Here is a 56,328-nt window from a genome sequence, read left to right on the forward strand (position 1 = left end):
GAGGAGAATCTCCTCGTCAGCCTGCTCGGCCAGAAGATCGCGGCGACCGTCCCGATGCCCGACGACCGCGACATCACCCAGTATATCGCCGACAATCCCAGCCAGTTCTCGGGCCGCCAGCGCCTGCTGCTCGACCAGATCCAGTTCGCGGCCCCCAAGGACCCCAAGCAACTGCTGCTGCTGCGTGATGCCCATTCGCTCGACGATGTGGCGGCCGGTGTGCAGAAGCTCGGCCTCGCCATGTCGCGCGGCAAGGGCGTGATCGACACCGGCCGGCTCGACCCGCAGATGGTCGAGATCATCGACAAACTGCCGCCGGGCGAGCCCTTCGTGCTGCCCTCGAACGGGCAATATGTCGCCAGCGTGATCGTCGGCCGCGACAGCACGCCGACTCCCGGCAACGTCGCCCGCCTGGCCGCCGCCGAGGTCGTCCGTCGCAGGGCACTGGTTGCGGAGAGCAAGGCTCAGGTCGCCCGTGCTCGCACCGGCGCCGAGATCCAGTATCAGCCGGGCTACGAACCCGACAAATCGGCGATCAAGGCCTCGCAGGCAAAGGCCCAGAAGAAGTAAGCAACGCCTTTCCGGCGCGCTATCGAAAAGGGCCATCCCGCACATTCGGGGTGGCCCTTTTCATGTCCTGTCAGCGGAATGCCCCAGGCTGAGCCCGCTCAATAGGCGTTGCGGTCCCAGATGACACGCCAGACCGTCTCGAGCATGATCCGCAGGTCGAGCAGGAAGGACCAGTTCTCGATATAATAGGTGTCATATTCCACACGGCGCTTGGCGCGCTCGATGGTGGCGATCTCTCCGCGCAGACCCCTGACCTGCGCAAGGCCGGTGATGCCGGGCTTCACCCGATGGCGCGCCGCATAGCCGCGCACCGCATCGAAATAATAGGTGTCGCCGACCTTCATCTCGGTCGCATGCGGCCGGGGTCCGACGATCGACATCTCGCCGGTGAGCACGTTGAACAGCTGCGGCAGTTCGTCGATCGACAGGCGGCGGATGATGCGGCCGACCGGGGTGACGCGGTCATCCCCCTTCACGGTCCGCGCCGCACCGCTCTGGTCCTGCCGCTCGACGTACATCGAGCGGAATTTCAACACCTTGATCCGCACATTGTTGAAACCGAAACGCTCTTGCCGGAACAGCACCGGTCCTGGACTGGTGAGCTTGACCAGCAGCGCCGTAAGCAGCAGCAACGGTGAGAGAAGAACGAGGCCGACGAAGGCCAGCACGCGATCCTCCACCGCCTTGACGATGCGGTGGAAGTCGCGGATCGGCCGCTGCCAGAGGGCGAAGAGCGGGACCGATCCGATGAAACGCATCGTATATTGCTGCGACAGGTCGAGCGCCTCGCGCGGCATCAGACAGATGTCGACCGAAACCTGCTGAAGCCGCTCGGTAATCTGATCGAGCCGAGCCTGGCTGATCATCGGCAAGGCGACGATCACCATGTCCACGTCGCCCTTGGCGATCCGCGCGACCAGCGCGTCGAGCCCGCCCAGAAAGGGCACCGACCAGGGCGCCGCGCTCATGATGCGGGTCGAACGGTCGTCGGCCACTCCGACCACCGAAACATAAGGCAGCCTTTCGAGGTCGAGCAGCCGCAGGACGCGGTCGCAGCTGGACTGCTCGGCGCCGTAGATCACGATCCGCTGACCGATGAAACCGGCCTGGACAAGATGCCAGACGAGCTTGCGGACGAGGAATCGGCTGACGAACAGCAGCGCAGGGGTAAGAGTCAGATAGACGAGCGCGAGCCCGGTCGAGAAGGGCTTGGCCTGGCCGATCTGCCAGATCGTCGCATAGACGAGCAGCACCGCGAGGAGGAATTCGAAGGCGACCGCCTGATCACTGTCACCGCCGCGGCCCATCGGATGGGCATAGCTGTTGCGGGACAGGCGGATCAGGAAGAAGTTGACCGAGACGATCACCGCGACGTTGAGATGCCGCTCGAAGAAATATTGCGGCCCGAGCAGAGCTTCATAGACCAGTGGCGTCGCCAGCGCGCCCGCGACCAGGCACAACAGGTCGACCACGAGGATGATCGTGGCGATCACGTTGGACGTGAAGCGATATTTGCGCGAGGTCGGCACCGCACCGTCCGATTCGCTGTTAACCATGGTCAGCATGTGGCGACGTCTCTGCCACAGGAGCGGGAGGTCCGAACAGCGGCAATAGCCGCCGATGCCCGACCGTTTTGGGACGAACCGAGCGCCGCACGGCGCGACAAAAGGGTGGCGCGGATCTTCTGGCCTCCGGGAAGCTGCTCGAGGGCATCCATCGCTTCGTCGACGCATTCGCTGTCGCGCAGATCGAGGCAGAGCTCCGCGCGCTGCCGCCAGCCGCTCGACGACCTGGGATTGTCTCGGGAAAACCGCTTCGTGGCATCAAGCGCCACCCGGTCCCGGCCCTTGCCCCGCAAATAGCCGACATAGGCTTTCAGCATCTCCGGATCGTCGCCGAGATCGTTCATCGCGCTCGCATAGCTGTTGTCGGCCAGGATTGGTTCGCCCCGGCGGACGTGGATGTCCGCCAATGCCACGCGCGCCTCGGCGATCTTCGGATTGTCCCGCACCAGCACCTGCGCATCCTTCAACGCCTGTGACAGGTCGCCCGTCCGGGTCGACACGCGCACCCGCATCAGCAGCGCCCGGGGATTGTTCTCATCGAACCGCAATATCCGGTCGACCATCCGCCGCGCCTCGCCGCCGCGCCCCAGCCCGCTCAGCGCGCCGGCATAGAGGACGTCCGCCTCGACATTGGGCGCGCTGATCGTCTCGCGATCGACGAACGGCCGCAGAAGCCGTTCCGCGTCGGCATAGCGCTGCCGGTCGAGCAGCAGATGGGCAAGCGCCATCTTGAGCGGGCGATCGCCGCTGCGCGCGACGAACCGGCCGAGCAGGTCGATATCGACCTTGTCGGCGCCGACCTCGGTCCACATGTCGACGATCCGCTGCTCGAGCTCCTGGTCGCCGGGATGGCGGCGGATCAGGCGCGCCAGCATGGCCAGGGCGCGATCGGGCCGTCCCTTTTCGTAGAGAAGACGGGCATATTCGATCCGCAGGTCGACATTGTCCGGCATCAGCGTGAACAGCCGCGCAAAGGTCCGCGCGGTCGCTGGAAAGTCGGCATTGCCCGAATGCAGGTCGAGCAGCGCAAGCAGCTTCGGAATGGACTCTCCGTCCTTCACGACGGACTGTTCGACGATGCGGATCGCCTGCTGGCGGTCGCCACCCAGGTTGACCGTTCGGGCCAGCAACAGGGTCGCCCCCTCATTGGTCGGATCGATTTCCAGCATGCCCTGCGCGATGGCCTTGGCCTTTTCGACCTCCCGACGCTCTACCGCGACCGACCCCTTGACCAGCTGCATGCGCAGCGAGCGGGGCTGTTTCTCCAATATCTTGTCCGCGAGCCTCTCGGCATCGTCATAGGAGCCGCCCGAATAAGACAGCTCGGCCATGGTCTGGATCGCCTCGCCATTGTCCGGGTCGAGTTCGACCACGCGATTATAGGCGTCATAGGCCTGCAGCAGCCGGCCGTCCGCCAGTTCGAGCCGCGCCAGCCGGGCCCAATATTCGGGCACATCGTCCTGCGCCGCCAGGACCCGGTTGATCTCCACTCGCGCCGAATAGAGATCGCGCCGCGCATAATAGATGTCGAAGCGGGTTGCAGCCTTGGAGGCCTTCTCCTCGGCCGAACCGCAGGCGACGAGCGTCATCGGCAGCAGCATGGCTGCCGCGAAGATGCGAGCCGTCCCGAAAGCCATCTCTTGCCAGCCATCCTTTTCGCACCGATTACAGACCGGCAATCCGTAGCGATCAATAGGGCAAAGCGTAAACTATGGTTCGGACCGACGTCGCGATCGTGGTGATCGGCCGAAACGAAGGGGCCCGCTTGCTGCGCAGCCTGGCGTCCACACAGGGCTGGCAGAGCCTCTATGTCGATTCCGGATCGATCGATGGCAGCGCCGAGGCGGCACGGCGCGCTGGCATAACCGTGATCGAGCTGTCGGCCGAGCGCGGCTTTTCCGCGGCGCGGGGGCGCAATGCCGGGCTCGATCGGCTGCTGGCCGATCCGGCGATCCGCTACGTCCAGATGCTCGACGGAGACTCCGCTCTCGAACCCGGCTGGATCGCGCTCGCCACCGACCGCCTCGACCGCGAGCCCGAACTCGGCGCGCTGTTCGGGCGGTTGCGCGAGCGCGAGCCCGACGCCAGCATCTATGGCTGGATGTTCGACCGCGAATGGGACGTTCCCGCCGGGCCGGCGCCGGTGTTCGGCGGCAGTGTGCTGTTGCGCGTCGAGGCAATCCGTCATGCGGGCGGCTATCAGGACGACATGATCGCCGGAGAAGACCCGGACTTCGCGCTGCGCCTGCGCATGGCGGGCTGGCAGATCGAATGTATCGACGCGCCGATGGCAGTCCACGACGGCGACATGGTCCGCTTTCGCCAATGGTGGCGCCGGACGATGCGCGCCGGCCATGCCTTCGCCGAACTGGTCGATCGCCATCCCGGTTCGACCCTGCACGATTATGGCCGGAGCAGGGCGCGGATCCTCTTCTGGGCCGGGCTGCTTCCGCTGGCTGCGGTCGCGAGCCTTCTCGCGGCGATCCTGCTCGATCCGCGCGCCATTGCCGGCACCGTGCTGGTGCTCGCATTGCTGGCCCTCAACCTCGTGCGGATCGCCGTTCGCGAGACGCATCGCCACGGCATCCGGCGCGGCGTGCCCTTCGCGCTGTTCCTGACGCTCGGAAAATATGCGGAGATGGTCGGCCTGCTGTCCTACTGGCGCAACCGCCGCCGCGACCGCGCGCCGACCCTCATCGAGTATAAAAGGTCATGATCGACGCTCTCGCCTGGCTGGTCGTGCTGCCTTCGATGCTCGCGCTGGCGATCCTCTCGATCGAACTGGGCGCGGCGCAGCTACGCCCCAGGACGCGGCCGTGGACCAGATCCGCCGACCTGACAATTCTGATCCCGGCGCATGACGAGCAAGCCGGGATCGCGCGCTGCATCGAAGCGGTCCGCGCGTCCGCGCCGCCCGGAAGCTCCATCCTCGTCGTCGCCGACAATTGCTCCGATCGAACCGCCAGGATCGCCCGCGCAGCGGGGGCCGAGGTGATCGAACGGCACGATCCGGTCCAGCGCGGCAAGGGCCATGCGCTGGGTTTTGCCCGCCGCCATCTGCGCGCCGCGCCTCCCGCGATCGTGGCGGTGCTCGATGCCGATTGTGCGATCGAGGGGGACGGTCTGGCGCGGCTCGCCGGGACGGCCGCCGCGCTCAACCGCCCGGTCCAGTCGGCCTATCTGTTTCGGCCCATCCCCGATCGCGGTCCGCTTGTCGCTGTCTCCGGCTTCGCCCTGCTCCTCCGCAATCTCGTCCGCCAGCGCGGGCTGGCGTGGATCGGCGCACCAGCCCTGCTGACCGGTTCGGGCATGGCCTTTCCCTGGCGCTGCTTCGATGCGGCCCCGCTCGATACCGACGACATTGCCGAGGACCTGAACATGGGGATAGCGCTCGCCCAGCTGGGCATGGCGCCGGTCTTCCTGCCGCAGGTGACGACCTGGTCCGATCCTGCCGCACGCTTGGCCACCTTCGGCCAGCGCACCCGTTGGGAGCAGGGCTTCCTGCGCGGCGCCGTCCGCCATGCGCCGCACTTGCTGCTGTCGGGCGAAGGGCCGCTGCTGTGGCTGGGCCTGCATCTATGCGTGCCACCGCTTGCCCTGCTGGGCCTGCTTTGCGCTGCCAGCCTGCTGGTCTCGGGAGGGCTGATCACGCTCGGGGCCTCGGGCTCGGCTGCCCTGGGATTGATAGCCCTGCTAGTCGCCGCAGCGGGACTGGTTCTGCTCGGCTGGTGGCGCTTCGGCCGCGCACAAGCCAGCGCCCGACAATTGCTGCTCGCGCCTGCCTATATCCTTTGGAAGCTGCCCCTCTATCTCGGCGCGATCCGCAAGCCCGAACGGATGTGGAAGCGCACGCCGCGCGACTGACCGCTCAGCCGATCAGCCGCAGTCCCGCCTCGACCACCTGCGGCGCGGCGACCCAGCTGATCGCAGCCCCGACCAGGACGGCGAGCGACAGGGCTGCGTAGTACAGCATATGGTCGCGCACATCGAACAGCCCGTGGCGCGCGATCAGCGGCAGGGTGTAGATCAGCCCCGCCAGTTCACCGCCCGCTAGCGCGAGTGGCAGCGCGATCGGCCCGAGCAGACCGAAGGTCGCGGCGACCAGCAGCAGGAACACCGCCAGCCGCAGGAGATTGGCATAGAACATCACCCGCGCATGGCCGATGGCGAGCAGCGTCTGGAGGTTGGTGAAGGAATCGAGATCGAAGGCGATCCGCAACAGCAGCACGCTCAGATAGATCCAGCCATATTCGTAGCGATGGTCGAACAACAGGCGGAACAGCGCGGGCGCGACGCCGATGCCGAAACCGATCCCCGCGAACAGCACCAGATAGTGTCGCCTGCGCGCTGCGTAGAAGATCGATCGTAGCCGGTCGGGCGCATCCTGCCATGTCCGCGAGACCAGCGGGAAGAAATGCCGCTCGACATAGTTGCGGCCGAAGGGCTGGAACGCGACCGCAAGATTGGCGGGCAGCATGTAGACCCCGAAGTCCGCGACCGTGAACAGCCGGGCGAAGAGCATCTTGTCGAACTGCGTCATCAGCAGGGTGACGATCGTCGACGCCATGATCCAGCGGGAAAAGCCGAAGAATTCGCGTGCCAGGCGGCCGTCCCACGCGAACCGCATCCTGCCCCCCAGGAGCGCCGCAGTGAAGACCATCCGGGCGATCCCGCTGACATAGAGGCCGATGATCAACGCGCGATAATCGGGCATCAGTAGCGACAAAGCCAGGTTCGAGGCGACCTGCACCGCCAGCGCCGCCAGTTCGACCGAGCAGCTCGCCTTGATCCGGCCTTCCCGCTGGGCGAGCAGCAAGCTGATCGGGCAGAGCGCGTTGATCAGGAACAGCGGTGCTGTGGCGGCGATCGGCCAGGCCAGCTCGGGCTTGCCCAGCACCAGCGCGATCGGCCAGGCCCCCGCCAGCATCGCCGCCGCCTGCAGCCCGCCCTGCCCGAGCCGGATCGACCAGACGACGTCGAGGAAGCGGCGCTCCCCGCCGCGCTCGTGCCGGATGACGAAGTCGAACACGCCCAGGTCCGACAACATCGCCAGGATGATCATGGTCGAGGTGATGATACCGACGACGCCGAAGGCTTCGGGGCTGAGCAGCCGGGTCAGGACGATATTGCCACCCAGCCGCAGGATCATGGTTGCGATGGTGAAGCCGAACACCAAGCGACCGGGCCCGCCGAGCAGGCGCGCGGCAAGCGCCTGCGGACGCGAGGACGAGGCTCCCGCTCCGACGCTCATCGCAGCGCCGGCAGCCTTTCGCCCGGCTCGTCATGCACGACCGCGACGAGCGGCGGCCCCGCGCTGGCGGCGGCACGTGCCGACGCCAGCTGGGTGCGCAGCGCGACCAGCAGCGCAACCATGATGAAGCTCAGCTGCATCGGCGCAACCCAGCTGCTCAGCAGCGCCAGCGAGACCGCTGTCGCGGTATGAATGGAAATCATCACCTGCGCGAGAATCAGCTGCTCGCGATCGGGCTGCAGCCGTTTGATCGAGCGGTAATGGGGATAGGCCGAAAGGATGAACAGCAGGAAAGCGATGACCGTGACAAGTCCGCCTTCGACGAGCAGCGCCAGATAGGCGTTCACCAGATCGACGATACCCTGTCCCTGGATGAAGCTGTCGAGCATCCCCTGCGCGACGGCCTCGCGATAGCCGAACCACAAATGCCCCCCCAGCGCGCGCGGAACGCCGCTCAGCAGGCCGATCCGATAGGTAGCGTTGAATCGCGCATCTTCGCCGCCCAGGATCGGCAGGCCGAGCACGATGACAAGACCGGCGAGCGGCACGAGGACGGCCAGCAGATAGCGGCCGCGCAGCAACTGGAACACCATCAGCCCCACTGCGACCGCAACCATGCCCGATCGCGACAGGGTCGCGGCGAGGCCGAGCAGGATCAGCCCGCCGAGCACCACCAAGGGGCCCGAAACCCCGCGAATACGCGACAGGCCCCAGGCGGCCACGGCGGCGAGTCCGAGCATCGCGCCGCCGGTCAATGGATGGGCGAAGGGACCATAGGCCCGCGCGATGCCGCCGCGTTCGAGCCAGGTGCGCGGCGCATCGACCGTCCAGATGTCGTTCTTCACGCCCATCACCCCGGCGTAGAGCGGCCAGTGCCGCACCGTTTCGAACAGGCAGAGCAGGCCAGCGGCGGCGGCGGCGAAGACGAACAGGCGCAGCACGATCTCGGGCGAGCCGATCTTGACGCGCGAGAGGATCTGGTAGCTCAGCACATAGGGAATGAGGAAGGTGACCACGGTCCGCGCAATGCCCGTCGGCGTGTCCCGCAGCGACATGCAGACGCAATAGACCAGCGTGAAGCCGAGAACGGCGAGATCGCTCGCGACGAGCTTGCGCCGCTGGTGGCTTTCCGGGTGCAGCAGATAGCCAAGCAGCAACGCCCCCGAGAAAGTCAGGAACGGCGTGATCGGCGCGATATAGGCACCCGACACCGCGAGCAGCGACCCCGCTGCCGGCGTCCACAGCAGAAAGAACAAATAGGTCGCCGCGATCGGCAGGCGTCGGTCGAAACAGGCGGTGAGCAGCAGAAGATAGCCGATCTGCGTCGCGATCATCGGCAGGGCGCTCAGCGCGAGGCAGACCGCGACGATGCCGCAGAAGAAGAGCCGCGCCAGATAGACCTTTTCCCAGCGGGCGCGCACGAGCATCGATGCCGGGAGCGTCACGACACCCAGCAGCACGACGAGCACGACCGCATTCTTCCAGAGAAACATCGCCCCCCGATCCGAGCATGGTGCGGCGCGATCCGGGTGCCGACCCCGATGGTCGACCGCGGTGCGCTCGCCGTCTTAATCAAGCCCAATGACGTCCAGGTAAAGAAGGAATGGCTTGATCCCTCGCCCAACTGCCCCCAAATGACGCCCATGCTGATCGAGACAGAAACCACGCCCAACCCGGCGACGCTCAAATTCCTGCCGGGTCGCGCCGTCATGACCGCGGGAACCCGCGACTTTGCCGATCCGGAAGAAGCTGTCGCATCGCCGCTCGCGGAAGCGTTGTTTTCGCTGGGTGATGTCACCGGCGTCTTCTTCGGCCAGGATTTCGTCTCGGTCACCGCCGGCGAGGGCAGCGAGTGGCGCGACTTGAAGCCGCGCGTCCTCGGTGTGCTGCTGGACCATTTCTCGTCCGAAGCGCCGCTGTTCCGCGCCGGCTCTGCCGCCGACATCAGCATCGCCCCCGATGACGACTTTGGCGATGATCCTGCCGACGCCGACATCATCGCGCAGATCAAGGACCTGATCGAAACGCGCGTCCGCCCCGCCGTCGCGCGCGATGGCGGCGACATCATTTATCGCGGCTTCCAGCGCGGGACCGTCTATCTCGCAATGCAGGGCGCATGCTCGGGCTGCCCGTCTTCCAGCGCCACGCTGAAGCAGGGCATCGAGACGCTGCTCAAACATTATGTACCGGAAGTGACCGAGGTTCGGGCGGCCTGATCGCCCGATGAGCCGCACGCTGGTCATCGATACCGCAACCGCCGCCTGTTCGGTGGCGCTGTTCGACGAGGACCGGCTGCTTGCCGAGCTTCATGAAGAGGTCGGCAGAGGCCACGCCGAACGGCTCATGCCGATGATCGCTTCGCTGCCCGATGGCGGGCGGGCGGGGCGGCTGCTCGTCGACTGCGGCCCCGGCAGCTTCACCGGCGTTCGCGTCGGGCTGGCTGCTGCCCGCGCACTGGCTTTTGGCTGGAACGCACCGGTCCATGGCTATTCCTCGATGGCAATCATCGCCGCAGCAGCGGCCTCCACCGCCCCCACCCTGTCGGTCGCGATCATCGGCGGCCACGGCGAGTTTTTCGTGCAGGCCTTTTCCTGCGATCCGCTCCGCCCGACGTCCGAGCTGGCATCCCTGCCCCCCGGCGAAGCGGCCCTTGCGATGAGCGCCGAACATGTTTTCGGGTCTGCTGCGGAAAAGCTGGTAGAGGCGCGCGGCCACGGCGTCGCCCATCCACGCCTTCCGCGTGCGGCGGATGCACTGCTGCTCGGTGAGCTGGCCAGGCTGCCGGCAAGCCCGATCTATGGACGAGCCGCCGACGCCAAGCCCGCGGCGGCGTAAGGTGAGCGACCTCATCATCTCCGAGGTCGGCCCCGGTGGCCTCGCACCGGTCATGGCGGTCATGGATACGGCGTTTGACCCCGGCTATGGCGAGGCGTGGAACGAAGCCCAGACGCTGTCGATGCTGACACTGCCGGGGACCTGGCTGTCGCTGGCCCGGTACGAGGACTCACCCGCCGGCTTCGCCCTGATCCGTCAGGTCGCCGAAGAAGCGGAATTGCTGTTGCTTGCCGTAGCGCCATCGCATCGACGCCAGGGCGTGGCCCTCGCATTGATCAAGCACACTCGAAAATTGTTGCATGAACGTAATGGAAGCGTTCTCCACCTTGAAGTGCGCTATAATAATCCCGCAATCGAACTGTATAAAAAAGCAGGCTTTGTTCAGATCGGTCGCCGGCCCGGCTACTACCATGGTCGCGATGGACAGGTTCACGACGCCCTGACCCTTTCATGTTCGGTTTGACTCGGACCTATATCTTCCCGACTATATTTACGTTGCAAAAGCCGCCAAAGTGCCGCAGAGGCGGCGCAGTCAATGCTCTCGGGGCGGCATTGCGAACTCGGATTCGTCATCTCTTTCCTGTGAAGGTCAACTCATGTCGGACAATAACGGTCTTTCTGAAACTCTGATCGCACTGACGGCGGACATCGTTTCGGCGCATGTCAGCAATAACAGCGTCGCCGTTTCGGACCTGCCCCTGCTGATCCAGAACGTCCACAACGCGCTCGCGGGTCTGGGCGAAGAAATCGTCGAGCCCGAGATCAAGCAGGAGCCTGCGGTCTCGATCCGTTCGTCGATCAAGCCCGACTATATCGTCTGCCTGGAAGACGGTAAGAAGCTCAAGATGCTCAAGCGCCACCTGATGACGCATTATCAGATGACGCCGGAGCAGTACCGCGCCAAGTGGAACCTGCCCGCCGACTATCCGATGGTCGCGCCGAACTATGCCGAGCAGCGTCGCTCGCTCGCCAAGAAGATCGGCCTGGGCACGAAGCGCCGTTCGCGCTGATCCGTCCGCCGGACTCGATATGGGAGGGCGCCCCATGGGGTCGTCCTCCCATTGTCTTTTCGGTGACCCGCATCTTGTCTTCGCAACCGCAATACGAGTAACAAGGCCGCATGCCTAACAGGATCGACATCGAGCAGCTCTGCGCGGACAAGGGCCTTCGCATCACCGAGCAGCGCCGCGTCATCGCGCGCGTATTGTCCGACGCGGAAGACCATCCCGATGTTGAACTGCTGCACCAGCGTGCCGCCACGATCGATCCCGGCATCTCGATCGCCACCGTCTACCGCACGGTCCGGCTGTTCGAGGATGCGGGCATCCTGGAGCGGCACGATTTCGGCGATGGTCGCGCCCGCTACGAGGCAGCGCCTGAGACGCACCACGACCATCTGATCAATGTCGAGACCGGCGAAGTGATCGAGTTCGTCGACCGCGACCTCGAAGAACTGCAGCGCAAGATCGCCGAGAAGCTTGGCTTCCGGCTGGTCGATCACCGGCTCGAACTTTACGGCGTTTCGGCTCAGCGTCCCAAATAAGCATGGCCAACGGCAGAACGATCGCCCGCGTTTCGACGGGGCTATTCGTCCTGGGTTTCTGCCTCGCCGGCTATGTCCTGACCTGGCCGGTGCGCAAGCGGATCGGCTGGGCGCGCTTCTTCCTGCAATGGTTCGGCGAAGCGATCGGGCTCGACGTCCATGTCGAGGGGCGCCCGCTGGGCCATGACGTGCTCTATGTCGCCAACCATCTCAGCTGGCTCGACATAGTGGCGCTGGGCGGCGCCACACGGACCGCCTTCGTCTCGAAGGACGATGTGCGCGGCTGGCCGCTGGTCGGCATGCTCGCGGCGATCGGGGACACCGTCTTCATCAACCGCGAAAGCCGCCGCACGGCGCATGGCCAGGTCGACCAGCTCGGCCGCGCGCTGATCGAGCATCGCGCGGTGACCCTGTTCCCCGAGGGCACGACCAACGACGGCGTCACCCTCTTTCCGTTCCGTCCGGCCCTGTTCGCTTCAGTCGCGCCGTCCCCGCCGGGCGTCCAGGTCCAGCCGGTCGCGATCGACTATGGTCCGGCTGCCCCCGAAATCTGCTGGACGGGCGACGAAGACCTCGGCCCCAATGCCCGAAAGGTGCTCGCGCGGCGCGGCAGTCTCCGGTGCACCCTGCGCTTCCTTCCGCCGCTCGCCCCGTCGACCGATCGCAAGGCGCTCGCCGCCGAGGCGCAGGCCGCGATCATGGCCGCGCTGGCGCCGTCGCCCTAGTTCCGCTATGGGCGCGGCCATGTCCCGCACACCCCCCAAGCGCTTCCACGTCAAGTCCTTCGGCTGTCAGATGAACGTCTATGACGGCGCGCGCATGTCCGAATTGCTAGAAGCCGACGGCATGTCCGCGACCGACAATCCGGACGAGGCGGACCTGATCGTCCTCAACACCTGCCACATTCGCGAGAAAGCGGCCGAGAAGGTCTATTCGGACATCGGCCGGATCGTGAAGCGGGCAGCGGGCGACGAGCAGCCGCGCGCAAAGCCGATGATCGCGGTCGCCGGCTGCGTCGCTCAGGCCGAGGGCGGAGAGATTCCCCGCCGCGCACCGGCGGTCGACATCGTCGTCGGGCCACAAGCCTATCACAATCTGCCCCAGCTGGTCGCCGATGCCGCCGCTGGACGCCGCGCGATCGACACCGACATGCCGGCCAATTCCAAGTTCGACGCCTTGCCGAAGCGTCGGCGGCAAGGGCCGACATCCTTCCTGACGGTGCAGGAAGGCTGCGACAAATTCTGCACCTATTGCGTCGTACCCTATACGCGCGGGGCAGAGATCTCGCGGCCATGGACCGCCATCCTCGACGAAGCCAGGGCGCTGGTCGACGCCGGTGCGCGGGAGATCACGCTGCTCGGCCAGAACGTCAACGCCTGGGCGGGCGAGGACGAGGCGGGCCGTACGCGCGGTCTCGAGGGACTGATCGAAGCGCTCGACACGCTGCCCGGCCTCGCCCGCATCCGCTATACCACCAGTCACCCCAACGACATGAGCGACGGCCTGATCGCGGCGCATCGCGACGTGCCCAAGCTGATGCCCTTCCTCCACCTGCCGGTCCAGGCGGGATCGGACCGCATATTGCGCGCGATGAACCGCAGCCATGACGCCCGCTCCTATCTGGCGCTGATCGAAAAGGTCCGGGCGGCGCGGCCCGACATCGCCATTTCGGGCGACTTCATCGTCGGCTTCCCAGGCGAGACCGAGGAGGATTTCGAGGCAACGCTGGAAATCGTCCGCGCAGTCGGTCACGCTCAGGCCTTCAGCTTCAAATATAGTCCTCGCGCCGGCACCCCCGCCGCGACGATGGCCGATCAGATCCCCGCCGAGGTTATGGACGAGCGACTCCAGCGACTGCAGGCTTTGCTCAACGAGCAGCAACACCAGTTCAACCTCGCCAGCGTCGGCAAGCGCTGCGACGTGCTGCTCGAACGCGACGGCAAGAAGCCGGGGCAGCGGATCGGCAAGTCGCCCTGGCTCCAGTCGGTGATCGTCGAGGCCGATGCCGCCATCGGCGAAATGGTCACGGTCGACATCGTGTCGGCGGGGCCGAACAGCCTGATGGGCGAGCTTGTGGGCCGCGAGCGCGCCGCCGCCTGAGGCTCCGGCAGAAAGGCGCGCGCCGCCGCAACATAAAAGCCACATCTGCGGTGGATAAGTCGGGTGGTCCGCCGCTTTACCCCTTCGCACGGGTCCAAATGCGCGTAGGATCGTTGTCACCGGGCGATCACCGTCCGAGTGATCAGAGGAAAGGAACACACCGCCTCTTATGTCGCGCAAGCCAGTCCCCGCGCAGGCCGGAGATCGCGCCCGGCTCGAGATCATTTTCGACAAGCCCCAATTGCTCGGACGATTGTTCGGCGAGTTCGACCAGAACCTGGTGGCGATCGAGAACCGGCTAGGGGTCTATATAGCAGCGAGGGGGAACAAGCTGCAGATCGAAGGGGAGGCCGAGGCCGCCGGACGCGCCCGTGAGGTGCTGACCGGCCTCTACAACCGGATCGTGCAGGGGCAGGACATCGACAGCGGCGCCGTCGAGGCGGTGATCGCGATGTCTGCCGAACCGACACTCGACGGGATCATCCGCAACGACGTGTCCGATCCGCCCAAGGTGATGATCCGGACACGCAAGAAGACGATCGTCCCCCGCTCGGCGACGCAGATTCGCTATATGGAAGCGCTCAACCGCTCCGACATCATCTTCGCGCTGGGACCGGCAGGCACCGGCAAGACCTATCTGGCCGTGGCCCAAGCGGTCCAGCAGCTGATCCAGGGCACGGTTGATCGGCTGATCCTCTCGCGCCCTGCGGTCGAAGCGGGCGAGCGACTGGGCTTCCTCCCGGGCGACATGAAGGAGAAGGTCGACCCCTATCTCCGCCCGCTCTACGACGCGCTCTACGACATGCTGCCGACCGAGCAGGTCGAACGGCGCATCGCCTCGGGCGAGATCGAGATCGCGCCGATCGCGTTCATGCGCGGCCGGACGCTCTCCGATGCCTTCGTCATCCTCGACGAGGCGCAGAACACGACACCCGCGCAGATGAAGATGTTCCTGACCCGTTTCGGGCAGAACAGCCGGATGGTGGTGTGCGGCGATCCCCGGCAGATCGACCTTCCCGACATCGGCAAGTCGGGCCTCGCCGATGCGGTCGGCCGTCTCGAAGGGGTCGACGGCATCGCCACGATCCGCTTCGGCGCCGCCGATGTCGTCCGGCACCCGATCGTCGGTCGGATCGTCGAGGCCTATGAAGGACCCGACGCCGCATGATCGACGTTGCCGTGCAGGCGGAAGACTGTTGGGACGACGGCACCGACTGGGAGGCTCTGGCGATCGAGGCCGTCACTGCGGCGCTCTCGATCTCGCCGCATGCGGGCTTGCTCAATGCCTCCTTCACCGCCGAAATCTCGGTGCGCCTGGCCGATGATGACGAGGTCCATGCGCTCAACCGGCAATATCGGCAGAAGGACAAGCCGACCAACGTGCTGAGCTTCCCGATGGTCCAGCCCGACCTGATCGAGACGCTCGACAATAGCGACGACGGCGAAGTCCTGCTCGGCGACATCATCCTCGCGCACGGGGTCTGCGTGCGCGAGGCGGCCGAGAAGGGCGTGTCGGCGAGCGAGCATGCCACGCATCTGATCGTTCACGGCACCCTCCACCTTCTGGGCTATGACCATCTGGAGGATGACGAGGCCGAGGCGATGGAAGATCTTGAGCGGGTCGCGCTGGCCAGGCTCGATATCGCCGATCCCTATCTGATCCGCGAGGACTGAACGGCAGAGCACCGGTGGCCGCTTCGGCAGTGCCTTCGGTTATCAATCCGCGCTCGCGGGGATTGCGCGCACGCACCTATTTCGGTTAGCGACTGAGGCCTTCGGAGCGGCACAAAGAAAGACGATGCCAGACGACAGTAGTAGCAGCGCCGCAGACAGCGGCGGACGATGGTGGCGCGGGCTCCGCGCGCTCTTTGCGCCAGAGCAGGAGCCGAGCCTGCGCGACCAGATCGAGGAAGTCATCGAGGAGCATGCCGGCGACGGCGGCGAGGACGATGACGACCTCTCCCATGCGGAGCGCGAGATGCTCCGCAACATTCTGCACTTCGGCGAACGGACGGTAGGCGATATCGGCGTGCCGCGCGGCGACATCATCGCAGTGCCCGAGACGATCGGCTTCGACGAGCTGGTGGCGCGCTTCGCGGAGGCCGAACATAGCCGTCTGCCCGTCTATGGCGAAGATCTCGATCATGTGATCGGCATGGTCCATGTGAAGGACGTCTTCCGGATCGTCGCCACCGGTGCGCCGCGACCGGACTCGATCGCCGGCCTCATCCGCCAGCCGCGCTACGTGCCCTCGTCGATGCGGATCATCGATCTGCTCGCCGAGATGCGCGAAACCCGCACCCATCTTGCGATCGTACTGAATGAATATAGCGGCACCGACGGCCTCGTCACGATCGAGGACCTGGTCGAGGAAATCGTCGGCGATATCGAGGACGAGCATGACGAGAAGGAAGAGGATCTACTGATCCCGCTCGGCGATGCGATCTGGTCGGCCGATGCCCGGGCGGAACTCGAAGACGTCGCACGGCTGATCGATCCGAGGCTTGCCGACATCGACGACGATGTCGAGACGCTCGGCGGCCTCGCATCGTCGCTGGCCGGCCATGTCCCCCAACCGGGCGAGATATTGGAACATCCGAGCGGCTGGCGGCTCGAAATCGCCGACGCGGACGAGCGCCGTGTAAAGAAGCTGCTGCTCCATCCGCCGCTCCCGGAAGCCGCCGAACTGGATTGAGGCGCGCAGGCGCGACCTTTTGCCCTGACATGCGTTGAGGATACGGAACGATCTCCGGAGAGGCCCGATGACGACGAAGAAGAAAATCCTGCTGTCCCTGCCCCTCGTCGCGCTCATTGCCGCAGGAGTGGGCTTCTACGTCATGGCGACCGCCGAAAGCGCTACGGTCGACTTCGCGGCAGTGGTCGGGACGAAGCCGAAGCTCGTCGATCCCAAGGAGCAGATGATCCCGACGGTCGCAGTGGCGAAGGCCGTAGGCTGGAAGACGGGCGAGACCCCGACTGCCGCTGCAGGACTCTCGGTCGCGCCCTTTGCCGAAGGCCTGGACCATCCGCGCTGGATTTATGTCCTGCCCAATGGCGACGTGCTGGTCAGCGAGAGCAATTCGCCGCCGCGCGACAAGGACAATGGCGGTGGCGGGGTCACCGGCTTCGTGATGAACCGGATGATGGCGCGCGCGGGAGCCGGCGTGCCCTCACCCAACCGCATCATTCTGCTCCGCGACGCCGATGGCGACGGAAAGGCCGAAGTCAAGACGGTCCTGATCTCCGGCCTCAACTCCCCCAGCGGCATGGCCTGGGCCGACGGCCAGCTCTACATCGGCAACACCGACGCGCTGGTCCGCGTGCCTTTCCAGCCTGGCCAGACGAAGATCGACGCAAAGCCGGTTATCGTTGCCAAGCTGCCCGGCGGCTATAACCACTGGGCCCGCAACCTGCTGCTCGCGCCCGACAACAAGTCGATCTACGTCGCGGTCGGCTCGGCATCGAACATCGGTGAGCGCGGCATGGAGCTGGAGCAGAAGCGCGCCGCGATCCTGCAGATCGAACTGCCCTCGGGCAAGGACCGCATCTTCGCTTATGGCCTGCGCAATCCCAACGGCCTCGCCTTCGAGCCGACCACGGGCGACCTTTGGACGACGGTCAACGAGCGCGACATGATCGGCTCCGATCTGGTCCCCGACTATATGACCGAGGTCCAGCTGGGCGGTTTCTATGGCTGGCCCTGGTATTATTGGGGCGGCTATATCGACAAGCGCGTGCCCGAACCGGAGCAGGACCTGCAATCCTACGTCATCCGACCCGATTATGCGCTGGGGCCGCATGTCGCCGCCCTCGGCATGACTTTCGCCAAGGATGCAATACTGGGCCCGGACTATGCCAGCGGCGCCTTCGTCGCCGAACATGGGTCGTGGAACCGGCGTCCGCGCTCGGGCTACAAGCTGGTCTATGTCCCCTTCGCGCAGGGTAAGCCGATGGGCAAGCCGCGCGATGTGCTGACCGGATTCCTATCACCGTCGGAAGAGGCGCGTGGACGTCCCGTCGCAGTGGCGGTCGGCAAGCGAGGCGGGTTGCTGGTCACCGACGATGTCGGAGGCAAAGTGTGGCGGGTAACGGCCAAAGGACCGATAACTCCGGCCAAATGAGCTATCGAAGCGGTGGCGCGCCTGTGAGCCGCCGCTACGACCGCTTCAGATCAGCTGGCTGAGCTTGGAGGGTGCCGAGAACGCCTCGGCCTGTTCGACCGGGTGCGGGGCATCGAAACGGGTCCATCCGCCGGCGGACAGCCGCTCCAGTGGCTGGAAACGGGTCTTGTACTGCATCCGCGGCGATCCCTCGACCCAATAGCCGAGATAGACATAAGGCAGACCGGCTTCGACGGCCCGGCGAATATGGTCGAGGATGATGTAGGTGCCCAGACCGGGGCGCTGCACATCTTCGGTCTCGAAGAAGCTGTAGACCATCGACAGACCATCGGCTTGCACGTCGGTCAGACAGGCACCGACCAGACGGCCGGGGCGGCCGTCGACCCCAGGCTCGCGATATTCGATGACATTGGTCTTGACCGGGGTCTGCTCGACCATGTCGGCGAAGTCGAGCTCGTCCATCTGGGCCATGCCGCCGCCGGGGTGGCGCGCCTTCAGATAGCCGCGCAGCAGTGCGAACTGTTCCTCGGTCGTCCAGGGCTTGCACTGGCTGACTTCGAGGTCGGCATGGCGACGCATCAGCTTGCGCTGGCTCGCATTGGGCTTGAACTGGTCAGCGACAACGCGGACCGACACGCAGGCCTGGCAGTCGACGCAGGTCGGCCGATAGGCGACGCCCTGGCTCCGCCGGAAGCCGATGCGCCCCAGCGCGTCGTTGAGATCTGCGGCGTTCGGGCCCGACAATTCGGTGAACACCTTCCGCTCGGTACGGCCCGGCAGATAGGGGCAAGGTCCCGGCGTGGTCACGAAGAAGCGGGGGAAGCGAAACTGCGCCGTCATGTCGAAAGCTTGCCCCCTGTCAGATCCTGCCCCTCGATCGAATCGGACTATGCCTACGCATGAACGTCATGAAAAGAGCATTAACCTCGATTTTTTCGTCGATTTTGACCATCATCTCCGCCGAAAGGCGAACGGCTCAGGCCGCCTCGATCGGCGTCACCTCATAGCTTTCCTTGCGGAGCGCCTGCAGCAGACGGTCGAGATGCTGGGCGTCGCGCGTCTCGCATTCGATGTCCGCGATCAGGCCCTTGGCCGGCAGCGTCGTGAAGACGCGCTGGTGGTAGACCTCGACGATGTTGACCTGCTGTTCATCGAACACGCGGGCGACATGAAACAAGGCGCCGGGCCGGTCCTGCAGGCGGATGCGCAGCCGCGCGAGGCGTCCCGACCGCGCGAGATCGCGCAACAGGACGTTGGCGAGCAGCCGCGTATCGATATTGCCGCCGCAGAGGATGATGCCGACATTGCGGCCCCGGAAGCGCTCGGGATGGGCGAGCAGCGCGGCAAGGCCTGCCGCACCAGCGCCCTCGACCACCGTCTTCTCGATCTGGAGCAGCATCGATACCGAGGTCTCCAGATCGCGCTCGGCCACCAGCACGATGTCGTCGACCAGCGCCTTGACGATCCGGGCGGTCAGCGCGCCCGGCTGCTTGACCGCGATACCCTCGGCCAGTGTGTCGCCTTCGCATGGGAGGGTCACGCCTTTGATTTTAGCGTACATCGACGGGTAGAGCTCGGCCTGGACACCCACCACCTGGATGGGGCGCCCGGTGGCGCGTGCGACGACCGCCGCGCCGGAGATCAGCCCGCCGCCGCCGATCGGCACGATGAGCGTATCGATCTCGGGCGCATCTTCGAGCATCTCGAGCGTGACGGTGCCCTGCCCCGCGATGACGTCGGCATCGTCGAACGGATGGACGAAGGTCAGCCCTTCCTGCTCGGCCAGCGTGCAGGCGGCGGCATAGGCATCGTCGAACCGCTCGCCCGACAGGATCACCCGCGCGCCATGGCCTTCGGTCTGCTGGACCTTCACCGTCGGCGTCGGCTTGGGCATGACGATCGTGACGGGGATGCCGAGGCGCGCGCCGTGATAGGCGAGGCCCTGGGCGTGGTTTCCGGCCGACGCCGCGATCACGCCGCGCTGGCGCTGTTCCTGGTTGAGCAGGCTGAGCTTGTTGAGCGCGCCGCGCTCCTTATAGGCGGCAGTGAACTGCAGATTCTCGAACTTCAGCCAGACATTGGCGCCGGTAATCCGGCTGAGCGTGCGGCTGTGCATGATCGGCGTCCGCACGATCGAGGGCGCGATGCGCGCATGGGCTGCGCGGACATCATCGACTGTGACGGAGACGCCGTGCTCGGCGCTGCTGCTGTTCTGCAAGGTAACCATGGTGTCGGCGCCCATAGACGATTGCGCAGCAGACTCCTAGCGCGGGCTCCGATTCCGCCTTATGCGGTGCATCCATGGCAAAGGTGAGCTTTCTAGGGCTGGGCGCGATGGGCGCCCCTATCGCACGGCATCTGGCGGCTGCAGGCCATGATGTCACCGTCTACAACCGCACGCGCGCCAAGGCCGAAGCCTGGGTGGCAAAACATGGCGGGCGGCTTGCGCCAACTCCGGCCGCCGCCGCCGAGGATGCCGACGCGGTCTTTTCCTGCGTCGGCGCCGATGGCGATCTGGAGACGGTGACGCTGCGCAGCGACGGCTGTTTCCGCGCGATGAAGAAGGGCGCGCTCTATGTCGACCATACGACGGCATCCGCGCGTATCGCCAGGCAACTGGCGGTCGAAGGCCGTGATCGCGGACTGCTCGTCGTCGACGCGCCGGTATCGGGCGGCCAGTCGGGCGCGGAAGCGGGTACGCTGGCGATCATGTGCGGCGGCTCGGACAAGGCGGTCGAGGCGGCGATCCCCCTGATGCAGGCCTATTCGTCGCGCATCGTCCATATCGGCGGACCCGGCGCTGGACAGACCACCAAGATGGTCAACCAGATCTGCATCGCAGGCGCGATGCAGAGCGCGGCCGAGGCACTGCGATTCGCCCAAAATGCCGATCTCGACCTCGACCGGGTGTTCGAAGCGATCTCGGGCGGGGCTGCGGCCAGCTGGTATATGGTCAACCGCTGGAAGACGATGTCGGACGAGAGCTTCGACTTCGGCTTCGCGGTCGACTGGATGCGCAAGGATCTCGGCATCGCGATCGAGGAAGCGCGCTCGAACGGCGCCGCCCTCCCCTTCGCCGCACTGGCCGATCAATTTTATGCCGAGACGCAGGCGCTGGGCTGTGGTCGACTCGACATCTCCTCGGTGGTCAAGCGACTGCCGCGCACATGATCGCCCGCATGTTCGGCGCCAGCCGATGGGCGCTCGCCGCCCTGGCCCTGATCGCGTCGCCTGCCTTCGCCGACGGGCTGATCGACAATGCGAACGGCTACAGCTTCGACGACAAGGGCCAGCTGGTCCGCTTCGACGGGCTGCTGATCGATGGCCAGGGGCGCGTCTCCAAGCTGCTCCAGCGCGGTGACAAGCGCCCCGAGCGGCTCGACTTCCGCCTCGATGCCAAGGGCCGCACCGTCATTCCGGGGCTGATCGACGCCCATGGCCATGTCATGGGGCTGGGGGAAGCGGCACTGTCGCTCGACCTGTCCGCAACCAAAAGCCTTGTTGAGGCGCAGGACGCGCTGCGTCGCTACGCAGCCGACCGTCCCACCCCGCTCTGGATTCGCGGCGGAGGCTGGAACCAGGAACGCTGGCAGCTCGGCCGCTTCCCGACCGCCGCCGACATCGACGCCATCACGCCCGGCCGCCCCGTCGTGCTCGACCGCGTCGATGGCCATGCCCTGCTGGCGAACAGCGCGGCGATGACGGCGGCCGGAATCACTGCCGCGACCAAGGACCCGCCCGGCGGCCGCATCGAGCGCGACGCCAAGGGCCAGCCGACCGGTGTCTTCGTCGACGCCGCGCAGCAGCTGGTCATGACGGCGGTGCCCGCGATGCTTCCGCGCGAGCGCGATGCCGCCCTCGTCAAGGCGCAGGACATTCTCCTCGGCTATGGCATCACCGCCACCGCCGACATGGGCACCTCCCCCGACGACTGGCTGACGATGCGCCGCGCCGGCGATGCAGGGCGCCTGAAGGTGCGAATCATCTCTTATGCAGGCGGGATACCGGCGCTGCTCGCGGTGGCGGGCACCGGGCCGACGCCCTGGCTCTATGACGGTCGGCTCCGCATGGTCGGGGTCAAGCTGTACGACGACGGCGCGCTCGGTTCGCGCGGGGCGTGGCTGAAGGCGCCCTATGCCGATGCACCGGGGCAGAAAGGGCTGCGCTTCCTTGAGGACGCCAAGCTCCGCAACCTGATGAGCCGCGCGGCGATGGACGGTTTCCAGACCGCCGTCCACGCGATCGGCGACGCCGCCAACGAACAGGTGCTCGGCGCGATCGAGGAATTGTCGGACACCTACAAGGGCGATCGCCGCTGGCGGATCGAACATGCCCAGATCGTCGATCCGGCCGACCTTCCCCGCTTCGCCAGATATGGCATCATCGCCTCGATGCAGCCGGTTCACCAGACGTCGGACCATGCCATGGCCGAGGCGCGACTGGGTCCCGACCGGCTGGGCGGCGCTTATGCCTGGAAGACGATGCTCGACAACAAGGTGCCGCTGGCCTTCGGCTCGGACTATCCGGTCGAAAGCCCCAACCCCTTTCCCGCCCTCGCCGCCGCCGTAAGCCGGGAGGATCCGTCCGGCCAGCCGCCCGGCGGGTGGCAGCCGCAGCAGGCGATCAGCATCGCCGAGGCCGTCCGCGCCTTCACCACGACCGCAGCTTATGCGGGCTTTGCCGAGGACCGGATCGGGTCGCTGACGCCCGGCCATTTCGCGGATTTCGTGATCCTCGATCGCGACATCTTCACCGCCGGCGTCGCCGATCTGCGTAGCGCCAGGGCGGTCGAAACCTGGATCGCTGGCAAGCGGGCCTGGACCGCACCCTGAAACCAATCCCCACGCTTGGACCGGTAACAATTGTCGGGCAACGCGCGTTCATCCCTCCGACCTGCCACTATCGGACGCCCCCATGAAGATATCGCTTTTCGCCGCCGCCCTTCTCGCCACCGCTGCGACCTCGACCCAGGCGGCCCCGCCGCCCAAGCCTAAGCTGATCCTGGCCATATCGGTCGACCAGTTCTCGTCGGAGGTGTTCCAGCGCTATCGGGGCACCTATGTCGCTGGCCTAAAGACACTCGCGGGTGGGGTCGCTTATGCGATCGCCTATCATAGCCATGCAGCCACAGAGACCTGCCCCGGCCATTCCGCGATCCTGACGGGCCGTTATCCTGCGAACACGGGGATCATCGCGAACGACTGGATCGATCGGAAGACCGGTAAGAGCGTCTATTGCCTTTCGGTTCCGGGCCAGCCCGATCCAGAGGCGCGCGGCCATCAGAACATCCGTGCGACGACGCTGGGCGACTGGACCAAGGCTGCCCAGCCCGGCTCCCGCGTCTTCGCCGTATCGGGCAAGGATCGTGGCGCGATCACCATGGCGGGCAAGACTGCCGACGGCGTCTATTGGTGGGTCGACGGCAAGGGCTATGTCACTTCGCCTTATGCCGGTCCGACGACCGAAACGGTTACCGCCCCGGCTGCGGCCTTCGATGCGGCGCTGATGGCGCAATGGGCGAAGCGCCCGCCGAAGCTCTGGCCGAAACTGCCCCGTCGCTGCGCGGCGCTCCAGAAGGCGCATCATTTCGGCGATATCGACCTGTCGGGCCGGGTGCCGCCCGAGGCCGAGACGGCATCGCTCAAGGCGAAGGATTATCTGTCGACCAAGGCCTTCCAGGGATCGCTGCGCGCCTCCCCGCTCTATGATTCGCTGGCGGTCGACTTCGCCACTCAGATCCTTGCGCGGGAAAAGCTGGGCCATGGGCCGGCGACCGACATCCTCACCGTCAGCCTGTCGGCGACCGACTATATCGGCCATCGCTTCGGCAATGGCGGAGCGGAAATGTGCGCGCAACAGGCGGCGCTCGATGCCACGATCGGCCGGCTTCTGAAGGCGGTCGAGGCGCAGAAGGTGCCCTTCGTCGTGATGCTGACCGCCGATCATGGCGCCACGGATGCCGCCGAGCGCGAACATGAACATGACAGCAAGGCGAGCCGCCTCGATTCCAAAGCGTTCATGGGGCGGCTGGACGCGACGCTGCGCGACGAACTGAAGCTGGACGAATCCCCGCTGCTCGGCAGCGATCCGACCCAGATCTACATCAAGGCCATGGACGACGAGGGCAAGCGGCTCGCTATCCGTACCGCCGCGCTGGCCTGGATCAAGCAGCAGCCCGAGGTGGTCGAGGCCTATACCGGTCCCGAGGTCGAGGCGGCGTCGGTTCCGATCGGAACCCCGCCCGAGATGATGACGATGCTGCAGCGCCTGCGGCTGAGCTATGACCGCGAGCGGTCGGGCGACATCATGGTCGTCTTTCGCGAGCGCACTTCCTTCGGCCGCCCGCTGAAAACGGGCGACACCGTCGCCGGTCACGGCACGCCTTGGGACCATGACCGGCAGGTGCCGATCCTGTTCTGGTGGCCCGACGCTTCCGCCGAGGATCGCAAGGCCAGTGCCGAGGTGGTCGATATCGCGCCGACGCTGGCCGGCGTGGTAGGCATCAAGCCGCCGGTGCCCGTCGACGGACGCTGCCTCGATCTCGGCGGCAACTGCCCGAAATAAGGTCGGCGGAGCGACCTCAGCCGAACAGGCGCTGTTTCAGCGACGCCGCCTGACGGTAGAACCAGCGATAGAGGCGACCCTTGAGGCTTCCATCCTCGAAGCCCGTCGCCTGGAGCTGTTCGATCCTGCCGATCACGACATTGTCGGCGACGCTCTTCACGCTGCCGGTCCAGTCGGCGACCAGGCTCGTCGGCCAGCTCGCCTCGCGGACCTGCGACGCACGGTTGCCCGTGACGACCAGAGCTGACGAAGGATTGGTGCGCCCCTCGGCCGATACCGCGATGAACGCCGATCGGTTCTCCTTGTTGGCCCCCTGCACCATGACATTGCGCATGATTTGGCCAGACGCGCCTTCGGGCAGGTCGATCATGTAATTGGTCGCCCGCCCTTCGGTGTCGTCGAAGCTGCTATCGACAACCTCGATCCGCCGCGCGCGGCTCTTCACATAATGACCGCCCAGCCCCCGCTCGAAGCGGCTGCGCCGCACGGTCACTTCGCTATAGGCGCCGAGATAGAGTGAATGCGCGCAGGCCAGCCCGCGGTCGCAGCGGCCGAGCCCCGAAAAGGTCGACCGGTCGATCAGGATCGACGACAAGGGATCGTCGGCGCCGAGAATGCCCTGCTCCGAATCGCGGAACAGGCTGCCCGACACGAACAGGTCGCCCTTCTCGATCCGGATTCCGGCGCCATTGCCTTCCGCGACCTTCATATTCTCGAAGACGAGGCCTTCGATACGGGCCTCCCGCCCGCGCAGGACGAGCGCCGCCTTCCCCTCGCAGATGCCGCCGTCGAAGATGACCTTGAGCGGACGAACAGCGCGATAGCGGATGCGGCCTGCCTGCTGGACGGCGCAGTCCGAGTAGCGGCCGGGCGCGATCAGGATCGTCCCGCTCTCGTCTCCGATCGCCGAGACCGCAGCCGCGAGGCTGGTGAAGGACTGGCCGCTCGATTCGATGGTGAACGGCCCGCCATAGGCGGCGCCGGACAAGCTCGACAGAAGGATCAGACCGACAGCGCGCATTCCTCTACCCTAACGCAGCATGCATGAGGATTTGCTTAGCGCCTTGTCGATCGCGATCGAGGCTCTCGTCAATCCAGGTTCGGCCGCAGCCAGCGCTCCGCCGTGTCGAGATCGACATCGCGGCGCGCCGCATAATCCTCGAGCTGGTCGCGACCGACCCGCGCCACGCCGAAATAGCTCGCCTCGGGATGGCCGAAGTAGAAGCCCGACACCGCTGCGGTCGGCAGCATCGCGAAGCTCTCGGTCAGGACGATGCCGGCGTTGTCGCCGGCCTTGAGCATGTCGAACAGGATCGGCTTCTGGCTGTGATCCGGGCAGGCGGGATAGCCGGGCGCAGGCCGGATACCGCGATATTGCTCCTTGATCAGCGCCTCGTTGGTCAGCTGTTCGCCCTCGGCATAGCCCCAGAGATCGGTCCGGACATGCTGGTGCAGCCGCTCGGCAAAGGCCTCGGCCAGACGGTCGGCCAGCGCCTTCAGCAGGATGTCGCGATAATCGTCATGGTCCGCCTTGAAGCGGGCGATATGCTCGTCGATCCCGTGGATGCCGACCGCGAAGCCGCCCAGCCAGTCCCCGGCGGGAGCGACGAAATCGGCGAGACACATATTCGCCCGCCCCTCGCGCTTGCGGATCTGCTGCCGCAGGAAGGGCAGCCGCACCTCGCCGCCCTCATGCTCGATCAGGACGTCATCGCCTTCCGAGCGGGCTGGCCACAATGCGGCGACACCGCGCGCGGTCAGCCATTTTTCGGCGATGACGGTATCGAGCATCTGCTGCGCATCGGCGAACAGGCTGCGAGCGCTTTCGCCGACGATCTCGTCATCGAGAATCGCGGGGTAATTGCCGGCCAGTTCCCAGGCGCGAAAGAAAGGAGTCCAGTCGATATAGGGCCGCAGATCCTCGAGCGACCAGTCGGTGAAGACATGCAGGCCGGGCTTGTTCGGCGCTTCGGGCTTCAGCGCGAAGTCGGCGACGAAGGCATTGGCGCGCGCCTCTTCCAGCGTCGCCAGTTCATTCTGCCCTTTGCCTTCGCGCGCGCGCCGCACGGCGTCGTAGTCGGCGGCGGTCTTTGCGACGAAATCGTCGCGCTGGGTGTCGGACAGCAACGTCGAGGCGACCCCGACGGCGCGGCTGGCGTCGAGGACGTGGATGACCGGGCCCTGATAGGCCGGCGCGATCCGCAGGGCGGTGTGGACCTTCGACGTCGTCGCACCGCCGATCAGCAGCGGCATCGTCATCTTGCTGCGCTGCATCTCGGCCGCCACCGTCACCATCTCGTCCAGCGAGGGCGTGATCAGCCCCGACAGGCCGATGATGTCGGCGTCATTCTCATTGGCCGCCTTCAATATGTCCATCCAGGGCACCATCACGCCCAGGTCGATGACCTCATAGCCGTTGCACTGGAGAACCACGCCGACGATGTTCTTGCCGATGTCGTGGACGTCGCCCTTGACGGTGGCCATGATGATGCGGCCCTTGGCGCGCTGGCCCACCGTCTTCTGCGCCTCGATGAAGGGCAGCAGATAGGCGACCGCCTTCTTCATCACGCGCGCGGACTTCACCACCTGCGGCAGGAACATCTTGCCGGCGCCGAACAGGTCGCCGACGACGTTCATCCCGTCCATCAGTGGCCCCTCGATCACTTCGATCGGCCGCGCGAAATGCTGGCGAGCCTCTTCGGTGTCGTCGACGACATAGGCGTCGATGCCCTTGACCAGCGCATGTTCGAGCCGCTTGGCGACGTCCCAGCCGCGCCACTCCTCGGCCGCCTTCTCGGCCGCCGCGTCGGTGCCGCGGAAGCGCTCGGCCAGCGTGATCAGCCGCTCGGTCGCGTCCTCGCGCCGGTCCCAGATGACGTCCTCGCAGGCTTCGCGAAGCTCGGGATCGATCGCGTCATAGACGTCGAGCTGGCCGGCATTGACGATGCCCATGTCCATGCCCGCCTGGATGGCGTGGTAGAGGAACACGCTGTGCATCGCCCGCCGCACCGGCTCGTTGCCGCGGAAGGAGAAGCTGAGGTTCGAGACACCGCCGGAGATGTGGCAATGCGGGCAGCGCTTCTTGATCTCGGCGGTCGCCTCGATGAAGTCGATCGCATAGCGGCGATGTTCGTCGATACCCGTCGCCACCGCGAAGATATTGGGATCGAAGATGATGTCTTCGGGCGCGAAGCCGTCGGCAACCAGCAGGCGATAGGCGCGCTCGCAGATCTCGACCTTGCGCTCCTTGGTGTCCGCCTGCCCGACCTCGTCGAACGCCATCACCACGACGGCCGCGCCGTAAGCCCGGCACTTGCGCGCCTGGGCAAGGAAGGCGTCTTCGCCTTCCTTCATGCTGATCGAATTGACGATCGGCTTGCCCGAGACGCATTTCAGGCCTGCCTCGATCACCGACCATTTCGAGCTGTCGACCATCACCGGCACGCGCGCGATGTCGGGCTCGGCCGCGATCAGCTTGAGGAAGGTCGTCATCGCCATCTCGGCGTCGAGCAGCCCCTCGTCCATGTTGACGTCGATGATCTGCGCGCCGTTCTCGACCTGCTGCCGCGCGACCTCGACCGCCTTGGCATAATCGCCGCCCATGATGAGCTTCTTGAACACGGCCGAACCGGTCACGTTGGTCCGCTCGCCGATGTTCACGAACTGCGCGGTGGAGGTGGTCGTCATTATCTCGGGTCTTCCAGATCGTCGGTCAGCGGGGCGTATCGCGGATAATCTTTAAGAAGGCCGTTATCAGAGGCCTGCAATGAGCGAGGGGGCGGTCAGGCCATCATCGTCATCGGGTCGAGCCCGGCCAGCCGGGTGCGATGGTCGTGCACATGCGGCGTGCGCGGGGGCTTGCCCTTCACCGCCGCCGCCATCGCGGCGATATGCCCGGGGGTCGAGCCGCAACAACCGCCAACGACATTGACCAGCGCCTGATCCGCCCATTCGCCGATGAAGCCGCCGGTCGTCGCCGGCTGCTCGTCATATTGGCCGAGGTCGTTGGGCAGACCGGCATTGGGATAGATCATGACCAGCGTGTCGGCCATCGCGGACAGGACCTGGACATGGGGGCGCAGCAGGTCCGCTCCGAAGGCGCAGTTGAGCCCGATCGTCAGCGGGTGCGCGTGGCGCACCGCATACCAGAAGGCCTCGACCGAATGGCCCGACAGGTTGCGGCCCGACATGTCGGTGATCGTCATCGACAGCATGATCGGGATCTCGGTGCCGCGCTTCGTCTGCTCGTCGAGCACCGCCATGATCGCGGCCTTGGCGTTGAGCGTGTCGAACACGGTCTCGATCAGGATGAAGTCGCAGCCGCCGTCGAGCAGCCCGGCAACCTGATCCTGATAGACGTCGCGCATCGTATCGAAGTCGATCGCGCGATAGCCGGGGTCGTTGACGTCGGGCGACAGCGACAATGTCTTGTTGGTCGGGCCGATCGCGCCGGCGACGAAGCGCGGCCGACCGTCGCGGGCGGCATAGTCGTCAGCCGCCTTGCGCGCGATCGATGCTGCCGCGACGTTCATGTCGCGGACCAGATGGACCGCGTCATAATCGCCCTGGCTGATGATGTTCGCGTTGAAGGTGTTGGTCGATACGATGTCCGATCCCGCGTCCAGATATTGGCGCGTGATCGCGTCGATCACGTCCGGGCGGGTGAGCACCAGCAGGTCGTTATTGCCCTTCTGGTCGCAAGGCAGGTCGAGGTCGCCACGATAATCGGCCTCCTGGAGCTTGTAGCTCTGGATCATCGTGCCGAAGGCGCCGTCGGTCAGCAGGATGCGCTGCTTCGCCTGATCGCGGAAGATCGCCGCTGCTTCTGATCTGTGCATGATATGTCCCCGTCCCGATCTCAGGCCGCAACCTCGAGGCCCGCGCCCTTCGTGCGCAGCCCCAGCAGGTGGCAGATCGAGAAAGCCAGTTCCGCCCGGTTGAGCGTGTAGAAGTGAAATTCGCGGACGCCGCCTGCATAGAGCCTGCGGCACATTTCGGCCGCGATCGTCGCCGCGATCAGCTGGCGCGCGGCGGGATGATCGTCGAGCCCCTCGAACAGGCGGTCCATCCACGCCGGAATCGCCGCCCCGCACATCGCCGCGAATTTGCGCGTCTGCGCGACGTTCGACACGGGCAGGATGCCGGGCACGATCTCGCCCTCGATCCCTGCCGCACGCGCCTTGTCGCAGAAGCGGAAGAAGGTTTCGGGCGAGAAAAAGAACTGGGTGATCGCACGCGTCGCACCGGCGTCGAACTTCGCCTTGAGATTGGCAAGGTCGCTTTCCAGGCTGACGGCTTCCGGATGGCTTTCGGGATAGGCCGCGACCGAGATCTCGAACGGATGAATCGCCTTGAGGCCCGACACCAGCTCGGCCGCGTTGCGATAGCCGTCGGGGTGCGGTGCAAAGCTCGCGCCCTGCGTCGGCGGGTCGCCGCGCAGCGCGACGATGTGGCGCACGCCCGCCGCCCAATAAGCGCGGGCGATCTCCTCGATATCGGCCTTGCTCGCCTCCACGCAGGTCAGGTGGGCAGCGGCGGGAATGCCCGTCTCGCGCACGATCCGCTCGACCGTCTGGTGGGTGCGCTCGCGGGTCGAACCGCCCGCGCCATAGGTCACCGACACGAAGCGCGGGGACAGCGGCGCCAGCGTCTGGATCGCGACCCACAGGCTCTCTTCCATCTTCTCGGTCTTCGGCGGGAAGAATTCGAACGAGACGGCCGCATCGCCGGCGAGGTCGGCGAACAATGGCGTATCGAGGGCCCGGCGGGCTTCCTCGAGCTGACTGAATGGAACAGTGCTCATGATGCTACCTTCAACTGCGCGCGCTGACCGCGCACGCCCAACCAGAGTTTCACCGTCAATGCGTCGCCGACCAGCGCCTCGACGCGCTCGAGCCCGAGGCCGACCGAGGCGAACCAGGCGCCGATCTGTTCATCCCCGAATCCCAGCCGCGCATGGGCGTCGCGGGTGCGCAGCTCTTCCAGATCATGGCTCGCGAAATCGACGATGAGCAGCCGCCCGCCGGGCGACAGCAGACGCGCGCATTCGGCGATCGCCGCCGACGGATGTTGTGCGAAATGCAGGACCTGGTGCAGCAGGACGAGATCGGCCGTGCCGTCTGCGAGCGGCAGGGCGTACATGTCCCCCTGGCGCAGTTCGGCCCCGTCGAGGCCTGCCTCAGCCAGCTTCACCCGCGCGAGCCGGAGCATCTCCGGGCTGCGGTCTATTCCCAGCGCCGAATCGGCATGATCGCCGATCAGTTCGATCATCCGGCCAGTGCCCGTGCCGATATCCACCAACCGGCCCACTGGCGAATCGGACAGGATGCTCAAAATCTGCCGCTCGACCGCACTCTCCGGAACATGGAGCGAGCGAATCGCGTCCCACTCCTCCGCATGATCGGCGAAATAGCGCGCGGCTGCGGCGGCGCGGTCGGCGCGCACGGCTGCGAGGCGCGCGCGGTCGGTCGCGACCCAATTCTCCTCGCTCTCGCCATTCCAGCCGTCCATCGCGGCAAAGAGCGGCGCCACCGCCTGCTCATGTCCCAGTCCGAGGAAGACCCAGCTGCCTTCCTTGCGCCGGTCGGCGAGGCCGGCATCGCTCAAAATCTTCACATGGCGGGAAACCCGTGGCTGGCTTTGCCCGAGAACCTGTGCCAGCTCGCCGATCGACAGCTCCATCGCGCGCAGCAGATGGAAGATGCGAAGACGGGTCGGGTCGGCAAGCGCCCGGAATATGGCCAATGCGTCGAGCGGCATATATGCAGACATAAAGAAATCTTTATATGCGGTCAAGGCGCTTGCCCGCCGGATGCCCGCGCGGCATGCCCTCCCAACACGGAACTTCAAGGCGTTCCGCGAGTCTCACCGCCGGCGGGCCACCCGCCCGAAAGGGAAATCGATCATGCTTTCATCGGCACGGATTTTGGGCGTCGCGGCCCTGGGCCTGCTGCTTTCCGCCTGCACCTCGACGCGTGTCGGGACCGACAGGCTTGCGGAGAAGGACCCGCTCGAGGGCTTCAATCGCGCCGTGTTCTCGGTCAACCGCGGCGCCGACAAGATTCTCGTCAAGCCGGTGACCCAGGTCTATCGCGGCGTGACGCCGAAGCCTGCGCGCGATGGCATCCGCAATTTCTTCGCCAATGTCGGCGAGCCCTTCTCCTTCATCAACAACATCCTGCAGGGCAAGGGCGACCGGGCCGCGCGCAATGTCGGTCGCTTCCTGGTCAATACGACCATCGGCGTCGCGGGGCTGTTCGACCAGGCGAGCCGGATGGGGATCAAGCGCGCCGATGAGGATTTCGGCCAGACCCTCGCGGCCTGGGGCGCGAATGGCGGCCCCTATCTCATGCTGCCGCTGCTCGGGCCATCGACGCTGCGCGACGGCGTCGGCACGGGCAGTTCGTGGTTCCTCGACCCCTATCGTGTGTGCACCCGCGAATGCGATCTGCCCAAGGGCTCGCAACTGGCGCTGACCGCCAGCCAGGTGATCAGCATCCGCGACGGGTTGATCGAGAGCGGCGCCGACAATTTTCTGGCATCGACCCTCGATCCCTATGCCGCGACGCGGTCGGCCTATCTGCAGCGGCGACGCGCGGAAATATTGGATCAGGAAGACAATTTCAGCGCGGGCGCCGACGCCGACGCAGGGCTTCCGGCCCGCGACGCACTCGGTGCGGCCGATGCCGACGCCGGACTTGGGATCGCCGAACCGGCGACGGATGGAGCCACGCCGACCGTTACGGCACCGGCCTCCGAGACCGTTTCGGGGCCGGAAAAACAGCCTGATTAACTACCGGAACAAGAGACATTGCATCGCACTGCGCAAAACGGTAAGAAGTCCCCGCCTGTTTCGGGGGGAAACAAGCCTGAACGTGATTGGAAATCGTTCGAGCCACTCTCTTTTTAATCCACTTCCGGAGAATTCGATCATGAAGAAGATCGTTGCCCTTTCGCTCATCGCCGTTGCTTCGCTCTCGCTGGCCGCCTGCACGAAGGAAGCCCCCGCTGCCGAGAACAACACCGCCGTCGTCGAGAACGCTGCTGACGCCGTTGTGGACACCAACGCCGCGATGGCCGACTCGAACACGGCTGCTCCGGCGGACAACGCTTCGAACGCGATGTAATTCGTGCACGACCGCTTCGGTGGTCGTGGTTATCGAAAAGGGAAGGCCGCGCTTTCGGGCGCGGCCTTTTCTTTTGTCTGTCGCTCGTCCTGCCCAGGTGCAGGACTGATCAGCGGAAGATCGGCTCGGTCACCAGCAATTCTTCGGCGGCGCAGACTTGGGCAGACGGAGCGGCACCGCTGCGTTGCAGGGCAGCAAGTTCCGACCGCGCCGCAACCACCCCATCGGCATAGGCCTGTTCGGTCCGGACGACGTTCAGCGTCGCCGAGGCGGTCAGCCGCCCCGCCTCCACCGCACTCATGCTATGGGTCCCGCACACAACGCCGCTTTCGCCATAGGCCCGGCCGCGCGCCATGATCGGCGCAGCGCGCTCGTGCAGGATCTCCGACAGCACCAGTGCCCAGGTCCACCCCCTGGTGGCGTCGGCGGAAGGATAGTCATAGCTCATCCGCATCGAATCATCGGGTGTGACACAGGTCGGCCCCGATTCGGTCAGCAGCAGACGCCGGCGCTTGTAATAGGCCCGCAGTTCATTGGCCTCACGCACCGCGTCGCGCGACGCGCGCTCGATCAACGCGGCGGTGCGGGGGGCGGTCTGCGGGGTGATCGAGACGCGAGCCGCGCATCCGAACGCCCGCATCATCGCAGCGGCATCGCCGGCTTGGTCGTCGACCGCCATCGTCCAGCGCTGGCTTCCCGCCAATGCCCGGGTGGCCTTGTAGACATCCCGATCGGCTACCCCCTTGGGCTCCTGCGGAATGGGTGCCGGCGGCACCACGTCGACCAACGTCAGATAACCGGGATCGAGAAAGGGCGCCGGCCCGGTCTGTGCGCCGACCATTGCGGCGGCACCCGCCAGACCGGCAAGGGCAGCGGCCCCTGCCAACATCGACTTCAGTTGCATGCACCTGCCCCCTGGTTCAATGCGGAACGGCGCTCCCCAGCGCCTCAATCGTTATAATAGCTGCCGTAGCGTTTTTCCTGCCCATAGCCATAGCCATAGTCGTCCGCGGTGAGACCCGCGCTGTAGCGGTTGAGCACCGTGCCGATGCAGGGCGCGGGTGCCAGCAAGCGGAAGCTGTCGCGGATCTGCTTACGGGTGGTGACACCATCCTCGACGATCATCAGGAAAGCATCGATCTTCTGGCTGATCACCACAGCATCGTCATTGGCGAACACCGGCGGGAGATCGCACAGGCACAGGCTGTTCTCGGGCAGCTGGCGCATCGCCGCGATCAGCGAATCCATCCGCGTCGATGCCACCAGCTCATCCGACGCGCCCGCATTGGGATAGCTGGGGAAGAGGGTCAGTTGCTCATTGGGAATCGTCCGCGCGACCTGCCGCAGATCGTCGATCGTCCCGTCGAGAAAATGCGACACGCCGTGGCGCCCGGTCAGCCGGAAATTCTTGGCGATGGTCGAGCGACGCAGATCGAAGTCGAACAAATAGGTGTGGAGGTCCGGAGACCGGGCCAGCGCCGCCGCCAGATTGGACGCGACGAAGCTCTTGCCGACCTTCGGCGTCGGCGATGTAACGCCGATGATCCGCCAGCCCTGCGACCGTGCGATTCGCAGTATCTGTGCACGCAGCAGGGTGAAGGGCCGCGACCGGATATCCTTGCTGTCGAAGCCATAGATTCCGGTCTCGCGCAGCTGCTCGAAACCGCGGACCGGCTCCTCGGCCGGGAAGCTTGCCGCATCCTGATCCATATCGGGCTGGGTGGGTGCGTTCATGCCGCTGCCGTCTTGTCGCGCCGCCGGAACAGCCCCCGCGCGCCGCGCGCCTTCTTCTTGCCCCGGCCCTTGCCCTTGGGCTTGAGCGTCGGGATCACCACCAGCGGACCGACGCCCAGCATCTGCTGCAGCGTGGCCGCTCCCCGGATCGGTCGGCGCAGCAGTTCGACGAGCAAGGCGAGACCGAGACCGAGGGCTATGCCCATCGACAGGCCGCCCGCGACGAGCAGACCGCGGTTGGGCGAATTGGGTTCATCCGGCAGCGTCGGCGGGTCGACCAGCACAAGCCGTTCGCCGCGCTGTTCCTCCGCCATCTTCTGGGCCGCTTCGGCCGCCAGAAGATTGCCCGATATCCGTTCGTAATTGGCACGCAGGCCATCGGCTTTCGCCTCGAGCTGGCGAATGCTCTCCTCGATCAGCGGCGCGCCGCTCTGGGCGACGACAGCGGCATTGGCGCGCGACATGTCCGCTGTCTTGGCGCTGCTGAGCGTTGCGATCGTGCGATTGTTCGCCGCGATCTGCGCGCTGATCGCCGGGTTGTTGCGCGGCCCCATATTCGCCCGCGCAGCCGCGCGCGCTTCGGTCAGCTTCTGCTTGGCGGCAATGACATCGGGGTGGTTGTCGGAGTATAGCGCCTGCGCCGCGGCGAGCGCCGCCTCTGCCTGCGAAACGCGCTCATCGGCGTTGGTGCTGCCGCTGTTAAGGCGCCCCTGAAGTTCGGTATTCTCGCGCTGCAGCTGGGCGATCTGGACGTCGTAGTTGGCGGTGGACGGTATGAACCCACCGATCCGCGACAGCGCCAGACCGTTACGTCCCTTGATCTCGGCGATCCGACCCTCGAGCTCCGAAATCTGCCCCTGGATCTGGCCCGACTGGTCGCGCAGGAAACCCACGGTGGCGTCTGCCTGGGCGGCCAGCTGCGTGCTGTCGAGCTTGAGCAGCTTTTCGGTGAACTGCTGCGTCACCGCCTGGGCCTTGGCCGGGTCGGAATAGGTGAAGGACACTGCGAAGGCGATCGTGCTCGACGTCCCGCGCCGCTCGGCCAGCTTGTCGATGTCGGCGGTGACCGGGGTGATCGCCGTCGCCTTGCGCATAATCTCGATAATCGCCGACAGCGAACGCTTGCGGCGCTCCGACTGATAGAGATCATTTTGCTGGATGATCTCTATCAGGCCCGGCCGACTCAGTATCTGCTGCTTGATCCGGGCGATGCGCTGGTCGATCAGGTCGTTGACCGCCGTCGCCGCTATCGCCTCGGGCAGTTCCTTCGATTCCACTACGACCGTGGCCGAAGACTGGTAATAGGCCGGAAGGCCATAGGCCAGGCCGACCCCCGTGGCGGTGCTCACCACGAAGGGAATGATGACGAGCCATCGTCGCTGGGAGAGGATCTGCGGCAGATAGGCGAGCAGCCCGTCCGACAGCTCGACCTCGTTCAGCGCAGCGGGATCGCCGGCATCGTTCATATCAGCGCTTCACCAGCTGGATGGTCGCGTAGATATCGCCGCCGATATCGGCCTTCACCGGGAAACCCTGACCATAGATATCACGATAATAGCCTTCGGCGCCGATCTTGATCCCACGCTGCAGCTGATATTCGAGGCCGCCTCGACCGGACACGAACTGCCGCGTTCCGAGCAGACCCGCCTGCCCCTCACTGCGCGAATAACTGCCGTTCCACAGGAACGTCATGCGTTCGCTGAGCGTGTGACGGTAGTTGACCCCGACCTGCGTCCGCTCGACCGTGCTGCCGGCGCCCGAGGCGCTGACCGAGCGATCCGCGACGATGCAGAGGTTGGTCCGGCGCCCGGTGTGGCAAAGCTGGAGCGACCCGGCCAGGCCCTGGGTCGAGACCGAGGGTGCGATACCGGGTAGGTTGAGGCGGCTGAACGACATGCCGAGCGAGGCATCGACCGACCAGGTCGGGCTCAGCACGGTCGAGAAGGTCAGCTGCGGCTGCATGATCAAGGTACTGAGCCCAGCCGTGTCATATTCGATCCGGTAGACCGAGCCGCTGATCCCCACCTTGGTCTTGGCGTTGATCGCATGCTTCCAGCCGATCCGGCCGCCATAATTGTCCGAATCGGCGCCGCCGGGGCCATTGGCGAAGCGGGTCGCGGTGTAGCCGCCATCGGCGCTGATGACGTCCTTGGGCGTCGCCTGATATTGCCAGCCGCCGCTGGCCGCATAGGTGTTCGAGCGGCGGCGCAGGCCGATCAGGTTGACGTCGGGCGCATCGATCGGATCGCCGGTGACGTCGTCGCGCCCCTGACCGATCACCTCGCTGTCATAGCGCAGCGCGCCGAACACGGTCAGCTTGGTCGTCACCCGCTGCTGCGTTTCGAGCACGGCGCCATAGGCGTCGTTCTTGCCATAGTTGCTCAGATAGGCGGTCCGGTCGAAATGACCCGACGCAGTGGTCTGGCCCTTGGCGCTCTGGATCGTCAGGCGCGGCGCGATCGACGTCTCGATGTACGTCGCCGAGACATCGTCGCCCGCCGACAGGAACGGGTTGGCGTCATAGCCGAGGCGATAATCGGTCTCGACCGAGAAGGTCGACTTGGCAAGCGCGGCGCTGGAGGCGCCCGCCAGGGCGAGGCCGGCCACGCCGGCCGCGATGCAGCGGCGGACGATCATGGCACCACCACCGTGTCACCGCTCTGCAGTTCGATGATCGCACCGCGCAGATCGGACTGCGACGGGGATCCCTTCATCGCCGTGTCGAGACGAACGTCGATCACCTGAATCTGAGCCCCCTGTTTTCTGTATATCTTCACCCGGCTGAGGTCGGCAAACTCGGTCGGCCCACCCGCCACGCTGATCGCCTCGAGTACATTGACGTAATGGCCCGGCTGGAACGCGCCCGGCTGGCGCACCTTGCCCGCAACCGAGAAGCTCAGCCCGCTCGGATTCTTGACCGACACCGTCACGCGCGGCACGCTGTTGCGATACTGGTCCGACAGGCCCGCCGCGATCACGCCCTCCAGATCGGTCGGCAATTTGTTCAGCGCATCGATCCGGCCCACGAGCGGGAAGGAAACGCTGCCGTCCGGCAGGACCTTGAGGACACGCTGCAGACGCTCGTCACCCCAGACATAGATTTCGATCTCGTCGCCCGGATTGATGCGATAGGGCTTGAGAGCACCGGGCGCCGGAGCGGCACTGGGCAGCGATGCGACCGCAGCCGGCGGCGGCGCTGCTGCTGCTTCGGAGACGGCGTTGGCGGTCTGAGCCGACGTGAGAGACGGTGCCAGCGACAGGCTCAGCCCCGCAGCCACCGCGAACGCGTGTCTCGATCGCTTCACGCTACGCCCAACTGACACCATGGTCTTTCATCGCTCCCTGCTCCGCCGCCCCCATGCGGATCCGCCCCCCGGCATTTCCGAGACAAGTGCCTCAAAATCCTGTCGGACGGAATATAAAAAGCCGATCCGGGGGCGCACTTTGCACAAGCTAACATTTGCCCCGACGCACAATCGGGCAAATCGCAACCAGAAGACGCTTTCCGAACGCTACGGATATCGAGCCGCAAAAGCGACGGGAGTGGTGCGGGCGGGGGGAATCGAACCCCCACAGGTCTCGCGACCTTACGGATTTTCGTACCACTTCGGCTTTCGCCGCCGCCCCGAAGGACGTTCGTGGTCTGGACTATACCTTCGCCCTGTCTCCATGCGGATAGCTGCATGGTGATGTAGGCGCTGCCCGTCTAGTCTCTACACCTTCCGGCGCGAGGACGCCGGCTTGGCTCGGGATCGCCAGGAAGAAGGGTTCCCCGAATTTGAGCAGTTCTGCACCATGGGTTTCCCCATGGGCACTCGATGCGACTTCAAGTCCGTTGCGTCTACCAGTTTCGCCACGCCCGCAGCGCGGAGCGCGCTGAATAGCCAGCGCGGCTCCGGTCGCCAAGCGGGATTTGCCGCGACCCGACCGCGATCAGACGTTGAGACGCTCGCGTATCTCCTTGCCCGGCTTGAAATAGGGCACGCGCTTGGCGGAAACGGGAACGGTGTCGCCGGTGCGGGGATTGCGCCCCACGCGCTCGCCCCTCGACCGCGTCGAAAAGGCCCCGAACCCGCGCAGTTCGACGCGGCCACCCTCGGCAAGACGCTTGCTGATGGCGTCGAATAGAGTTGCCACGATCTTCTCGACCTCCTTGGGCGAAAGGTCCGGATTTTCCTGTGCCAACAATTGAACCAATTCCGACCTGATCACAAAGCGTCCCCCCTTCGACATCATGGCCAAGCCGGCAAATGTTGTTTTGGCAGCAACTGCCGTCGGCTTCGGCGAATCCGCCCCCAGCGAAGCTCACCGTATCCGCATCTATGTATAAAAACGGACACGAATCAATCCAAGTTAAGGGCGGTGGGCGTGAATGACCCTCGGTTCAGCCTTGCGACAGACGCTGCACCGCAATAAACCGCAGAGCGAGCCGGAAACCGCCCGCCACGATCCGGCCTATCGAAAGGGTCATAAATGCTTGTTCGCCTGGTCGTAGCCTCGATCGCCACCCTGACCATCGCAGCCGGCGCTTCCGCCGCACCGCTACCCAAGCCGGCGGCTTTCGGCGTCTGCGGCGCCTGCCATAAAGTCGACAAGGGCGCCCCGAACGGCATCGGCCCCAATCTTTGGGGCATTGGCGGCACCAAGGCCGGCGACGTTCCGGGCTTCGCCTTCTCGCCCGCCATGAAAGCGTCGAAGGTCGTGTGGACCCGCGACAATCTGATCGCCTTCATCCAGGCTCCGCAAAAGGTCGTGCCCGGCACGCGCATGCCCTTCGGCGGGCTTAAGAACCCGACCATGGCGGCGCAGATCGCGGACTATATCCTGTCGCTGAAATAAGCCCGCGACGGCTGGGGTTCAGGATCAGCCGCCCCGGCCAGTCCGTGCGTCTCTAGCTTGCCGCCGCCCCGCTTCGGGCAAGGCGCACGATATCCATCTTCGCGAGCTTGCCGGCTAGCACGGCGACGGCAGCATCGGTCATCGCCATCGCCTTGCCGAGATCGCCGAGCGAAATCGGACCCTTGTCGACGACCGCGATCAGCCGGCGCGCCTGCTCGGCGGGCAGTTCGATATGCGCGAACAGCACCTCGCCAAGAACGGTCGAGCGAATCCGTCCCGTCGGGTCCGGGACCGCCGAGACGATCGTATGTCCGTCCATCAGGTGGGTCGGATAGGTCCTGAAAACGTGATAGCCGTCCAGATGACCCGGATGCATCGCAGGGCGCGTCGCGATCTTCTGGGCCGCCGACAACAGCCCCTTGCTGCGGCGTCGGGTCTGTTCGGCCCACAGCTCGACATAGCGCCTGTAGATGCCCGCCCAGTCATAGTCCCGCTCCGCACGGAGCCTCCCCGCTTCGCCCATGCGGCGACGGAGGTCCGGATCGTTGACCAGCGTTTCGAGCCGGTCCGCCAGTTCCTCATGGTCGAACGAGACGGCAGCGGCGACGCGCGCGCAGAACGGCTCATAAGCCTTGTCGACCTCGAACCGCTGCGCGAGTTCCGCTCCGGCACCGGGGCTCGGCGCCCAGCTCGTGATCCGGAAACCGTCGACGCCCTGGCGCACCGTGTCCTTGTAGCCGTTCCAGTCGCTGACGATCACCGGCAAGGCCGCAGCCATCGCCTCGATCGGGGTGATGCCGAAGGTCTCCTGCACATTGTCGGCCAGCGACATGAAGATGTCACCCGCCTGGAAGGCATCGAAATATTGGTCGTCATCAGCCCCGTCGACGAAGATGTGCCGCGCAGCGGGAGCGTATTTCCCTGCGGCGGCGCGGACCGCGTCATCGGCCGAGGCATTGGCCGACTGCCCCGCCTGCACGAGCACCAGCCGCTTGCCGGTGCGGCGAATGACCGCCTCGACCGCGCGATACATCGGATAGGGATGGGCCTTGGTCGCGAAGGACAGGCGCCCCGCATAGAGCACGACCACATCGTCTTCGGTGAGCCCCAGTCGCGCCCGCGCCGAGGCGCGACGCGATGCCGACGGCGCGAATGTCGCGGCATGGACACCGAGCGGGATGACCGGGAACATCGGCAGATCGGGTCGAACCTCGCCTCCCATCCGCCAGCGATGATAGTCGATCGCGGCCTCGATCGACGTCCTGACGACATCGAGGGCGGCGGTCGACGTGCAGATCAGCGCGTCCCACTCCATCATCGGTTCGGTGACATAGCCGGTGATGATCTCCTGCGCGCGCAGCGAGGACAGGGTGTGGGTGATGCCGCACAGGCTATAGGCGAGCGGGTTTTCGCGCAGTCGCAGGCGCGCATCCGCAGCCAGGCCGGGGTCGAGCCGGAAGAGGGTGCCGACCTGCTTCAACTGATCGGTCCGGTTGCCCGCGATCCACTGAATTTGCCGACCAGGCGTCACCGCGTCGATTGCCTTGGCGATCTCGGCCGCTCCGCTGCGCTTGCCCCCGAACAGGATGAAGGGCTCATCGGGCGGCATCGCTTCGACAGCGGCGCGGAGGAAGGCCGCGCCGGCGGACCGGCGGCCCATCATGGTCCGCCCCTCGGTCAGATAGGCATCGGGTTCGCAAGTGAAGGCTATACGCATGGCGGCTCCTTGCACGCGCGCGCGCCGCAAGGTCAATCCACTCGGCGCGACGCAACGTCGCTCTATGCCGAACTGTCGGCATAACCATTAAGCGAAGATATGCATCGAGAGATGGTGGTGGAGGGGGCTGGATTCGAACCAGCGTACGCTTGCACGGGCAGATTTACAGTCTGCTGCCTTTAACCACTCGGCCACCCCTCCGGAGGCGCCTGAAGCGAGGCGGCTCCATGGCGGCTCGCGGCGCCCCTGTCAACGCCCGCTGCGCAAAAATCTCGCCATTCGACGCGCTTGCATGAACCGCCGGCTGATCGCTAAGGCAATGTCATGCGCAGAGGCCACCGCCCATCCCAATCCCCGTCGAACCGTCCCCGCTTCTGGGGCCGTCATGCCGTCATCGCGGCGCTCGCCAATCCCAATCGGACCGTGAAGCGGCTGTGGGGCACGCGCGAGGCCGTCACCGCGCTAGACCTGCCGCCCGTGCTGCCCGTGACCTATGCCGACGTGGCCGACCTTGGCCGGCTGGTGCCGCATGATGCGCCGCATCAGGGGCTGGTGATCGAGGTCGACCCGCTGCCCGAAATCTGGCTGGGCGACCTGCTCGACCAGGGGCGCGACGACCGCCGGCCGCTGATTGTCCTCGATCAGGTGACCGACCCCCACAATGTCGGCGCGGTACTTCGTTCGGCCGCTGCGTTCGACGCGCTCGGCATCGTCACCCAGGATCGCCATGCGCCGCCGGAATCCGGTGCCTTGGCGCGAGCGGCGTCGGGTGCGCTGGAGCAGGTTCCCTGGGTCCGCGTGGTGAATCTCGCGCGGTCGCTCGAGGAGATCGCCGAGGCGGGCTTCTGGCGGGTAGGCCTGACCGGCCATGCCAAGGCGACGCTGGGCGACGTGATGGGCAATGCCCGAATTGCGGTCGTGCTGGGGGCGGAAGGCGAAGGGATGCGCCAGAACACAGAGGCGCATTGCGACGAACTGGCAAAGCTGCCGATCAGTCCGCGCGTGGAGAGCCTGAACATCTCCAATGCCGCCGCGATCGCGCTCTACGCCATCGCCACGCGGGGCTGAAGCGAGCGCGCGAACGGCGCGGCCCGGTACGGAACCTAGCAAGAAACGGGAGGACCGGGCAGAGCCCGGCCCCCAACGGATCAATCCTCGGGAGCGATCGTGACCGTCAGGCCGTCGAGCTCGTCGGACATAGCGATCTGGCAGGACAGGCGCGAACGCTCGTCGCGATGGTCGCTGCTGTCGAGCAAATCATTCTCGTCGTCGCTCATTTCGGGAAGGACACCGACAAATGCCGGATCGACATAGATGTGGCAGGTCGCGCAGGAGCAGCAACCGCCGCAGAGCGCCAGAAGCTCGTCGATGCCCGCGTCGCGGATGACTTCCATGACCGACAGGCCGGCCTCAGCATCGAGCACCGACTCTTCACCCTCGCGCGTGACGACAACCAACTTGGGCATTAGCACTCCCCCGACAATAAGACTGCGGATTTGGCGCGGCTATGTCGCGCAAGCCCAGCGAAATCAAGAGCAGGAACCGAAATGAGCCTTTCTGCGGAGCAATTGCGACAGGGTCTGGATGCGCTGGCGGCCCTGGAACCCGCTTTCGCCCGGATGATCGCCGCTATCGGCTATCCCGAACCCCGCATCCGCGATCGCGGCTATCAGACGCTGCTGCGCACGATCGTCGGGCAACAGGTCAGCGTGGCAGCGGCCAATGCGATCTGGTCGAAGCTCGAAGCCATCGTCGGCGGAGGCCTCGCCCCGGAGAGCGTAGCGGCTGCCTCCGACGAGACGCTGCGTCTCGCCGGCCTGTCGCGCCAGAAAGCAGCCTATGCCCACAGCCTCGCCGAGCATGTCGCCGACGGCAGAATCGACTTCGCCAAGCTTCCTGCAGACGACGAGGAGGCGATCGCGCAGATGACTGCGATCAAGGGCATCGGGCGCTGGTCGGCCGAGATCTATCTGCTCTTCGCCGAGGGACGCCCCGACATCTGGCCGGCGGGCGACCTCGCCGTGCAGATCGAGACCGGTCGCCTCCTGGGCCTGCCCGAGCGCCCGTCCGAGCGCGAGACCCGACACCTGGCCGAGGCCTGGCGCCCACATCGTGGCGCGGCGGCCATCTTCACCTGGCACAGCTATTCCGCTCGAGCCGCCGCAGTGAAGCAGCCGCTCTGACCACGATCAGAAGGCCAGCCGGGCGGTGAGGGTGAAAGCGGTATCGCTGTAGCCGCTCTCTTCGCGCCGGTCGCCGGCGAGCGACACGAGAAATCCCGGCGTCCGGAAGCTCAAGCCAGCCCCCGCCTGCACCGAGCTTCCGCCGAGCCGGGCGCTGGTCATGTCGAAACTGCTTCCACCCGCCAGGAACTGTGCCGACAGCGCCGACACCGTATGATCGAGTTGCAGCGAATATCCCCCGCGCAGGTTGAAGCCGATCGCCTGCTCCTCGCCCAGAGGCAGCTCATAGCCAATGGCGAGGCGGACATTTTCGAGCAGCGCCTTATCAGTCCGGCCATCGACTGCCAGATCGAGATCGCCGCCGCCGCTCATCCTATAGCCGCCCTGCCTGAGCCGGGTGTAGGAGAGGCTGTTCGACGGTTCGATCGAGAAGCGACCGAGGGAAAAGCGTGCACCGATTATGGCATCGCCGGACAGGATCTTGCCGGTCCAGCGCGACGACTGCGTCGCCAACAGATCACCGATCGTGATCTGCCGCTGGAAGTCGTAGCTGGTCCAGCCATAGCCGGCCGACAGCTGGGCGAAGAAGGGCCCACCATGCCAACCGGCATAGAGATCGACGAGTTTGGAATTGACGCTGAACGGCTTGTTGGACACCGCCGTCATGCCATCTATCCGCACGTCGTCCCAGGCGAAACTGGACGCCAGACCGATGGTGAGCGAGCGGCTGAGCGCATAGTCGGCACCGAAGGACAGGGTGTAGCGATCGCTCTCGAAGCCGGGATCGTCCAGCGCATCACGATGCCGTAGCAGGTTTGCGCTCTGCTGGATCCAGGGCGTGAAGCCGATCGCATCGGATTCGCGCCATGGCTCCATCGCTGCCAGTGCATCCAGCCGTCCGCGCACCGCTCCGCTGGCGCCCATCGTCAGCGCCTGCGCTAGCCGGATCGGCATCGCCCCGTAACCGGCCGGTATGATCTGGCGATACGCCGCCCGCACCGACGCCTGGTCGGGCAGGTTCGCGATGGTCTGGAAAGTGCTGCCATTGCCGAATGCGACCATCGACTGGTCGAACAGCGCGGCGACCCCAGGCGTGAAGCCCGCCTCGCTGCCGGTTCGCTGATGCAGCGTGACGCTCAACGTCCCGTTGCTGATGCCATAGTCGCCCAGCGTGTAGAGATAGGGCAGCGAATCCTGGCTGATCAGGGTCGACAGATGATCGGTGCTGATACCGCCTCCCGCCGTGAGCACCTGGATCGGAGCGGTACCGGGCTGATCGGTAATGTAGAGGCTGATCCGGCTGTCCCCGAGGAAGCTTGCCGTTCCGGTCAGATTCACGCCCAGGCTACCGGTGGCGATCGGGATGATGAGCTGCGAATTGCCCGAAGCTGTCAGCGACGACAGCAGTGGTGCCGCCGTCCCGAGGTCGAGCGTCGCGCTGTCGGTGAGGCTGACCGACAACGTGCCGCCGGTGCCGATGGTGAGGCTGCTGGCAAAGCTGGTCGTGCCCGACAGCGACAGCAGATTGTCGCCGCTGCCGAACGCGATCGCTCCGCTCAGCGTCCCCGAATTGGCGCTGTAGGTCGAATCGCCCGATCCGAAGCGGATGTCACCGATGATCTTGCCGCTGTTGGAGACGGTCACAGCCTGCGCGCCGGCGCTCAGGTCGATCGCGACGGCCTCGACGCCGCTCGCCGAAATCGTCCCACTGTTCACGATCGAAGCGATCGTGCCGCCTTCGTCCAGGATCGCCGTCGCGCTACCGCTGCCGACGCTGCTGGCGATGGCGCCGATCGCTCCGCTGTTCACGAGCGTGTCGACTGTCGAACCGGCGCGCAGAACGACTGCCTGCGCGACCGATGTAACGTCGGTTTCGACGGTCGAATCGGTGGCCGAGATCGAACCCTGATTGACGATCGCTGGGACCGTCGCTGCGGGGCCGACTTCGAGTGCGACGGCGGTGGCTGCGCGTGTCGTCGCAGTTATCGTAGCGTTGCTCTGGTTGATCAGGCCGCCCTCGACCAAGACCGCCGCGTCATCCGAGCCCGCGATGCGCACGCTCGTCACCGAATATCCATATTCGGTACCCGCCCCGCTGATCGCAGAACGGTTGACGATGCCATAGCCGTCATCGGAGCCGCTCTCCCCGACGGCGGAAATCAGAATGTCGGTGGTACTGCCTTCGACCGGCGTGACGAGCAGCGCGGTGCTTCCGTTCGTCCCGACCAGCGCGCCCGCGACCAACGTGTCCGAACTCGACACCGCCGTGTCGCCTACGCGCACGCCCGCCGAGCTTTCATAATAACGGTCGTTGACGAAGCCGCCCGTGATATCGGCCGAGATCTGCACGACGGTACCCGATGCCGCGTAGATGCTGACCGTATTGCCGTCACTGTCCGTGCCGGTCGTGGCCGATTGACCGGCGCTGACCGTGCCCGCGACGGTCACCGTACCGTCGACAGGCGCCGCGATCAGGACCGCCGTGGCATTGTCCGCCGATGCGTAGCTGCTGCCGGTCAGCGTGACGTCGCCGGTCACGGGCGCATAGATGCCAAGGCCAACCGAATCGCTGCCGGTAACGATCAGACTGTTGAGCGTGATATCGCCCAGCATGGGGGCTTCAATCGACACCGCATGGGCACCGACGCCGCCGACCGATATCGTGCTGTCGCTCGATCCGAGGATCGATCCGGTCAACAGATCGCCGGTGACTCGGATGCCGTAATTGTCGCTGCCTTCGGACCCGGTGACGCTGATCGTTCCATCGTTGGTGATGGTCGCCGACCGTCCGCCGCTGGCATCGACCAGCAGCGCCGTCGCTCCGGTCGACGCGCTCGACCCGATCGTGCCCTCGTTGGTGACGTCGTTGTCGCTGTCGACCAGAAGCGCGGGGCCCTCATCCTCGACGATGATCGAGCCGGCGCTGGTGACGCTGACATCGCCAGCGCTGTCATTGGCAGCCGTTGCGGTAGCGACGGCGGTCGTCCGCGCGGTCGATACGCTAAGCGGATCGGCCTGCGCCGAGGTGGTGGAAAGACCTGCGGCGAGAGCGGCAAGACCTATACCTGTCGACCGCCGGCTATGGCGAAGGGCGGCGAGGCGATGGGTCGAGCGGTCGGGCATGAAACATCCTCTGCGGGGGCGGGGAGCCACCGCTTAGGCAGAGGAGGTTTCATGCAATTTCCGATCGATGTCGGCGGCGACACACGACCGCTACAAAGCGGCTACAATCGCCCGAAACGGCAAATTCCTAAGCGCGCAGGCGCGCGCCGGCCTTCGCTGCTGCTGCCACGACGCGCTCGGAGATGGCCTGGAGTTCGGCGTCGGTGAAGCTCTTCTCCGACGGCTGAAGCACCACCTCGATCGCGACCGACTTCTCGCCCTCGGGCACGCCCTGCCCCTGGAAGACGTCGAACAGACGGGCCTCGAGGATCGCGCTCTTGTCGGCGCCCCGAACCGCTCGCAGCAGATCATCGCCCGCCTTGTCCGCTGCCATCAGGAAGGCGAAGTCGCGGCGGACCGGCTGGAGCGAGGGCGGTGCATAGGCGTCGCGCATATGATCGCTGCCGCCGCGCTTGGCGGGCACCGCGTCGAGGAAGATCTCCCCCGCCACGACGACACCATCGATATCGAACGCCTTGGCGATCGCCGGATGAAGTTCGCCGAACTCGGCCAGCAGGGTCTTGGGGCCGAGCCGCAGCGAGCCCGAGCGGCCCGGATGATAGATGCCGCTCGCCTGCGCCTCGTACAACTGGACCCGGTCGACGGGCGCACCGATCGCACCGAGCAGCGCGACCGCCTCCGCCTTGGCGTCGAAGGCATCGAACGGCTGGGCCTTTCCCGTCCGCCAGTCGCGTGCCGTGCGGTCGCCGGCGAGCAGGAAGCCGAGAGTCAGCCCCTCGCCGGTCGCCAGATAGCGGCGGCCAATCTCGAACAGGCGGATGCTTCCCGCACCGCGATCGGCGTTGCGGCGCGCGGCGGCGATGAGCCCCGGCAACAGCGACGGCCGCATGACCTTAAGGTCCTCGCTGATCGGATTCGCCAGCGTCCACGCACCGCCGCCAAAGGGGGCAGCCTCGGCCTCGCTGATGAAGCTCCAGGTGACCGCCTCGTTCAGGCCTCGCGCCGCCGCCGTCCGGCGGGCGCGACGCTCGACCTTCTGCAGCAGCGTCGCGGTCGGCCGCGCCACGCCCTCGGCGCGGGGCAGAGGGGTCGACGGGATATTGTCGATGCCGACGATGCGAACGACTTCCTCGACCAGGTCGGCCGGCCCGTCGACGTCGCGGCGCCAGCTTGGCACCGACACGTTCCAGACGGCGTCGATGCCGAAGCCTAGCGAGGTCAGGATCGCGCGCTGGCGATCGACCTCGACATGAAGCCCTGCGAGCTTCTCGGTCAGAGTCGGGTCGTAGCGCAGCGCCTTGGTGCCCGAGGGCGGCGTGCCCGCTTCGACGACCTGCGTCGGCGTGCCGCCGCACAGCTCGACCACCAGCCTGGTCGCAATGGCGAGGCCATTGGCGAGGAACTGGGGGTCGACGCCGCGTTCGAAGCGGGTCCGCGCGTCCGAGGTGATCCCCAGCTTCTGACCGGTGCGGGCGACCGCTTCCGGCGTGAAATAGGCGCACTCGATCAGCACGTCTGTCGTGGCCCCGGTGACGCCGGTCTTCTCGCCGCCCATGATGCCGGCGATATCGTCCGCGCCATTGGCGTCGGCGATGACGGTCATCGTCTCGTCGAGCGTGTAGCTCTTCTCGTTGAGCGCCAGCACCTGCTCGCCCGGCTTCGCCTTGCGCGCCACCAACGGCCCGTGCAGCTTCGCCAGGTCATAGACGTGCAGCGGGCGACCGTGATCGAGCATCACATAGTTGGTGATGTCGACGAGCGCGGAGATCGGCCGCTGGCCGACCGCCTTCAACCGCTTGGCCATCCATTCGGGGCTGTCGCCGTTGACCACGCCGCGCACCACGCGACCGAAGAAGGCCGGGCAGCCCTCGGGATCGTCGGTACGGATCTCGATCGGGCATTCGCCCTGCCCGGCGATGCTCGGGATATTGAGCGGCTTGAGCGTACCGAGGCCCGCAGCCGCGAGATCACGGGCGACGCCGCGCACGCCCATGCAATCCTGGCGGTTGGGCGTGATCGCGATGTCGATCACCGGGTCGGCAAGACCGGCCCAATCGACATAGACCGCGCCGACCGGTGCATCTGCGGGCAGTTCGATGATGCCGTCATGCGATTCGCCGAGTTCCAGCTCGCGCATCGAGCACATCATGCCGCGCGATTCGACGCCGCGGATCGCAGCGATCTTCAGCGTGACGTCGAGACCGGGCACATAATCGCCCGGCTGGCCGAGCACGCCGACGAGGCCGGCCCGCGCATTGGGCGCGCCGCAGACGACCTGCAGCGGCGCGTCCTGCCCCACGTCGACCGACAGGACCTGCAGCTTGTCCGCCTGCGGATGCGGCGCGGCACTCAGCACGCGCGCGATGCGGAAGGCGCCGAGCTTCTCGGTCGGGTCTTCGACGCCCTCGACCTCGAGGCCGACCTTGGTCAGCCCGTCGACAATCGCCGACAGGCTCGCTTCGGTCTCCAGATGCTCCTTGAGCCAGCTCAGGGTGAACTTCATGCGCCGACTCCTCCCGACAGCGTGGGTACGTCGAGGGCGGCGAAGCCATAATGTTTGAGCCAGCGAAGGTCGCCGTCGAAGAAGGCGCGCAAGTCGTCCATCCCATATTTGAGCATCGCCAGACGGTCGATGCCGCAGCCGAAGGCGAAGCCCTGCCACTCCTCCGGATCGAGCCCGCACGCCGCGATCACGCGCGGGTGGACCATGCCGGAGCCGAGAATCTCCATCCAGCCGCCATTGCCGGCCGCCGGATCGCCGCCGATCACGCGGCGACCCTTCTCCCAGGTGAAGCCGACGTCGACTTCGGCCGAGGGTTCGGTGAAGGGGAAGAAGCTTGGCCGCAGCCGCAGGACGATGTCGTCGCGCTCGAAGAAGGCCTTCACGAAGGTCTCCAGCGTCCACTTCAGATGGCCCATATGGATGCCGCGATCGATCACCAGGCCCTCGACCTGGTGGAACATCGGCGTGTGGGTGGCATCGGAATCGGAACGATAGGTGCGGCCGGGCGCGATGATGCGGATGGGCGGCTTCTGCTCCATCATCGTGCGGATCTGGACCGGCGAGGTGTGCGTGCGCAGCAGCATCTTCCGCCCGTCCTCGCCGTCCGGGAAATAGAAGGTGTCGTGCATGGCTCGCGCCGGATGCGTCTCGGGAATGTTGAGCGCGGTGAAATTGTGCCAGTCATCCTCGATCTCGGGACCGGTCGCGACCGCAAAGCCCAGATCGGCGAAGATTTCCGCAAGTTCGTCCATCACCTGCGCGACCGGATGGACCGAGCCCTGCGATCCCGCCGTGACCGGCAGGCTCATGTCGAGCTTCTCGGTGGCGAGGCGCGCTTCGAGCGCGGCGCTTTCCAGCGCGGCCTTGCGGTCGGCGATCGCGGTCGTGACGGCCTCGCGCAGCGCGTGGATGCGCGGCCCTTCGGCCTGCCGCTGTTCCGGGGTCATCCCGCCGAGCGTCTTGAGCAGCGCGGTGATCGCACCCGACTTGCCCAGCATGCGCACGCGAATCGCCTCCAGATCGGCCAGCGTCGCCGCCGATGCGATCTCCGAGAGCGCGTCCTGATTTTCTGCCACCTGTTTCACCTTCGTCATTCCCGCGAAGACGGGAATCCATGTTCGCTAACGCTGCGGGATGGCAGAACCGAGGCCGAGGCCTACCGCCAGATCATCCCAACCGGAATTGGACGCCTCAATCAGATCGAGCCCCCAGTCCCGCCGCCACGTCTTGATTTGCTTCTCCCGCGTGATCGCCGAGATCATGTCTTCGAAGCCCTCATAATGGACAAGGCGCGTGACCCCGTAGCGGCTGGAGAAGCCCTTGATCAAGCTTTCCCGATGCTGATGCACCCGCTCGAGCAGATCGGAGGTCACGCCGATGTACAGCGTGCCATGTCTTGCACTCGCGAGGATGCAGACCGCAGGCTGTGTGCTCATCCGCCCCCTCCCCCGTCATCCCCGCGAAGACGGGGATCCATATACCCCCGAACCACAAGAGGTTCGGGCGCCAGAGCATTTGGATTCCCGCCTTCGCGGGAATGACGGGTGTGGACAAAAGACGACGCGCGCGACCCAAAACAAAAAGGGCGCGGTGACCTTGGCCACCGCGCCCCTTCTGGTTCATGTCCGAAGACTTACGCCGCGACGCGGGCGTCCTCGGGGAGAGCGGCCTTCGCCTGGGCGATGATGCCCTTGAAAGCGTCGCCCTCGTGCATCGCCAGGTCGGCCAGGACCTTCCGGTCCAGTTCGACGCCGGCCAGCTTCAGCCCATGCATGAAGACGCCGTAGGTCAGGCCCTCGGCGCGGACCGCAGCGTTGATACGCTGGATCCAGAGCGCTCGGAACGAGCGCTTCTTAACCTTGCGGTCGCGATAGGCATACTGCCCGGCCTTTTCGACGGCCTGGCGAGCGATGCGGATGGTGTTCTTGCGGCGGCCATAATAACCCTTCGCCGCGCCAAGAATGCGCTTGTGCTTGGCGTGGGTGGTCGTACCGCGCTTGACGCGTGCCACTTAGCGGTCCTCCCTCAGTTCAGGCCGTACGGGGCCCACAGCTTCACGCGGGCGGTATCGGCCTCGGCGAGAACGGTGGTGCCGCGATTGGTGCGGATATATTTGGAATTGTGGCTGATCAGCCGGTGGCGCTTGCCGGCGACGCCGTGCTTCACCTTGCCGGTGGCCGTGAGCTTGAAGCGTTTTTTGACGCCGCTCTTGGTCTTGAGCTTGGGCATTTTCGTCTCCTGATGTGCGACGTTTGGGGACAGCCACGGCAGCCCATACAGCCGGGCCGTCCATCAAATCGCGGAAGCGCGGGCCTATAAGCAGCGAAGACGGGAATTGCAAGCCGGTTGACCGGGCCAGCCGGGCGATCGTGCCGGACGTGGAACCGCCGCTTGCGATCGTCGGTTCTAGCTGGTTATGACCGCCGAACCCAGCCCCGAGCAGCACAGCGCGCACAAGGCGGACGGCAGCAAGCCTAGCATCGACGAAAGGCGTCGACGCCGACTCCGCATCGCGCGCAACGCCGCCCGCGTGGCCGGCGCGATCCTCGCCCTTGTCGTGCTGGCCTGGCTGGTCCTCTACATCACCAAGGGCCGCTTCCTGAAGCGCCCGTTCGAATCGCTCGCGAGCAGCGCCAGCGGTCGGACGGTGAAGGTCGCAGGCGACTTCCAGCTCTACTTCGACATCATCGACACGCGCTTCCTCGCCGAAGGGCTTACCCTGTCCAATCCAGCCTGGGCAGCGCGGCCCAATTTCTTCGAGGCGCGGCACATTTCCGCGCGGATCGAGACCATATCGCTGCTCTTCGGCAAGCGCCGCGCAGAATGGCTGGTTCTCGATGGTGGCAAGGTCGATGCCGAGTGGGACCGTCAGCGACGCAATACATGGACCTTCGGAGACCCGAACAAAAAGGGCGAACCTTTCGTCTGGCCGGTGATCGGACGTGCCACGGTGACCAACACCGAAGTCCGCTTCGTCGATCCGCAGCTTTATCTGCGTACCGACATCAAGGTCGGCGACATCGCGGCGGGCAGCGAGCGAATCGATGGACGCGTGCCGTTCACGGGTACCGGCACGCTGCGCAACCGGCCGTTCACGGTCGACGGCTCGATCCTGTCGCCCAATGCCACCGTCCGCTTCGGACCGACCCGTTTCGAGATGCGCGCGCGCCAGGGCCAGACGCACATGGATGTCGCCGGCCGGCTGCCAGCGGCCACGCAGATCGAGGGATCGGATCTCAACCTCAAGGTGCGCGGCCCCAATATCCGACTGCTGTTCGATCTGCTCGGCGTGGCGGCACCCGACACCCGCGCCTATGCCTTCACGTCGAAGCTCACCAAGGTCGGCGGCGAATGGCGCTTCACGCGGTTGAACGGCCGCTACGGCGCCAGCGACCTGCACGGGCGGATGACGATCAGCGTACCGAAGGACCGCGTGTTCCTCGACGCGGCGCTCGAATCCAACCTTGTGGACATCATCGATGTCGGTCCGTTCATCGGCTATGAACCGCAGGCGCTCGCGACCAAGGGCGTGCAAGCTGCGGTCAAGCAGGCCGGCTCCACCCCGCGCATCCTTCCCGACGCGCCACTGCGGATCGAGACCATCCGCAGTTTCGACGCGCACATTCTCTACAAGGTGAAGGATTTTCGGAACCCGCAATTCCCGATCAGCAATGTCAGCCTGATCTTCGACCTCGACAACAGCCTGCTCAAGCTGTCGCCGTTCAGCTTCGATATCGCTGGGGGTCATCTTGCGTCCGACATCGTCATCGACGCCCGCAATCCCGCCGTGGTGACCGACTATGACATCCGCCTGTCACCGACGCCGATGGGCAAGCTGCTCGCGGGCTTCGGCGTTTCGGACAACGGCACGACCGGAACGGTCAAGGCCCGCATCAAGCTGCGCGGAACCGGTAACACACTGCGCGACTCGCTCGGCTCCGCCAATGGGCGGATGGCCTTCACCCTGCCGCGCGGCACTTTCTGGACCCAATATGTCCAGCTGTCCGAGTTCGACATCGGGACGTTCGTCCAGAAGATGTTCGAGGACAAATTGAAGAAGCCGGTCGAGATCAATTGCGGGCTGATCGCCTTCACGGTGCGCGACGGCGTCGCCGCAGCCGACCCGGTGCTGATCGACACGAGCAAGAATGTCATGGTGGCGAAGGGTGGCTTCAGCTTCAAGGACGAGTCGCTCGACATGAACTTTCGCGCGGACAGCAAGAAGTTCAGCCTGTTCTCCGGACAGTCACCGGTCGGCATCAAGGGCTATTTCGCGCAGCCCGGCATCGACGTGATCAGCCCCGAGCTGCTCGCGCGCGGCGGCACCGCGATCGCGCTGGGTGCGGTCGCCACGCCCTTTGCAGCGCTGCTGGCCTTCGTCGATCCGGGCGACGCCAAGTCCGCTGCCTGCGGTCCGATTCTCGACGGTGCGCGGGCAAGCGCGATGCGCACCGCCAAAGGCAAGCCGCGCAAGGACATCGGCAGCGAGCGCGACAATGCGAAACAGGCCGGCGACCGCAAGCAGCCCAAGCCTCGTGCCAAATCGCTGATCGACTGAAGCCGCGCGCCGCGCCTCAGTTGAGGTGGGCGGCGATCGCCTCGATCAGACGTTCGTCGCCAGCCGCGATCACCTCGCCGGGGCTGTCGGCGTCGAGCGGGCGCCCCTGCCAGTCGGTCATCCGTCCGCCCGCGCCTTCGACGACCGGGATCAGCGCGGCGAAATCGTAAAGCTTGAGTCCGGACTCGATCACCGCATCGAGATGCCCCGACGCGACCAGCCCGTAATTGTGGCAGTCGCCACCCCAGAGCGTGTCCCCCGCCGCACCGCTCGCGCGCAGGAATCGATCGAGGTCGCCTGCAGGGAAGGCCGCCGGAGAGGTGGTCCCGATATGCGCTGCATCCAGCCGCGCGCAGTTGCGGGTGGCTGCGATCGCCCCGTTGAACAGCGTCGGCCGGCCGGCCGCGCCCACCCAGCGGTCGCCAATGATCGGCTGGTCGATCACACCCAGAACCGGCCGGTTCGCCTCGACCAGCGCGATCAGCGTCCCGAACAGCGGCCGCCCGGCTACGAAGGCGCGGGTGCCGTCGATCGGATCGAGCACCCAGACCCGCTCGGCATCCTCGCGCTCGCGCCCATATTCCTCGCCGATGATCCCATCCCGCGGCCGCTCGACCGCCAGGATCGCTCGCATCGCCGCCTCCGACGCGCGATCGGCCTCGGTTACCGGCGAGGCATCGGCCTTGGTCTCGCGGTTGAACCGCGCACGGAAGAAGGGGCGAATGGCGGCGCCGGCTGCCTCGGCCAGCCGCTCCGCGAGGCGGATATCGTCTTCGGTCATGACAGCGACCTAAACCCGGAGCGGGCAGGACGGAAGCGCTTTGCGGCGACAATCCGCTGCACGATGAGCGGCGCTTGCCGAGGGATAGGAATTAGCTATATACTTAGCCAGGAGGCACATATGGCCCAATTTTCGGTTCACGACGCAAAGACCAACCTGTCGCGGCTCATCGCCGATGCCCTCGCGGGCAACGACGTGGTGATCGCGCGCGGCAATGTGCCGGTCGTCCGCCTCGTGCCGGTAAACCCGCGTGGGCGTCGTTGCTTCGGGGCGCTCAAGGGGAAGATCGCCATCGATTCCCGCTTCGACGAGCCGTTGCCCGAGGAGGAACTGAGCGGCTGGAATCCCGCTTGAAGCTACTGCTCGACACCCATGCGCTGATCTGGTGGCTCGCCGGTGACGAGGCTCTGAGCCGCCATGCCCGTGAGGCGATTGCGGACGAGAACAATGGCGTGGCTGTCAGCGCGGCTTCGGCCATGGAGATCGCGACCAAATTTCGGATCGGCAAGCTGCCCGACGCCGTACTGCTCGCACAGGAATTCGAAGCGATCATCGCCGAACAGGGCTTTGCCGAACTCCCGATCAGCGTACGCCACGCCCGCTTGGCAGGCGAAATGAACATCGCTCATAAGGACCCGTTTGATCGCCTCCTGATCGCCCAGGCGCTGTCGGACGACATGTTTCTGATATCGAACGAGGCCCTGTTCGATGGCTTTTCCGTCAAGCGGCTCTGGTGACGCGGGCCAGCGCTCATGGCACTGCAGATTCCAGGCGAAAAGGAGACGATTCATGACCACCCCACCCGGCTTCGCCACCGTCACGCCTTATATGTTCGCCGACGATGCCACTGCTCTTCTCGACTTCCTGACCGAGGGGCTCTGCGGGGAGGTCGTGCAGGTCGTCCGCCGGCCCGACGGGTGCATCGCCAATGCGCAGGTGCGGATCGGCACGGCCTGCATCATGCTCAGCGAGGCCAGTGCGGAATGGCCCGCCATGCCGGCGTCCTATTATCTCTATGTCGACGATGCCGACGCCAGCGTAGCCCGCGCTGTCGCGGCCGGGGGCACGGTGGAGATGGCGGTCGCCGACATGCCTTATGGCGACCGGCAGGGCGGCGTACGGGATCGGCACGGCAATATCTGGTGGATATCGCAGCGGCTGGTCGAGGGCCCCTATAGCTAGGCGTCGAGCCTAATCCGCAGAACGTCGCGTCGGCCTGCAGGCCGACTGATCCTGATCCCAGCGCGCGTCGCCCGCCGACGGCAGGCGCGGACCGGGATCGGAATCGGGTGTTCGCCTGCCCTCGGCTTTGAAGGCGAAGGGGATATTGTCGTCGAAGCCGGACAGATAGGCGTTCATCGTGGCGACCTGTTCGGCGGTCACCTCCGCCTGCTCGACGCGATGGCTCGCCACCACCGTCATGACCCCGTCGCGGACGTCGGTTCGACGCCAGTAGAGATTCTCGCCCAGCTGGGTTCGCATCGGCACCGCGCTGCTGGCCCAATGCCAGCCGGGCTCCTCGGGCGGCAGCCTGATGCTGGTCACGCTGCAGGAGAAGAAGGAACCTTCGGTCGTCCAGGGGATGCTCCGATCCTGCGGGTGCGGCCGGCGCCGGGGTTTCGGCGCCTCGAAGCCGACCCAGGGGATTTCGAGCATGGGCTCGGTCCCCGCAACCTGTTCCCAGGCGGGATGCCCCTGCCCTTCCACCCGCATGGTGAGGACGTTGGCCCGCTCGTCATAGCTCCACGACACTGTCGATGTCGCAAGCCAGGCAAAGGATTTCTGCCATAGGCTCTTCAACGAACGATCATTGGCCGCCTCGTCGCCGCCCGAGAGACGTGAGAGCATGTCGAGGGCGGCTTCCCCCCGATAGTGGGTCCGCGCCTTCAGGCGCGCCAGCCCGCCCGGCCCGGCCGAGGCATCGATCTCGACCAGTTCGAGCGGCTCGGGCCAATCAGGTGCTTTGGACGTCACCGGTTCCAGGTCTGCGCCCACGGCCCGCACGGGCAGCGCCCAGTGGAAATCCGGCTGGGGCAACTGATCGAGATAGCGATCCCCCGAGCGCGTCCCGTCGAGCAGATAAGAGGCGCCGCCGATGCGCGCCCGCACGAGCACATGATCGAACAAGGCCGGACTGGGCAGAAACTGATCGAGCCCGTCATCGTCATCGGTGTTGACGAGAACCGGCTCGGCGTCGATCCCCAGCGCGCGCAAC

Annotated in this window: 53 protein-coding genes and 1 tRNA gene (2 of these 54 cut by a window edge); 26 read left to right on the forward strand and 28 right to left on the reverse strand. The window is 65.8% G+C overall.

Annotated features, from left to right (window positions below):
- Positions 1-570 carry the 3' portion of a SurA N-terminal domain-containing protein gene (locus ACNI3R_RS02845; protein WP_426179725.1) on the forward strand. Its footprint begins 285 nt before the window's first position, so 570 of the gene's 855 nt are visible here — the last part of the coding sequence; its start codon lies off the left edge, out of view; its stop codon occupies positions 568-570.
- A 98-nt stretch (positions 571-668) separates the two neighbouring features.
- On the opposite strand, the gene ACNI3R_RS02850 is transcribed toward ACNI3R_RS02845, so the two are convergent.
- Positions 669-2,135 (reverse strand): undecaprenyl-phosphate glucose phosphotransferase, encoded by a 1,467-nt coding sequence (locus ACNI3R_RS02850; RefSeq protein ID WP_426179727.1) that lies wholly within the window; start codon positions 2,133-2,135, stop codon positions 669-671.
- Complete coding sequence (locus ACNI3R_RS02855; protein ID WP_426179729.1) at positions 2,129-3,772, reverse strand: tetratricopeptide repeat protein; 1,644 nt, start codon at positions 3,770-3,772, stop codon at positions 2,129-2,131. Before ACNI3R_RS02855 ends, ACNI3R_RS02850 begins: the two co-directional genes overlap by 7 nt.
- A gap of 74 nt (positions 3,773-3,846) precedes the next feature.
- On the opposite strand from ACNI3R_RS02855, the gene ACNI3R_RS02860 reads away from it, so the two are divergent.
- Both ACNI3R_RS02860 and ACNI3R_RS02865 read left to right on the forward strand, forming a co-directional pair.
- Entirely contained in the window at positions 3,847-4,851 is a 1,005-nt protein-coding gene (locus ACNI3R_RS02860; protein WP_426179731.1) for a glycosyltransferase family 2 protein, read from the forward strand.
- On the forward strand, positions 4,848-5,999 hold the full coding sequence (locus ACNI3R_RS02865) for a glycosyltransferase family 2 protein (protein WP_426179732.1): 1,152 nt from the start codon (positions 4,848-4,850) through the stop codon (positions 5,997-5,999). The genes ACNI3R_RS02860 and ACNI3R_RS02865 overlap by 4 nt, the downstream gene beginning before the upstream one ends.
- A 4-nt stretch (positions 6,000-6,003) precedes the next feature.
- Here ACNI3R_RS02865 and ACNI3R_RS02870 read toward each other — a convergent pair whose 3' ends face one another.
- On the reverse strand, positions 6,004-7,386 hold the full coding sequence (locus ACNI3R_RS02870; RefSeq protein WP_426179733.1) for an oligosaccharide flippase family protein: 1,383 nt from the start codon (positions 7,384-7,386) through the stop codon (positions 6,004-6,006).
- The gene (locus ACNI3R_RS02875; RefSeq protein WP_426179735.1) at positions 7,383-8,879 is read right to left on the reverse strand and encodes a hypothetical protein; all 1,497 of its coding nucleotides are present in this window, start codon (positions 8,877-8,879) and stop codon (positions 7,383-7,385) included. Before ACNI3R_RS02875 ends, ACNI3R_RS02870 begins: the two co-directional genes overlap by 4 nt.
- A 150-nt stretch (positions 8,880-9,029) precedes the next feature.
- On the opposite strand from ACNI3R_RS02875, the gene ACNI3R_RS02880 reads away from it, so the two are divergent.
- From ACNI3R_RS02880 to ACNI3R_RS02930, 11 genes are all read left to right on the forward strand, one after another.
- A complete protein-coding gene (locus tag ACNI3R_RS02880) occupies positions 9,030-9,602 on the forward strand; it encodes a NifU family protein (RefSeq protein ID WP_426179736.1) in 573 nt (190 codons plus the stop codon).
- A gap of 7 nt (positions 9,603-9,609) precedes the next feature.
- The gene (gene tsaB / locus ACNI3R_RS02885; protein WP_426179738.1) at positions 9,610-10,221 is read left to right on the forward strand and encodes a tRNA (adenosine(37)-N6)-threonylcarbamoyltransferase complex dimerization subunit type 1 TsaB; all 612 of its coding nucleotides are present in this window, start codon (positions 9,610-9,612) and stop codon (positions 10,219-10,221) included.
- A gap of 1 nt (position 10,222) precedes the next feature.
- Positions 10,223-10,684, forward strand: a complete 462-nt coding sequence (locus tag ACNI3R_RS02890) for a GNAT family N-acetyltransferase (RefSeq protein WP_426179740.1) — start codon at positions 10,223-10,225, stop codon at positions 10,682-10,684.
- 133 nt (positions 10,685-10,817) lie between these two features.
- Positions 10,818-11,231: a Ros/MucR family transcriptional regulator gene (locus ACNI3R_RS02895; protein WP_165323886.1), complete on the forward strand. Its 414-nt coding sequence runs from the start codon at positions 10,818-10,820 to the stop codon at positions 11,229-11,231.
- A gap of 110 nt (positions 11,232-11,341) precedes the next feature.
- Positions 11,342-11,764 carry a Fur family transcriptional regulator gene (locus ACNI3R_RS02900; RefSeq protein WP_165323885.1) on the forward strand — a complete coding sequence of 141 codons (423 nt, stop codon included), beginning with the start codon at positions 11,342-11,344 and terminating at the stop codon, positions 11,762-11,764.
- A 2-nt stretch (positions 11,765-11,766) separates the two neighbouring features.
- Positions 11,767-12,489 carry a lysophospholipid acyltransferase family protein gene (locus ACNI3R_RS02905; protein WP_426179741.1) on the forward strand — a complete coding sequence of 241 codons (723 nt, stop codon included), beginning with the start codon at positions 11,767-11,769 and terminating at the stop codon, positions 12,487-12,489.
- A 7-nt stretch (positions 12,490-12,496) separates the two neighbouring features.
- Positions 12,497-13,864 (forward strand): tRNA (N6-isopentenyl adenosine(37)-C2)-methylthiotransferase MiaB, encoded by a 1,368-nt coding sequence (miaB, locus tag ACNI3R_RS02910; protein ID WP_426179743.1) that lies wholly within the window; start codon positions 12,497-12,499, stop codon positions 13,862-13,864.
- A gap of 169 nt (positions 13,865-14,033) precedes the next feature.
- Complete coding sequence (locus tag ACNI3R_RS02915) at positions 14,034-15,032, forward strand: PhoH family protein (RefSeq protein WP_426179745.1); 999 nt, start codon at positions 14,034-14,036, stop codon at positions 15,030-15,032.
- Positions 15,029-15,538, forward strand: coding sequence for an rRNA maturation RNase YbeY (ybeY, locus tag ACNI3R_RS02920; protein ID WP_426179746.1), 510 nt, complete (start codon positions 15,029-15,031; stop codon positions 15,536-15,538). The genes ACNI3R_RS02915 and ybeY overlap by 4 nt, the downstream gene beginning before the upstream one ends.
- A gap of 124 nt (positions 15,539-15,662) precedes the next feature.
- Positions 15,663-16,559, forward strand: a complete 897-nt coding sequence (locus tag ACNI3R_RS02925) for a hemolysin family protein (protein WP_426179748.1) — start codon at positions 15,663-15,665, stop codon at positions 16,557-16,559.
- A gap of 67 nt (positions 16,560-16,626) precedes the next feature.
- Positions 16,627-17,985 (forward strand): PQQ-dependent sugar dehydrogenase, encoded by a 1,359-nt coding sequence (locus tag ACNI3R_RS02930; RefSeq protein WP_426179750.1) that lies wholly within the window; start codon positions 16,627-16,629, stop codon positions 17,983-17,985.
- A 45-nt stretch (positions 17,986-18,030) separates the two neighbouring features.
- On the opposite strand, the gene ACNI3R_RS02935 is transcribed toward ACNI3R_RS02930, so the two are convergent.
- Together ACNI3R_RS02935 and ACNI3R_RS02940 are read right to left on the reverse strand one after the other, a co-directional pair.
- Positions 18,031-18,825, reverse strand: a complete 795-nt coding sequence (locus ACNI3R_RS02935) for an arginyltransferase (protein WP_426179751.1) — start codon at positions 18,823-18,825, stop codon at positions 18,031-18,033.
- A 136-nt stretch (positions 18,826-18,961) separates the two neighbouring features.
- Complete coding sequence (locus ACNI3R_RS02940) at positions 18,962-20,212, reverse strand: threonine ammonia-lyase (protein WP_426180257.1); 1,251 nt, start codon at positions 20,210-20,212, stop codon at positions 18,962-18,964.
- Between the two features lie 74 nt (positions 20,213-20,286).
- Between ACNI3R_RS02940 and ACNI3R_RS02945 the strand changes: the two genes are divergently transcribed.
- The 3 genes from ACNI3R_RS02945 to ACNI3R_RS02955 all read left to right on the forward strand — a co-directional run bounded on the left by ACNI3R_RS02945 (position 20,287) and on the right by ACNI3R_RS02955 (position 24,549).
- Complete coding sequence (locus ACNI3R_RS02945) at positions 20,287-21,156, forward strand: NAD(P)-dependent oxidoreductase (RefSeq protein WP_426179753.1); 870 nt, start codon at positions 20,287-20,289, stop codon at positions 21,154-21,156.
- Positions 21,157-21,164: 8 nt separating this feature from the next.
- Positions 21,165-22,817: an amidohydrolase gene (locus ACNI3R_RS02950; protein WP_426179755.1), complete on the forward strand. Its 1,653-nt coding sequence runs from the start codon at positions 21,165-21,167 to the stop codon at positions 22,815-22,817.
- Positions 22,818-22,899: 82 nt separating this feature from the next.
- On the forward strand, positions 22,900-24,549 hold the full coding sequence (locus tag ACNI3R_RS02955) for an alkaline phosphatase family protein (RefSeq protein WP_426179756.1): 1,650 nt from the start codon (positions 22,900-22,902) through the stop codon (positions 24,547-24,549).
- A gap of 16 nt (positions 24,550-24,565) precedes the next feature.
- Here ACNI3R_RS02955 and ACNI3R_RS02960 read toward each other — a convergent pair whose 3' ends face one another.
- The 5 genes from ACNI3R_RS02960 to ACNI3R_RS02980 all read right to left on the reverse strand — a co-directional run bounded on the left by ACNI3R_RS02960 (position 24,566) and on the right by ACNI3R_RS02980 (position 31,320).
- Positions 24,566-25,570, reverse strand: coding sequence for a right-handed parallel beta-helix repeat-containing protein (locus tag ACNI3R_RS02960; RefSeq protein WP_426179757.1), 1,005 nt, complete (start codon positions 25,568-25,570; stop codon positions 24,566-24,568).
- Between the two features lie 68 nt (positions 25,571-25,638).
- Complete coding sequence (gene metH / locus ACNI3R_RS02965; protein ID WP_426179758.1) at positions 25,639-28,236, reverse strand: methionine synthase; 2,598 nt, start codon at positions 28,234-28,236, stop codon at positions 25,639-25,641.
- Between the two features lie 95 nt (positions 28,237-28,331).
- Positions 28,332-29,387 (reverse strand): homocysteine S-methyltransferase family protein, encoded by a 1,056-nt coding sequence (locus ACNI3R_RS02970; RefSeq protein WP_426179760.1) that lies wholly within the window; start codon positions 29,385-29,387, stop codon positions 28,332-28,334.
- A 20-nt stretch (positions 29,388-29,407) separates the two neighbouring features.
- Positions 29,408-30,352, reverse strand: a complete 945-nt coding sequence (gene metF, locus ACNI3R_RS02975) for a methylenetetrahydrofolate reductase [NAD(P)H] (RefSeq protein WP_426179761.1) — start codon at positions 30,350-30,352, stop codon at positions 29,408-29,410.
- Positions 30,349-31,320, reverse strand: a complete 972-nt coding sequence (locus ACNI3R_RS02980; protein WP_426179762.1) for an ArsR/SmtB family transcription factor — start codon at positions 31,318-31,320, stop codon at positions 30,349-30,351. The genes metF and ACNI3R_RS02980 overlap by 4 nt, the downstream gene beginning before the upstream one ends.
- A gap of 133 nt (positions 31,321-31,453) precedes the next feature.
- Here ACNI3R_RS02980 and ACNI3R_RS02985 point away from each other — a divergent pair, with 133 nt between their 5' ends.
- Complete coding sequence (locus tag ACNI3R_RS02985) at positions 31,454-32,341, forward strand: MlaA family lipoprotein (protein ID WP_426179764.1); 888 nt, start codon at positions 31,454-31,456, stop codon at positions 32,339-32,341.
- Between the two features lie 139 nt (positions 32,342-32,480).
- Positions 32,481-32,675 (forward strand): hypothetical protein, encoded by a 195-nt coding sequence (locus ACNI3R_RS02990; RefSeq protein ID WP_426179766.1) that lies wholly within the window; start codon positions 32,481-32,483, stop codon positions 32,673-32,675.
- Between the two features lie 109 nt (positions 32,676-32,784).
- Here the strand turns inward: ACNI3R_RS02990 and ACNI3R_RS02995 are convergent, their stop codons facing one another.
- From ACNI3R_RS02995 to ACNI3R_RS03020, 6 genes are all read right to left on the reverse strand, one after another.
- On the reverse strand, positions 32,785-33,579 hold the full coding sequence (locus tag ACNI3R_RS02995; RefSeq protein WP_426179768.1) for an acid phosphatase: 795 nt from the start codon (positions 33,577-33,579) through the stop codon (positions 32,785-32,787).
- Positions 33,580-33,623: 44 nt separating this feature from the next.
- Positions 33,624-34,409 (reverse strand): CpsD/CapB family tyrosine-protein kinase, encoded by a 786-nt coding sequence (locus tag ACNI3R_RS03000; protein WP_426179770.1) that lies wholly within the window; start codon positions 34,407-34,409, stop codon positions 33,624-33,626.
- On the reverse strand, positions 34,406-35,875 hold the full coding sequence (locus tag ACNI3R_RS03005; protein WP_426179771.1) for a GumC family protein: 1,470 nt from the start codon (positions 35,873-35,875) through the stop codon (positions 34,406-34,408). Before ACNI3R_RS03005 ends, ACNI3R_RS03000 begins: the two co-directional genes overlap by 4 nt.
- Before the next feature lies 1 nt (position 35,876).
- On the reverse strand, positions 35,877-37,046 hold the full coding sequence (locus tag ACNI3R_RS03010; protein WP_426179773.1) for a hypothetical protein: 1,170 nt from the start codon (positions 37,044-37,046) through the stop codon (positions 35,877-35,879).
- Positions 37,043-37,714 carry a polysaccharide biosynthesis/export family protein gene (locus tag ACNI3R_RS03015; protein WP_426179775.1) on the reverse strand — a complete coding sequence of 224 codons (672 nt, stop codon included), beginning with the start codon at positions 37,712-37,714 and terminating at the stop codon, positions 37,043-37,045. The genes ACNI3R_RS03010 and ACNI3R_RS03015 overlap by 4 nt, the downstream gene beginning before the upstream one ends.
- A gap of 628 nt (positions 37,715-38,342) precedes the next feature.
- Complete coding sequence (locus tag ACNI3R_RS03020; RefSeq protein ID WP_426179777.1) at positions 38,343-38,621, reverse strand: integration host factor subunit beta; 279 nt, start codon at positions 38,619-38,621, stop codon at positions 38,343-38,345.
- Between the two features lie 261 nt (positions 38,622-38,882).
- Here ACNI3R_RS03020 and ACNI3R_RS03025 point away from each other — a divergent pair, with 261 nt between their 5' ends.
- Complete coding sequence (locus tag ACNI3R_RS03025) at positions 38,883-39,248, forward strand: c-type cytochrome (protein ID WP_426179779.1); 366 nt, start codon at positions 38,883-38,885, stop codon at positions 39,246-39,248.
- Between the two features lie 52 nt (positions 39,249-39,300).
- On the opposite strand, the gene ACNI3R_RS03030 is transcribed toward ACNI3R_RS03025, so the two are convergent.
- Both ACNI3R_RS03030 and ACNI3R_RS03035 read right to left on the reverse strand, forming a co-directional pair.
- Positions 39,301-40,965 (reverse strand): glycosyltransferase family 4 protein, encoded by a 1,665-nt coding sequence (locus ACNI3R_RS03030; RefSeq protein ID WP_426179781.1) that lies wholly within the window; start codon positions 40,963-40,965, stop codon positions 39,301-39,303.
- A 115-nt stretch (positions 40,966-41,080) separates the two neighbouring features.
- Positions 41,081-41,166, reverse strand: a tRNA-Tyr gene (locus ACNI3R_RS03035).
- A gap of 123 nt (positions 41,167-41,289) precedes the next feature.
- Between ACNI3R_RS03035 and rlmB the strand changes: the two genes are divergently transcribed.
- The gene (gene rlmB / locus ACNI3R_RS03040) at positions 41,290-42,033 is read left to right on the forward strand and encodes a 23S rRNA (guanosine(2251)-2'-O)-methyltransferase RlmB (RefSeq protein WP_426179782.1); all 744 of its coding nucleotides are present in this window, start codon (positions 41,290-41,292) and stop codon (positions 42,031-42,033) included.
- A gap of 80 nt (positions 42,034-42,113) precedes the next feature.
- On the opposite strand, the gene ACNI3R_RS03045 is transcribed toward rlmB, so the two are convergent.
- Entirely contained in the window at positions 42,114-42,431 is a 318-nt protein-coding gene (locus tag ACNI3R_RS03045; RefSeq protein WP_426179784.1) for a 2Fe-2S iron-sulfur cluster-binding protein, read from the reverse strand.
- A gap of 81 nt (positions 42,432-42,512) precedes the next feature.
- On the opposite strand from ACNI3R_RS03045, the gene ACNI3R_RS03050 reads away from it, so the two are divergent.
- Positions 42,513-43,148 carry a DNA-3-methyladenine glycosylase family protein gene (locus ACNI3R_RS03050; protein WP_426179786.1) on the forward strand — a complete coding sequence of 212 codons (636 nt, stop codon included), beginning with the start codon at positions 42,513-42,515 and terminating at the stop codon, positions 43,146-43,148.
- Positions 43,149-43,154: 6 nt separating this feature from the next.
- Here ACNI3R_RS03050 and ACNI3R_RS03055 read toward each other — a convergent pair whose 3' ends face one another.
- From ACNI3R_RS03055 to rpmI, 6 genes are all read right to left on the reverse strand, one after another.
- Complete coding sequence (locus tag ACNI3R_RS03055) at positions 43,155-46,271, reverse strand: autotransporter outer membrane beta-barrel domain-containing protein (protein WP_426179787.1); 3,117 nt, start codon at positions 46,269-46,271, stop codon at positions 43,155-43,157.
- 127 nt (positions 46,272-46,398) lie between these two features.
- Positions 46,399-48,774: a phenylalanine--tRNA ligase subunit beta gene (gene pheT, locus ACNI3R_RS03060; protein WP_426179789.1), complete on the reverse strand. Its 2,376-nt coding sequence runs from the start codon at positions 48,772-48,774 to the stop codon at positions 46,399-46,401.
- On the reverse strand, positions 48,771-49,850 hold the full coding sequence (pheS, locus tag ACNI3R_RS03065) for a phenylalanine--tRNA ligase subunit alpha (protein WP_426179791.1): 1,080 nt from the start codon (positions 49,848-49,850) through the stop codon (positions 48,771-48,773). The genes pheT and pheS overlap by 4 nt, the downstream gene beginning before the upstream one ends.
- Before the next feature lie 45 nt (positions 49,851-49,895).
- On the reverse strand, positions 49,896-50,210 hold the full coding sequence (locus tag ACNI3R_RS03070; protein ID WP_426179793.1) for a GIY-YIG nuclease family protein: 315 nt from the start codon (positions 50,208-50,210) through the stop codon (positions 49,896-49,898).
- A gap of 197 nt (positions 50,211-50,407) precedes the next feature.
- A complete protein-coding gene (rplT, locus tag ACNI3R_RS03075) occupies positions 50,408-50,785 on the reverse strand; it encodes a 50S ribosomal protein L20 (RefSeq protein WP_296621915.1) in 378 nt (125 codons plus the stop codon).
- 14 nt (positions 50,786-50,799) lie between these two features.
- Positions 50,800-51,003 (reverse strand): 50S ribosomal protein L35, encoded by a 204-nt coding sequence (gene rpmI / locus ACNI3R_RS03080; RefSeq protein ID WP_012048647.1) that lies wholly within the window; start codon positions 51,001-51,003, stop codon positions 50,800-50,802.
- 187 nt (positions 51,004-51,190) lie between these two features.
- Here rpmI and ACNI3R_RS03085 point away from each other — a divergent pair, with 187 nt between their 5' ends.
- Complete coding sequence (locus ACNI3R_RS03085; RefSeq protein ID WP_426179795.1) at positions 51,191-53,332, forward strand: AsmA family protein; 2,142 nt, start codon at positions 51,191-51,193, stop codon at positions 53,330-53,332.
- A 16-nt stretch (positions 53,333-53,348) separates the two neighbouring features.
- Here the strand turns inward: ACNI3R_RS03085 and hisN are convergent, their stop codons facing one another.
- Entirely contained in the window at positions 53,349-54,113 is a 765-nt protein-coding gene (gene hisN, locus ACNI3R_RS03090) for a histidinol-phosphatase (RefSeq protein WP_426179796.1), read from the reverse strand.
- Between the two features lie 120 nt (positions 54,114-54,233).
- Here hisN and ACNI3R_RS03095 point away from each other — a divergent pair, with 120 nt between their 5' ends.
- From ACNI3R_RS03095 to ACNI3R_RS03105, 3 genes are read left to right on the forward strand one after another with little or no spacing between them, the layout of a single operon-like run.
- Positions 54,234-54,467: a type II toxin-antitoxin system Phd/YefM family antitoxin gene (locus tag ACNI3R_RS03095; protein WP_426179798.1), complete on the forward strand. Its 234-nt coding sequence runs from the start codon at positions 54,234-54,236 to the stop codon at positions 54,465-54,467.
- Positions 54,464-54,850, forward strand: a complete 387-nt coding sequence (locus ACNI3R_RS03100; protein WP_426179799.1) for a type II toxin-antitoxin system VapC family toxin — start codon at positions 54,464-54,466, stop codon at positions 54,848-54,850. Before ACNI3R_RS03095 ends, ACNI3R_RS03100 begins: the two co-directional genes overlap by 4 nt.
- 52 nt (positions 54,851-54,902) lie before the next feature.
- Entirely contained in the window at positions 54,903-55,295 is a 393-nt protein-coding gene (locus tag ACNI3R_RS03105) for a VOC family protein (protein ID WP_426179801.1), read from the forward strand.
- Positions 55,296-55,304: 9 nt separating this feature from the next.
- Here ACNI3R_RS03105 and ACNI3R_RS03110 read toward each other — a convergent pair whose 3' ends face one another.
- Positions 55,305-56,328 carry the end of a DUF3857 domain-containing transglutaminase family protein gene (locus ACNI3R_RS03110; protein ID WP_426179803.1) on the reverse strand. The gene runs 1,052 nt beyond the window's last position, so 1,024 of the gene's 2,076 nt are visible here — the last part of the coding sequence; its start codon lies off the right edge, out of view; its stop codon occupies positions 55,305-55,307.

This window comes from Rhizorhabdus antheiae (assembly GCF_049889055.1).
Classification (GTDB): Bacteria; Pseudomonadota; Alphaproteobacteria; order Sphingomonadales; family Sphingomonadaceae; genus Rhizorhabdus.

Coding starts and splice junctions, on each gene's coding strand:
- ACNI3R_RS02850 (WP_426179727.1), bottom strand. CDS start 2,135: ATGCTGACCATGGTTAACAGCGAATCGGACGGTGCGGTGCCGACCTCG.
- ACNI3R_RS02855 (WP_426179729.1), bottom strand. CDS start 3,772: ATGGCTTTCGGGACGGCTCGCATCTTCGCGGCAGCCATGCTGCTGCCG.
- ACNI3R_RS02860 (WP_426179731.1), top strand. CDS start 3,847: ATGGTTCGGACCGACGTCGCGATCGTGGTGATCGGCCGAAACGAAGGG.
- ACNI3R_RS02865 (WP_426179732.1), top strand. CDS start 4,848: ATGATCGACGCTCTCGCCTGGCTGGTCGTGCTGCCTTCGATGCTCGCG.
- ACNI3R_RS02870 (WP_426179733.1), bottom strand. CDS start 7,386: ATGAGCGTCGGAGCGGGAGCCTCGTCCTCGCGTCCGCAGGCGCTTGCC.
- ACNI3R_RS02875 (WP_426179735.1), bottom strand. CDS start 8,879: ATGTTTCTCTGGAAGAATGCGGTCGTGCTCGTCGTGCTGCTGGGTGTC.
- ACNI3R_RS02880 (WP_426179736.1), top strand. CDS start 9,030: ATGCTGATCGAGACAGAAACCACGCCCAACCCGGCGACGCTCAAATTC.
- tsaB (WP_426179738.1), top strand. CDS start 9,610: ATGAGCCGCACGCTGGTCATCGATACCGCAACCGCCGCCTGTTCGGTG.
- ACNI3R_RS02895 (WP_165323886.1), top strand. CDS start 10,818: ATGTCGGACAATAACGGTCTTTCTGAAACTCTGATCGCACTGACGGCG.
- ACNI3R_RS02900 (WP_165323885.1), top strand. CDS start 11,342: ATGCCTAACAGGATCGACATCGAGCAGCTCTGCGCGGACAAGGGCCTT.
- ACNI3R_RS02905 (WP_426179741.1), top strand. CDS start 11,767: ATGGCCAACGGCAGAACGATCGCCCGCGTTTCGACGGGGCTATTCGTC.
- miaB (WP_426179743.1), top strand. CDS start 12,497: ATGGGCGCGGCCATGTCCCGCACACCCCCCAAGCGCTTCCACGTCAAG.
- ACNI3R_RS02915 (WP_426179745.1), top strand. CDS start 14,034: ATGTCGCGCAAGCCAGTCCCCGCGCAGGCCGGAGATCGCGCCCGGCTC.
- ybeY (WP_426179746.1), top strand. CDS start 15,029: ATGATCGACGTTGCCGTGCAGGCGGAAGACTGTTGGGACGACGGCACC.
- ACNI3R_RS02925 (WP_426179748.1), top strand. CDS start 15,663: ATGCCAGACGACAGTAGTAGCAGCGCCGCAGACAGCGGCGGACGATGG.
- ACNI3R_RS02930 (WP_426179750.1), top strand. CDS start 16,627: ATGACGACGAAGAAGAAAATCCTGCTGTCCCTGCCCCTCGTCGCGCTC.
- ACNI3R_RS02935 (WP_426179751.1), bottom strand. CDS start 18,825: ATGACGGCGCAGTTTCGCTTCCCCCGCTTCTTCGTGACCACGCCGGGA.
- ACNI3R_RS02940 (WP_426180257.1), bottom strand. CDS start 20,212: ATGGTTACCTTGCAGAACAGCAGCAGCGCCGAGCACGGCGTCTCCGTC.
- ACNI3R_RS02945 (WP_426179753.1), top strand. CDS start 20,287: ATGGCAAAGGTGAGCTTTCTAGGGCTGGGCGCGATGGGCGCCCCTATC.
- ACNI3R_RS02950 (WP_426179755.1), top strand. CDS start 21,165: ATGTTCGGCGCCAGCCGATGGGCGCTCGCCGCCCTGGCCCTGATCGCG.
- ACNI3R_RS02955 (WP_426179756.1), top strand. CDS start 22,900: ATGAAGATATCGCTTTTCGCCGCCGCCCTTCTCGCCACCGCTGCGACC.
- ACNI3R_RS02960 (WP_426179757.1), bottom strand. CDS start 25,570: ATGCGCGCTGTCGGTCTGATCCTTCTGTCGAGCTTGTCCGGCGCCGCC.
- metH (WP_426179758.1), bottom strand. CDS start 28,236: ATGACGACCACCTCCACCGCGCAGTTCGTGAACATCGGCGAGCGGACC.
- ACNI3R_RS02970 (WP_426179760.1), bottom strand. CDS start 29,387: ATGCACAGATCAGAAGCAGCGGCGATCTTCCGCGATCAGGCGAAGCAG.
- metF (WP_426179761.1), bottom strand. CDS start 30,352: ATGAGCACTGTTCCATTCAGTCAGCTCGAGGAAGCCCGCCGGGCCCTC.
- ACNI3R_RS02980 (WP_426179762.1), bottom strand. CDS start 31,320: ATGTCTGCATATATGCCGCTCGACGCATTGGCCATATTCCGGGCGCTT.
- ACNI3R_RS02985 (WP_426179764.1), top strand. CDS start 31,454: ATGCTTTCATCGGCACGGATTTTGGGCGTCGCGGCCCTGGGCCTGCTG.
- ACNI3R_RS02990 (WP_426179766.1), top strand. CDS start 32,481: ATGAAGAAGATCGTTGCCCTTTCGCTCATCGCCGTTGCTTCGCTCTCG.
- ACNI3R_RS02995 (WP_426179768.1), bottom strand. CDS start 33,579: ATGCAACTGAAGTCGATGTTGGCAGGGGCCGCTGCCCTTGCCGGTCTG.
- ACNI3R_RS03000 (WP_426179770.1), bottom strand. CDS start 34,409: ATGAACGCACCCACCCAGCCCGATATGGATCAGGATGCGGCAAGCTTC.
- ACNI3R_RS03005 (WP_426179771.1), bottom strand. CDS start 35,875: ATGAACGATGCCGGCGATCCCGCTGCGCTGAACGAGGTCGAGCTGTCG.
- ACNI3R_RS03010 (WP_426179773.1), bottom strand. CDS start 37,046: ATGATCGTCCGCCGCTGCATCGCGGCCGGCGTGGCCGGCCTCGCCCTG.
- ACNI3R_RS03025 (WP_426179779.1), top strand. CDS start 38,883: ATGCTTGTTCGCCTGGTCGTAGCCTCGATCGCCACCCTGACCATCGCA.
- ACNI3R_RS03030 (WP_426179781.1), bottom strand. CDS start 40,965: ATGCGTATAGCCTTCACTTGCGAACCCGATGCCTATCTGACCGAGGGG.
- rlmB (WP_426179782.1), top strand. CDS start 41,290: ATGCGCAGAGGCCACCGCCCATCCCAATCCCCGTCGAACCGTCCCCGC.
- ACNI3R_RS03045 (WP_426179784.1), bottom strand. CDS start 42,431: ATGCCCAAGTTGGTTGTCGTCACGCGCGAGGGTGAAGAGTCGGTGCTC.
- ACNI3R_RS03050 (WP_426179786.1), top strand. CDS start 42,513: ATGAGCCTTTCTGCGGAGCAATTGCGACAGGGTCTGGATGCGCTGGCG.
- ACNI3R_RS03055 (WP_426179787.1), bottom strand. CDS start 46,271: ATGCCCGACCGCTCGACCCATCGCCTCGCCGCCCTTCGCCATAGCCGG.
- pheT (WP_426179789.1), bottom strand. CDS start 48,774: ATGAAGTTCACCCTGAGCTGGCTCAAGGAGCATCTGGAGACCGAAGCG.
- ACNI3R_RS03070 (WP_426179793.1), bottom strand. CDS start 50,210: ATGAGCACACAGCCTGCGGTCTGCATCCTCGCGAGTGCAAGACATGGC.
- rpmI (WP_012048647.1), bottom strand. CDS start 51,003: ATGCCCAAGCTCAAGACCAAGAGCGGCGTCAAAAAACGCTTCAAGCTC.
- ACNI3R_RS03085 (WP_426179795.1), top strand. CDS start 51,191: ATGACCGCCGAACCCAGCCCCGAGCAGCACAGCGCGCACAAGGCGGAC.
- hisN (WP_426179796.1), bottom strand. CDS start 54,113: ATGACCGAAGACGATATCCGCCTCGCGGAGCGGCTGGCCGAGGCAGCC.
- ACNI3R_RS03095 (WP_426179798.1), top strand. CDS start 54,234: ATGGCCCAATTTTCGGTTCACGACGCAAAGACCAACCTGTCGCGGCTC.
- ACNI3R_RS03105 (WP_426179801.1), top strand. CDS start 54,903: ATGACCACCCCACCCGGCTTCGCCACCGTCACGCCTTATATGTTCGCC.